The following is a 57,671-nucleotide window of genomic DNA, read 5'->3' as shown; positions in this document are numbered from 1 at the left end:
AGTTTTATATCAATGCCGCTTTGGTTTTTTTCAATAAGTAAAGGACCAACTACATACATTTTAAACTCAAAACCAACTATTTTACCTAAAAAAGCATGACCAAGTTCGTGAAAGCCTATTACAAAAAAGAAAATTGGTATGAGTAATGCTAATAATCCAAATAGATGGTTTTTTGTTAAGCCATCAAGAGCTTCTTTAACCAGAAATTTACCTACAAAAAAACCTACAAAGCCACCTACAGCTAGCATCAAGGCAAATCCAATAACCTTTTTTAAATTCATAATTGCTTTTTTTTCAAAATTAGCGAAATTCTAAAATCCTTAAAGTAATTTTTTATAATCGGACAAATTTTAAAAACAAGTTTATTTTTCTAATGTTTTGATTATCATTTATTTAGAATTATTTTATCAGAATAAAACAAAAAAATATTTGAAATATTAAAATATGTATAAGTACTTATATATATTTGTAGATGAATTTTTATCAAGAACTCGGCCCTTTGGTATTTGGTACCCGGCTCAAAAGATTAAGCGATTATTTTTTGAGCGAAATCAACAAAGTATATGCAGATCAAAATATCCCTTTTGAAGCCTCATGGTTTGGTGTTTTTTTTCTTTTAGACAAACATGAGTCTTTGTCGATATATGAGATTGCCGAAACATTGGAAGTGTCGCATTCGGCAATTAGCCAATTGGTCAAAAACCTAATGGAAAGAAACTTACTCATTCTCACGCCTTCAGTAGATGATGGACGCAAAAAAGATATTGCTTTAAGCCAAGATGGAATAGTATTGTTAAAAATCATTAAACCTGTTTGGCAAGCTTTAGATCAAGCCATGACGGCACTTATGGATGAAAATGATGTTTTAAAAAATCTATTGAAAATCGAAAATGGATTTAATGAATTAGCCTTAAATGAAAGAATAAAATCTAAATTAAATGTTTAAATACGGAGAAGATTTTTTGGGTGTAAATGAAGTTTTGGCCTTAGTAAATGGAGAGCTAAAAGGTGAAATTTCCGAGAACACTTTAAAGAAAATAAACAAAAGTAGCAGCTGGGTTGACGAAATCGTTGCCAGTTCTGACATAGTTTATGGTATCAATACGGGTTTTGGGCCTTTATGTGATACGAAAATTTCGGAGTCTCAAACTTCCGAATTACAACACAATTTGCTCATTAGTCACAGTGTTGGGGTTGGTGAGCCCATCGCTTTGCATTTGGCTAAGGCCATGATGATTTGCAAAGTTCATTCACTTTGTCAAGCTTTTTCGGGTATCCGACTGGAAACTATCGAGCGTATCCTTTGGATGATAGATGAAGATATTATCCCAATGGTACCATGCAAAGGTTCAGTAGGTGCTTCTGGTGATTTGGCTCCATTGTCCCATTTGTTTTTGCCGCTCATTGGCTTAGGGGAGGTATTTTACTTGGGAGAAAAATACAAAACAGTCGATTTACTTTACAAATTAGATAAAACACCTTTAACGCTTGGCCCGAAAGAAGGTTTGGCATTAATAAACGGCACACAATTTATTTTGGCACACGCAGTTTATGGGGTTTCAAGGCTTTTTCATTGTCTAGAAATCGCCGATATTGTAGGAGCACTTTCTCTCGAAGGCCTAATGGGTTCGGCAAAACCATTTGATAAAAGACTGCATGATATCCGAAACTATGAAGGAAGCCAATGGGTTGCACAAAGACTCAGGAGACTTTTAGAAGGTTCTGAGATTTTGGTGGCCCACCATGATTGTGATAGAGTTCAGGATCCATATTCCTTACGCTGTATGCCGCAAGCACATGGTGCATCTAGAAATGCCTACATTCATCTGAAACAATTGACAGAGATAGAGCTCAATTCGGTTACAGACAATCCTATCGTTTTGGGTTCACATGATACTATAAGTGGAGGCAATTTTCATGGTCAGCCTTTGGCTTTGCCTTTAGATTATTGCACTTTGGCAGCTGCCGAATTGGGAAATATCTCCGATCGCCGTTGTTATTTGATGCTTGAAGGTAGATACGGTTTACCGAGATTGCTGCTCGAAGACACTGGCCTCAATTCTGGTTTTATGATTCCTCAATACACTACCGCAGCATTGGTTTCAGAAAACAAATCATTGTGTTTTCCAGCTTCTGCCGATTCTATTCCAACTTCTCTAGGCCAAGAGGACCATGTGTCTATGGGCTCTATTAGTGGACGGAAGTTTCATAGTGTTTTAGACAATTTGGAATATATTTTAGCGATAGAATTGCTATATGCTGCTCAGGCTTTAGAATTCAGAAGGCCGCTAAAGTCTTCCGAAGCTTTGGAGGAAATCTTCGCTGAAATAAGAAAACATGTGGAATTTGCCACCAAAGACCGTAGTTTCTCTTATGATATCAATACACTTCATCAACTAATAAAAAGCCCGACTTTGACCAACATTGTTTCGAACAAACTAAAAGCCAATGAATCTTATGAAAAGCATTGTATTGCATAAATGGATTTCCAAATGACAAATCAAGAAGAAAACAACAGTTTTAAGGCTTTGATTTTACAAGGTATTCCACAAGAATTACCTAATAAAAAGCCCTATCCAACAGGAGTTAATTCTGCTCCGATAAGGAAAAATATTTTGACTAAACAGGAAAAGCAATTGGCTACTAGGAATGCTTTACGTTATTTTCCTTCTGAATGGCATCAAACTTTGGCACCAGAATTTGCCACCGAATTGAATAAGTTTGGACGGATATATATGCATCGCTTTAAGCCTGATTACAAAATGCATGCAAGGCCGATTAGTGAATATCCTGCTAAAAGTCTTCAAGCTGCAAGTATTATGTTGATGATCCAAAACAACCTTGATCCTGCGGTGGCACAACACCCCGAGGAGTTGATTACTTATGGTGGAAATGGTTCTGTGTTTCAAAATTGGGCACAATATTTACTTACCATGCAATATTTGGCAATAATGTCGGAAGACCAAACTTTGCATATCTATTCAGGCCATCCCATGGGTTTGTTTCCATCTTCAAAAAATGCCCCTAGAGTTGTAGTTACCAATGGGATGATGATTCCAAATTATTCTAAACCAGATGATTGGGAAAAATTCAATGCACTTGGCGTAACGCAATATGGTCAAATGACGGCAGGCTCATTTATGTATATTGGCCCTCAAGGTATTGTTCACGGAACTACTATTACGGTAATAAATGCCTTTAGGAAAATCTTGCCTAAAAATGAAAAACCTGCTGGGAAGATATTCTTAACCTCAGGCTTAGGAGGCATGAGTGGTGCACAGCCTAAAGCAGGTAACATTGCAGGCTGTATTACTATTTGTGCGGAAGTAAATGCTAAAGCCGCCACTAAAAGGCATGAGCAAGGCTGGGTAGATGTTTTGGTTGACGATATGGAAGACCTAGTAAAAAGGGTTCAAGAGGCTCAATCTAATAAGGAAGTTGTTTCTATAGCGTATATTGGCAATGTAGTTGACGTTTGGGAAGAATTTGACAAACGCGATATTTATATTCATTTAGGTTCAGATCAAACTTCCTTGCACAATCCATGGTCTGGAGGTTATTATCCAGTTGGATTGGGATTTGAGGAGGCCAAGGAAATGATAAGTAAAAACCCTTTGGAATTCGAAACTTGGGTTAAGAATTCATTGATTAGACAGGCAAATTCCATTAATAAGCATGCCAAAAAAGGTACTTATTTCTTCGATTATGGCAATGCATTTTTATTGGAAGCATCTAGAGCAGGAGCCGAAATTATGGCTGAAAATAAAATTGATTTCCGATACGCTTCTTATGTAGAAGACATTTTGGGGCCTATGTGCTTTGATTTTGGTTTTGGTCCTTTTAGATGGGTATGTACTTCTGGCAAAGCCGAGGATTTGGATAAAACCGATAAAATAGCTTTAAAGGTGATGCAAGAAATGCTAAAGACTGCACCTGATGAAATAAAACAACAACTAGAAGACAATATTGCCTGGATAATAGATGCCAATAAAAACAATTTGGTGGTTGGCTCCCAGGCTAGGATTTTATATGCTGATGCCGAAGGCAGAGCCAAAATTGCTGAAGAATTTAATAAGGCTATTGCCGAAGGTAAAATTGGCAATGTGGTACTCGGTCGCGACCATCATGATGTGAGCGGAACTGATTCTCCGTTTAGAGAAACCAGCAATATTCGTGACGGAAGCAGATTTACGGCTGATATGGCAATGCATAATGTTATAGGCGATAGTTTCAGGGGGGCTACTTGGGTGTCGATTCATAATGGTGGCGGTGTTGGCTGGGGTGAGGTAATCAATGGGGGCTTTGGAATGTTGCTGGACGGGACAAAAGAAGCAAGCAGCAAATTAAAGTCAATGTTGTTTTATGATGTAAACAACGGTATAGCTAGAAGGAGTTGGGCAAGAAACGAAAACGCCATGTTTGCCATAAAACGCGAAATGCAACGCTCAAAAAAACTGAAAGTTACGCTTCCAAATTTGGTGGATGATGATTTAATTGATGGTCTTGATTTTCAATAATTAATATTTTGACAATTATTTTGCTGTTTAATTATTTTAGCAGTATTTTTGCTGTCAAATATTTTTAACAATTAATTCACTGTCAAAAAAAATGAATAGGAATTGGGTATCACCAAAAACAATTATAGGGCCGGTAGCAACTGGTAAGTATTATTTCCCTCGAAAAGAGATAGTTTCAGAAATTTGGTTTGAGTTAGGAAAGGGCAACTACATCATTTTAGCTGCTCCAAGGAGAGTAGGTAAAACTTCAGTTATGAGGGATTTAGAGGAAAATCCGGAAGAAAACTACATCGTAAAATTTTCGAGTGTTCAGGCAATTAAATCAGAGTCTGAGTTTTATGAACATGTTTATAGATTGGTGCTTTCATGTTTAAGTAAAACAAAAAAAGCAAAATTCTGGGTAAGCGAATATTTTAAATCGAAGAAAATAACCGAAGTGAGTTTTAAGAATTTAAGTTTGAAATTTGGAGAAAACTCAATCGATTATCTCAAGGAAATCAATGACTTATTTGAAAATTTGGATTCAAATTCAGAAACAATAGTATTGCTATTAGATGAACTTCCAGAGGTTCTGTATCGACTTCATAAAGAAGGAAAAACAACTGAAGCCAAAAGTATTCTTAAACAGTTGAGGGTATGGAGACAAAGCAATTACAATAGTTTACGCTTTGTTTTTGCTGGTTCTGTAGGTATTCATTATGTAGTAAGTGCCATAGAAGGCCGTACTTCTGATTTGAATGACTTAAACAATGTGCAATGCACACCGCTTTCGATTGAATCTGCTCAGGAGTTTGTAGAATGGACTATAAAAGGAGCAAGTATTCAAATCAAAAGTGAACAGATAGAATACCTCCTAAATATACTAAAAGGTTATATCACTCCTTATTTCTTAAATTTGATTATTGACGAAATTGACAAAGTAGCTCAAAAAAATAATGAACCAATAGTTTCAAATGAAAAGATAGACCTTGCTTTTCAGAGTAATCTGAAAAATCTAAAACACTTTAATGATTGGCAAAAAAGGCTAAGAGACTATATGCCAGATGCTGACTTTAAATTTGTTAACGAAATACTCACGCATATTGCACATCGAGATGCCATTCAAATTCAAAAAATCTACGACATCGCTGTAAATCATGATAAAACCATTGATTATATGTCATTTATATTTGATCTGAAAGAAGATGGTTACATAATAGAGCATTCAAATGACTCTCAGAATTATGTTTTTAGGTCACCGGTTTTACGTGCTTTTTGGAAAATAATTAATCCTATATACCATGGATAATACGCATAAAACTAATTTAGGAAATTGGTTTCTCGACCAACTAACTGTATTTCAGACAGCCAATAGTGACTATAAGGCCGTAAAAGATAACTTTATTGTCAGAACTCAGGAAATTGAAAGGATTATAGGCAGTATCAAATCAAAAGGCGATAAAGACCCTCAACAGCATGAGCTTATTCTTGGAAGACGTGGCAGCGGAAAATCAACTTTATTGAAAAGAATTGAACTTGAATTAATAGAAAACCCAGCTTTAAATAAACTATACATACCCATTAATCTAGCTGAGGAGCAAGCAGGTATTTTTAGATTATTTGACCTTTGGGAACAAGTAATATACGAGTTGAAACAGAGGCAAAATTTTGATGTAAAAATTCCAGAATTTTCAGACTTTAAAACTGAAGGATCTTACACGAGGAAACTTTATGAAATAATACATGATGCCTGCCTTTCCAACAAAAAAAAGATTGTCTTGTTATTAGACAATTTTGACAGAATTGTAGAGAATTTTACTGACGATGGAAGTCTCCTTCGTGAAATATTAATAAACTACTCCGAGGTTCAAATCATAGCTGGCAGTACTCGCATGGATGAACACTTCTGGTCTTATGACAAGCCCTTTTATGATTTCTTCAGAGTTCATCGTTTGGAAGCCCTATCAAAAGAAGAAATAAATTTATTACTAAATCATTGGGGTGATACTTTAAATATTTCGGTTCTAAAAGATTTCGTAAAAAACAATCCGGGGAAAATTGAAAACTTGAGAATCCTGACGGACGGTCTGCCGAGAACACTACAGTTTTTTATCCAGATTGTACTCCAAAATTCTGAAACTGGCACCTACCAATATTTGAAAAAGACAATGGACAATGTAAGTCCACTTTTTCAAGAAAGGCTTAATGCCCTTACAGCTCCTTTCCGGAAAATTATCTATGAAATGGCATTTATCTGGGAAGCGTGTTCTGTGAAGCAGTTAGTAGAAAAGACCAAAATGGAGAGTAAACTTATTTCTGCACACCTCAAAACATTGGTTGATAAAGGATTGGTTGATAAAATAGAAACCAACAAAAAACAACATCTCTACCGTGTTTCTGAACGTTTTTTCAATATGTGGATAATCGTAACCCAAGGCAATCCCGAGCAAAAACGCAGAGCTAAATTCCTCAGTATTTTTCTAGAAAATTGGTATGATAAATCAGACTTAAGAAACCTCGCATCTCTCCATATAAATAATCTAAAAAGTGGAAAAATAGATTATGAAGAGGCAATAATACTATCCAAGGCTTTTTCTCAAAGTCGTTTTTTAGGAACAAAAGAAAGAGATGAAGTAATAGCACATACTGAAAATTTAAAAAGTAAAAACAATTTACTTTTAGAATTGCCAGAGAAATTCTCTGAACTAAATAGTAAAATACTAAAGTTAATCCAAAATAAAGATTATGAAAATGCGATAAAAATTACTGAAGCCATTGAAAATGAAGAAGATGGTGTGAAATATTTTATATTGGCTATCCTTTGCAAAAGCAAAGGGAACAACAAGGACGCTGAAAATTATTATCTTGAAGCTATTAATAAAGGTCATATAAATTCATTATTTAATTTGGCCAACCTTTATGATGAGCAAGGGAAAAACGAGGATGCGGAAAAATATTATCTTAAAGCCATAAATAAAGGACATATATCTGCATTATTTAATTTGGCTCTCCATTACAAAAACCAGGGAAAAAACGAAGAAGCAGAAAAATATTATCTTGAAGCCATATATAAAGGTAATATCCAATCATTAAATAACTTGGCAAATCTCTTTTATTTCTTGAATAAAAATAAACAGAAAGCATTAGAATATATACAGAAGGCTTTTGAAAGAGAAAATAATGTGATAATTCTTTCAACAAAATTAATCGTCGAAACCTGGAATGGAATATTTAATAATATTGAAATTAGAGCATTAGAAATAGTGAATTCCGGAAATGATGAAGTAACCAAAGAACTTTTGTTTGACCTTCTTGTACAACAGCAAAAAACTATTGTATTAAATCTTTTTAATCATCCTGAGGTTGGAAAAGGTTTGAAAGAAAAGTTCATTGTTTTTTATTATGCTACGCTAAAAATCAATAATGTGATGGAAGAAAATCTTGAATTGAGAATACCACCAGAAGTAAAAGAAACAGTGAATGAAGTAATTGAAAAAATATATACTGAACAAAAAAAATACGGATATATATCATGAAACTCATAGGTCCGTTTAGCCAAATCCTAACATTAGGTAATCTAGCATTAAAAGGTGCATTGCATGATTATGAATTGCAGATAGAAATTGAAGCTGGAGTTTTGGTAGATAATAGTAAAGTAATTAAAACAGGAGATTTTCAAAAACTAAGAAAAGAAAATCCGAATTCAGCAATTGAGGAAATTTTTGAAGATGCTGTTTTGCTGCCAGGTTTTGTAGATTGCCATACGCATAGTTGTTTTGCAGGCAGCCGAGCTATGGACTTTGCAGAACGAAATGCAGGTACATCGTACCTCGATATCGCAGCCAAGGGCGGTGGAATATGGAGCAGCGTAAGCCAAACGCGGGAAGCTTCTGATGAAAAATTGAAAAAACTTACTGAAGAAAGAGTAAATGGGTTTCTGAAAAATGGTATCACAACGATAGAAATAAAAACAGGCTATGGTCTATCGGTAGAGCATGAAATCAGATTGCTGAATATCATAAATAATTTAGATACCAAAGCATTTATAGTTTCAACTTGTTTGGCCGCACATGTAAAACCTCGAGATTTTGAAGGCAGTAGCAAAGAATATCTGGAGCATTTGGTTAATGAGCTATTACCTAGCATAAAAAAACTGAGCAAAAGGATTGACATTTTTACTGAAAAGTCGGCTTTTGACATTGAGGAAAGTACAGCATATCTGCAAAAAGCAAAAGATTTGGGCTTTGAGATAACCGTCCATGCAGACCAGTTTACTTTTGGAGCATCTAAAATGGCCGTTGCTTTACATGCTCTTTCCGCAGATCATTTGGAAGCAATTAACGAAGAAGGCATAAAGATTTTAGCACAATCTGATACTGTGGCAGTGGCACTACCTGGGGCATCTATTGGTTTAGGAGAGCCATTTACGCCTGCTCGGAAATTACTAGATGCAGGGGCATGTCTGGCTATCGCGTCTGATTATAATCCTGGTTCGGCACCTATGGGTGATTTGTTGACACAGGCGGCTATATTGGCCACATTTGAGAAATTAAGCACTGCTGAAGTATTGGCTGGCTTAACCTTTAGAGCTGCAAAAGCATTGAATATTAACACTATAGGAAAGATTGAAAAAGGGTTTCAAGCTGATTTTCAAGCGTATCCAACAAGCGATTATCGTGAAATATTGTATCACCAAGGACAAATGAAACCCAATGCAGTTTGGAAAAGTGGCATTAATATTTCTACCCAAAACATTTAAATTATGCATCAAAAACCAAGTCAATGGACAGGAAGAATAGATGGTGAAACGGAAGAGCATCTGCGGTGGCATCAAGCGATAGTTATGGGAGAGATAAATACAAGTTTCTCTGATTTTGGCCTAATAGGCTTTGCTAGTGACGAAGGTGTACGAAGAAATAAGGGTAGGGTAGGAGCTCGAAAAGGGCCAGGTTTTTTAAGAAAAGCGTATGCTAATTTTCCTATAGTAAGCCAAAAATCTTTGGCAGATTATGGAGATATCGTTTGTGAAAATAATGCACTTGAATATGCTCAAAATGAATTGGCTGAAATGGTTGCTAATTTGCAAAGAAAAAGAACCAAAACCATAGTTTTTGGCGGAGGTCACGAAGTTATGTTTGGGCATTATTCAGGCTTGAGACTGGCTTTTCCTGATAAAAAGATTGGCATTATTAATTTCGATGCACATTTTGACAATCGGGCCATAGATCCTGCAATTGGGGCGAGTTCGGGTACTGGTTTTTGGCAAATAGCACAACAAGATAGAAACTTTGCCTATTTGGCGATTGGTATTCAGGCGAATTCGAATACAAAAGCTTTGTTTAATGAGGCTGAGAGGACCAACACACAATATATTTTGGCAGATGAAATTCTCCCTGAGAACCAGAAAGACATTTTTGACAAAATCGATAGTTTTATAAATGTAATTGATGTTTTATATGTCACACTTTGCTTGGATGTTTTTGCTGCACCTTTTGCCCCTGGAGTGAGTGCGGCAGCCTTTAATGGCCTAATTCCTGATTTTTTCTTCAAAAAAATATTTAAAAAAGTAGCCTGTTCGCCAAAGCTTTCGGCTTTTGACATTGCCGAGTTAAACCCTGATTTAGATATTGATAATCGTACAGCAAAATTGGCGGCTTCTTTTGTTTTTGAATTGGTAAATGTTTGATTCAAAATGCAATGGATTTTTTTCGGAAGATAGTTTGCCGTGACCACTGTACCCCGCAGCAGGGATGGAGCCTTTGTTTGAGCTCCTTTTTTTGCTGGCTTTAGCCGCACAAAAAGAGCGAGTGGCTTCAGCCCGCCCGGCTGCCCAAATTAGATTTTACTAATTGCTTTATAAAAATTTAATTTTCGTTTTTTGCTTATAAATGATTATATTTTTCTTTTATTGGTCAGGAAAAGAAATTTATGACTGTTTTGTTTTCTTAAAAAGTAAAATTTAATTATTTGCAATTATCAACAAAACCATATATGCAAATTAAAATTTTGAAAAATCGCTCTGACATTGGTGCGGGTACTCGCGGCTCTGATTTGGGAATTGACGCCATGGAGATAGCGGCGATTGTGAAAGGGAATCATTTTTTTAATGATTATCCGTCTGAAGATATCCCGACGCATAATGAGACTATTTATGACAAAGATCATAGCTCTTTTGCGAAGCGAATTGGGCATGTGGAGGAGCAATGCGTAAGGGTTTCTTATGCCATTGCTAAAAATTTGAAGGCCGACTTTTTTCCTGTTTTGCTTTCGGGGGATCATTCGTCGGCATTAGGAACAATTAGCGGCATTAAGAAGGCTTTTCCTGAGAAAACGCTGGGGGTGTTTTGGATAGATGCTCATGCGGATATTCATACGCCATATACTTCACCATCAGGCAATATCCATGGGATGCCTTTGGCGGCGGCTCTAGGTTTGGACAATAAACATTTGCAGGTGAATGAACCGATAGCTGAGACCAAAAACTATTGGGAAAACATGAAGAACATTGGTCTGAACGGTGCCAAGCTTAGCCCTGAGCACTTGGTGTATTTTGGTGTTAGAGACACAGAAGAGGCCGAGGACAAGGTGGTAGAAGAGCTTGGTGTTAAGAATTATAAGGTCGAGGAGGTAAGGTTTAGAGGTTTGCAAACTTGTGTTGCTGAAGCTTTGAGACGACTTGAAGATTGCGATATGATTTACATATCGTTTGATGTAGACTCAATGGACAAGGATTTGGTGTCAAATGGCACTGGGACACCCGTTGCCAAGGGTTTTGACGAGAATGAAATAAATGAAATATTGGAAGAGATTGTAGCTTCTAAAAAAGTGATTTGCTTGGAAATAGTGGAGGTAAATCCTCTTTTGGATACAGGAGGTAACAAAATGGCTGAGGTGGCTTTTGAAATATTAGACAGAGTTACTGAAAAAATAAAAATTCAACTTTAAAAATTTCGCCACATTCTTTGGTCTAAATGTGGCGAATATGTTTAAGCTATTTCCTCAAACTCGGCTGTAAAATGACGTAACATAGGTGGCTCATGGGTTATTTTGTAACCTTTCAGCTTTTCACGTTCTTCATATACTTCTATGATTACTTCGGCTACATAATCTATATGGCTTTGTGTATAAACTCTTCTTGGAATGGCCAAACGGACCAATTCTAAATCTGGAGCGATGGGTTCGCCGTTTTCATCAGTTTTACCGAACATGACAGAACCTATTTCGCAGGCTCTTATGCCTCCTTTTAGATAAAGAGCACAAGCAATGGCTTGTCCTGGAAATTCGTGGCTTGGGATATGTGGGCAAAATTTACTGGCGTCGAGGTAAACTGCATGTCCGCCAGTTGGTAAAATAAGCGGTACGCCGGCTTTTACCAATTTGTCACCGAGGTATTCTATGGTTCTGATTCTGTATTGTAAATAATTTTCGTCCAGAATCTCTTCCAAGCCTTGGGCTATGGCTTCTAGGTCTCTGCCAGCCAGACCGCCGTAGGTAGGAAAACCTTCGGTTACGACCAATACATTCCGGCATTTTTGGGCTAGTTCGGTATTGTTAAGTGCCAAGAAACCTCCAATGTTTACCAAGGCGTCTTTTTTTGCACTCATGGTCATGCCGTCGGCATAGCTAAACATCTCTTGGCATATTTCTAATATACTCTTGTTTTCGTATCCAGCCTCACGTGTTTTGATAAAATAGGCATTCTCGGCAAATCGACAAGCATCTAAAAACAAAGGTTTTTGGTATTTATCGCAGATGGCCTTTACGTCTTTGATGTTTTGCATAGCAACGGGTTGGCCACCACCTGAGTTGTTGGTTATGGTGAGCATTACCAAAGGCACTTTGGATGCATTTTCTAGTAAGAAGGCATCTAGTTTTGCCGTGTCCATATTGCCTTTGAAGTATGCTATGAGGTCTGGGATTTTTCCTTGGGCATTGAGTAAGTCAATGGCTTTGGCTCCACTAAACTCAATATTGGCTCTGGTGGTATCAAAATGGGTATTGTTGGGAATGATTACGCCTTCGCCCCCTATTATCGAAAATAGGATTTTTTCGGCCGCTCTACCTTGATGGGTAGGAATGACGTACTGCAGACCAGTGATTTTTTTAACCATGGCCTCAAACCTATAGAAACTCCGTGAGCCAGCGTAGCTCTCGTCGCCCTCCATTATGCCAGCCCATTGTTTGGCACTCATGGCGGAAGTGCCACTGTCGGTCAGTAGGTCTATAATAACGTCGTCTCCTTTTAATCCAAAGAGATTAGAGCCAACTTCCTTGAGTTTTTGTTGGCGTTGGGTTTCGGTTGTAAAATATATCGGTTCTACCGATTTGATTCTAAACGGTTCTATTATTGTTTTCATCGATTTTTTTGCGTTTGAGATAAATACACGGTAAACCAAGCTAGGATTAGCTGGTTCTAAATAAAAATAGAAAAAGGGAAACTAAGCCTTTGTAGAAAAGGCGTCTCTGTTTTTGATATTTTTGAAAGTGTATTTCAAGAAAACGAGAGAATTGGTTTAGGGAATAAAGATACTTAAAAATTAATAAAAAATAAATTGACTAATTAAAGTTTTAATTTTGAGATGTTTAAGCCAAAGAATCACTATACTTTAAAAAAAAACCAATATTTTTAATAAAATTTATTTGACAATTAAGTAAAAACGTTCTACTTTTGCACCACGAATTTAATAATTCACTCCTGAATAGCTCAGTTGGTTAGAGCATCTGACTGTTAATCAGAGGGTCGCTGGTTCGAGCCCAGCTTCGGGAGCCAAGATGGGAAAGAGGTTATTTATAACCTCTTTTTTGTTTTTTACACCCTACAAAACCACTCTGGTTGATAAAAGAACCTTGATAGGGATTGTGTACTTCGGAGCTGCAATTTTCCATTTTAAAAATGGAGTTTTTCTGAAAAAATGCACTAAGAATTTGTTTTCCCATCAACTTTTTTACAAAATGAAACTAAATCTTCAAGGATAGGGATATGTTTTGTTAGATATTCTCATAAGCTGATATTTGATTTGATAAATTATCTTTTTTTGAATTTTCTTCATATGTTTTTAAATCTATAGAAATCTTTAGTTCTTGGTATTCCTTATAATTGATTTTACCCTCCCTACATTCATTTTGCATTTTTTTTTCATCGATTATTCAAAATTTAAATTTCAGTATTAATTAACTTATTTTTTATTTTCGGCTCAACTTCCTCATTTTCATAATAGTTAGCTACCTTCGTTTCCAGTTGATAGATCATAAAATCGCATAAACAAAAGAGAAAAATGAAAATTTCATGTAGAAACATTTACAGTATTCTAAAAAAATCTCTTTCAAAATGGTGGGTAAAAGATCCTTTTCGTGAAAGTGCAATAATTGCTTATTACTCAATTTTTGCATTACCTGGGTTGCTAGTGGTAATCATAACATCTGTAGGGTATTTTCTAGGGGACGAAGCTATAAATAATCATATAACTGCCCAGTTTGCTTCTACAATGGGCGTTGATACTGCCGTTCAGATTCAAAATATTATTTTACAAGCTAGCGAAGCAAAAAACTCAGTGATGGCAACAATTATCGGAATTGTTATTATGATTGTGGGTGCAACAACTGTTTTTGCTCAGTTTCAAAAATCATTAAATATAATATGGGAAGTAAAGGTTGATGAATCAAAATATGGTATTTGGAGTTATGTCAAGATTCGTTTGTTTTCCTTCGGTTTAATAATTACAATGGCGTTTTTATTGATTGTTTCACTTGTTTTTTCTGCTTTGCTTTCAGCTTTTGGCAATTGGTTGTCGGGTCATTTTTCCGAATCATTTTTTATTGCACTTCATGTGGCCAATTTCGCTTTATCTTATGTAATTCTTACTATTTTGTTTGCATTGATGTTTAAATTTTTACCCGATGCAAAAATAAAATGGAATCATGTTTGGATTGGCTCCATCGTTACTTCCTTTCTGTTTAATATAGGAAAATTCGGTTTGGGATTATATTTTGGAAAATTAAACCCAGGCGATGGATATGGCACTGCTGGTTCTATTATTTTGATAATGCTTTGGGTTTCATATTCTTCAATGATTGTTTTCTTTGGTGCCGAATTTACCCGCGTCTATGCGGATTTTATTTCGGGCGGTGTTGGGCCTAAAGAAATCGCAAAGTCAGATATTCATGTTAGCAACGAATAATAGTCATCATTTCAAGATTCCAGACCTTCATTATTATTTCTGCAAAATCTAAAATACCGCAACAGAAATCTTGTAATTATAATCACCTTACTAATATTAAAATGCAAATTGTAATATTTGGAATGATTTAACACATTCTCAATATTTTTAATTATTATTTTACGTAAAACTCCTGTAAAAGCCAGTTTTATAGGATAAAGCGTAAATTATTTTCTTGTGCAATTTTTCATTGAATTCGTATTTTTCCCACCAACACATTCTTAAGTGTGTGAATTATGTAACTACTATCTACAATTGTATAATACCAACAATTTATTATGTCCTAAATTTGTATAAGCTTCTTGAGAAACATTCATTAATAACTGATTTTAAATTTATAATACTAAAAGGATGTCAATTTGAGCAATGCACCTTGTTTGGTGGTTCGTTTGAATTATTCTTATCTTTTAGTTTTTCGCTACAATCTGCGATTTGCCGGACCAGCGAAAGAAAAAAGAATTTCTGATCCACATTTTATAAAAGCAATTAGCTTCTGGAAAGATTGCTAATGAGAAGTATCAGGAGAAAAAAGCGTCTTGAAAAAAAATAATTATTGTTCTAAATGGCCTCTTAAAAAAAACTATGGAAAATTTAATTTCAACTACATACTTTGTTATAGGCATGAAATCAGGTGAATCAGCCGCAGTTTTACAAAACAAACTTGCTGATATTGAAGGTGTAATTTCAGTAAAAATTGACTCAGCAAAAAGTCATGTTCAGATCACTTCAAAAGAGATTTTTGATATTGCAATATTGGAGAATGCAATTGTAAATACCGGGTATTAAATATCAGAACTTAAGCCAAATAATATCGTGGCTTCGCCATATCATAGTGCTGTAGATAGTGTAAAACAAAGACATAATGCCTCTGGTGATTTGGATGGCGGAGGTTATGGCTTCTTGAATTCGGGGCCTGTTACAGATTATACAGAAGAATAATCAACCTGAAAATGATACACGGTAATTCTTGGGCTTTGAATTCTTTTATTTTTCAGAAAAAGTGCTTTCTGGGACTCAATCTGTATAATTTTACAAACAATTTTACTTTGTATTAGCTTGAAAAAACTAATTGAATGAAAAATATAAATAGTTATGCCACTCCTGAGAAATAGGACAGGTATAAAAACTGAATATCTACTTATAAATTAAATCAATTATTGGGAAAACAAACAGCAATTGAAATACTTTGAGTTTGAATGTCTAGCTCGGGAAATACTATTAAACTTAATCTAGTATATTTTGCTATTTGAAGATTTTTTACTTTTTAAAGTTATCTTAAGGAAATCAAACTATTTAATTTATATATACTTACATGTTTAATCATAGAATTATACCAGTAGCTTGGAGAAATTAGGGCAACAAACAGAAAAGTATCCAGAAATGATTGCTTTTTTTTTAGTTGCAGTTTTTTAAAATTTTTAATAGAAAGATCCGAACGGTTCTAACTATTGATTTTTGCCCAGAATTGGGAGGTTTAGGGGCTTAATGAATTTATTTTGAATAAGTTAAACATATAAAGTTGCTAATCCATTTTTCAAAGTTTTGAATGTTGGGCTTTTATTTTACATTGGAATGATTATTTCTAATCAATTGCAAAATACTAAGGCAGTTTGCTATAATAGATTGAGAGGTTCTGAGCTAAAATTAGTAATTGAAATATTAAAAATGATTCAAAATAGCTCTTAAAACATCTTAATAAGTATGTTAATAGTAGCACAAACCTATCATCAGATTTATTTAACGCAAAAATATATATATTGAGAAGCCACTTATTAGAAGCTAGAAATGTATTTTAATAATAACAGACCCATATATAATCGAACGTAAATTTTTGTACTTGGACTCAAAGTACAAATCCTTTTGGATTAGTATTAAGCAGTCAAAATTCAGTATATATGTTAAGTATTTAAAGTTTAATTTTTGCTTTAAAAAAAACCAATCTTTAAGGCAAAAGGCATTAATTTTTTTCAAATATTTATTTTGTAGATATTTAGCTAAATGTTTTTTGTCATCATTTTAGCTAAGAAATTGTCCGATTTTGGAGTTAATTTCTAAATAGTTCCATAAAATTTGGTTTTAAAATGAATTTATCGTCTATTTTTCAAATTACTTTTTTTAATTAGGCATATTTGATTTTTTGAATAAAAATGATTAAATTAATATAATTTACTGTAAATCAATCACTTGTAATAAAGTAGCTCTCTTTATTTTAATTGAATAAATGTTTGAAATACACTTATTGTTTTTTATTTTTATATCTTAAAATTCAACCTAAATAAAATGAAAAAAAAGCTAATCTTGGCATGTATGCTGTTTGGTACATACGCCTCAACTGCCCAACAAATTTCCAAAGATTATTTACTGCTTTTGACCCGAGAATGGAAAGGTGATCGTTTTCCAGATGGCAGACCCAAAGTAGAAGACAAGCTGCTTGACCGCATGAAAAAAGTTACGCTTGAGGAGGCCTGGGCAGTGCTTAGAAACCACAATTACAAACATCAATTTGAAGGTGATTGGCAATTGATAAATCCAGATTCGGTTTTGGTGGGTAGGGCAGTAACGGCCGTTTTTACACCTGGAAGACCAGATATCCAATCGGCGATAGACGATAAAGGCCATGAAAAAGATGGCAGGATAAAATCTCAAAATGCATGGCCAATTGATTTGTTGACCAAAAGAGATGTTTATGTGGTTGACCAATTTGGAGCCTATGAAGATGGCCCAACAATTGGTGACAATCTTGGCAACTCTATTTATACTAAAACTGGTAATGGAATTGTATATGACGGTGCCATAAGAGATTTATCAGGTTTGAAAGAAATTGGTGGATTTACTTCGTTTTTCAGAAGCTATCATCCATCTCATCACTTGAATGACCCGAAGGGTGCCCTAAATACTACATTGGTTGGAATCAATCAACCCACCAGAATCGGAAAGGCTACTGTAATGCCTGGAGATGTGGTACTTGGTCGCGAAGGGGGAATTATTTTTATACCTCCTCATTTGGCTGAAGAAGTGGTGAAGGTTTCGGAAGTAGTTCGACTTCGTGATATGTTTGGACACCAAAGGCTGCGTGAGCAAAAATATACGCCAGGGCAAATAGACACCCGTTGGTCAGATGAAATAGAGAAAGATTTCTCACAATGGCTTCGTGAACATATCAACGATTTGCCTGTTGAGGCAGCCGAAATCCAAGAAATATTAAAAAAACGTACTTGGTAATTTTTGTATTTATTTATTCAACTATAAAGAGGAATCATTCCTCTCAAAATTTAAAATACAGTGAACAGAAGAAATTTTTTCCAAAAAGCTGCCGTTGGTTCGGCTTTAGCTGTGAGCCCTTTCGCTGGTTTTGGCCGTGAGTATACCAATGCTATCGACAAAGCCCCCAAAAGTTCGGCACCTTCAGATTTGAAAATCACTGATATCAAAGCAGGGTATATTAGAGATGGGCATAGTTTGTTTGTGAAAATTTATACCAATCAAGATATTGTTGGGCATGGCGAAGGTGTAGATGCCACGCCTGGTACTTATCATTTGGTAAAGCTGATGGCAAAACGCATAAAAGGTCAAAATCCATTGAATGTAAACCGACTTTTTGAGACCATACGCCGCTCAGGATTTTTTGAAGGTGCACAGGCTGGAATGTACATCGCTGTGCTTACTGCTATCGAAACTGCACTTTGGGATGTGGCAGGCAAGGCATTGGGAGTTCCTGTTTATCAATTACTTGGAGGTAAATTTAGAGATACCATTAGAGTATATATGGATACGGCCTTGTATCAAAACCAACTCCCAAAGCCCTCTGATTTTGCGGTTGCAGCAAGAGAAGCTGTGAATATGGGATTTACTGCGGTTAAATTTGACTTAGATCAGGCCAATGACCCAAATAAATATGATAGATTTAATTGGACAGCGAGCCCAGCCGAATTGCAAAGAATGTATGATCAAATGGCTGCAGCACGAAAAGAAGTAGGACCAAACATTGATATCTGTGCTGATATGCACGGCAGATACGATGCCATTACTGGTGAGAAAATTGCTAAAATGTTGGAACCTTTAAATCTTATGTGGTTAGAGGAACCCATTCCGGCTGAAAATGCAAATGCTTATAAAAAAATAACGGAATCGACGACGACACCAATCTGTGCAGGTGAAAATCATTATCTTGCTCAAGGTTTTAGACCATTGCTTGAGATGGGTGCGGTGGATATCATTATGCCAGATTTGCAAAAATGTGGAGGTTTAGGCGAAGGCCAAAGAATAGCCAATTTAGCAAATCTGTATTATGTGCCTTTTGCACCACACATGGTTGCATCTTATTTAGGAGCGATGGCTTGTGCTCATGTATGTGCTTCAGTACCCAATTTCATGATTATGGAATGGCAAATTTATTTTCATAAAGATCCGATGTTTAAAGAAATCGTGAAGTTTGATGGAGAAATGGTGGAGAAAAATGGTTTTCTGAAAGTTAGAGATGTGCCTGGCATTGGTGTTGAAATAAATGAAGAAGCCATGAAAAAATATGCAGCTCCGGGAGTACCATTTTTTGAATAAAATATTTCTTTTATTAAATTCTAGAGGAATTTCCAAAAGATTAAATATCAAAAAAACATGCTAAATAAGAAATTAGCATGTTTTTTTACAATTATAATTTTATATATCTGTTTTTTTGCTCCAATAGTTAGCTAAAGTAGAGCCAGTAATATTCATTAGTGGTCCAAAAATAGCTGGGGCTATTCCAACAGTAGCAATTTTGCCCATTTCGTTGGCTAATGCTGATGCTAATCCACCATTTTGCATTCCTACTTCGAGTGCTATGGCACGAGCGTCTGCTTCATTAAGTTTTAACATTTTTGCTGAGTAATACCCTAGGCAATAACCAAAAATATTATGAACAAACACCACTAGGATCAATATAAGTCCAACTGTTTTTAGGGAATTTGCTCCGCTTGCAGTCACTATCAAAATGATATATGCAATACCAATCATAGATATAATTGGCAAAAATGTAATTAATTTTTTAACAATGCCTGGAATTAGCTTATTGATGACTAATCCAAGAAAAATCGGCAACAAGACCAATTGGGTCATATCCCAGAACATATTTAAAAAATTGATTTCTATTAAGCTGCCTCCAAGCGTTTTCATTAAAAAAGGAGTAAAAATTGGAGCCAATAAGGTAGCCATAGTGGTGATAGTGATAGAAAGTGCCACATTTGCTTTAGCCATTAGTGCCATTACATTGGATGCCAATCCACTTGGACTACAACCAATCAGTACTATTCCAGCTGCGATTTCAGGAGGAAATGAAAAGGCTCTTGACAGTCCAAAGCCTAAAAAAGGCATTATAGAAAATTGGGCGATTAAGCCAATAAGTACCTTTTTTGGTGATTTGAAAATTTCGACAAAATCATCCAAAGTCATTGTCGCACCCATTCCAAACATGATGATTTGCAAAACGGGTTTTATAAATGTGCTGAGTTTTATTCCATTTATAGAAGAAAATTGTTCTGGGAAATTATATCCTAAAATCACCAGAAAGATTATGCTCAAGCTGTACCAATAGTCTTTTAATTTCATATTGAAAATTTTTCGATTTTTAGAAATTAGTATGTTTTATTTATGACCAAGATCTATCCCAACTGTCAACTTTATCCCATTCAGTTGTAGGTGCAAAATACAACTCTCCTGCCATTAAATGCTCTTTAACTACTTTTTCATTTAATTCGATACCTAGGCCCGGGGTATCTGGAACCTTTACGAAGCCATCTTTGAAAATCGGTTTTTCAATTCCAGTAACCATATCTTCCCACCAAGGCACGTCAAAACTATGATGCTCAAGTGCCACAAAGTTTTCGGTAGCTGCTGCACAATGTACATTTGCCATAAAACTTACTGGTGTGCCTGCAAAGTGCATCGCCATCGGAATGCCTCTTTCTTCGGCATAGTCTCCAATTTTTTTAGTTTCAATCAATCCGCCTGAGCTAGCCAAATCAGGCTGAATCATATCAACCGCTTTATTATCAATTAATTTAATAAATTCTTCTTTCAAGAAAATATCTTCGCCAGTTAGGGTAGGGGTTTCAATAGCATCTGAAATCTGTTTCCATTGATCAGTGTAAAACCATGGAATCATATCCTCTAGCCACGCCAATTGATATTTTTCTAAAGCTTTCCCTAATCGAATAGCAGTATTAACGCCAAAATGTCCAAAATGATCTGCCGCTAAAGGAATATCGTACCCAACTACTTTACGAGTTTCTTCTACAAAATTAGCTATAATTTCTATTCCCTTGTCTGTGATTTGAATTCCAGTAAAAGGGTGTTTGGTTTGTGAATATCCTCGGGCATTTCCTTTACTGGGATTTCCATTTCCCCATTGTCTTGCATAGTCAGTATTTAAACCTCCAACTACAGTTCCTGGATGATTTTTTAACAACTCTACACCAAAATCCATTTTCAGAAAAGTCAAACCTAAATCTTTTCTTGCTTTCATTTTCTGGGCAAACTCTATTGGGTCCGGCACTGTTGGCGTATCTCCATAAATCCTGATATAATCTCTGTATTTTCCTCCAAGCATTTGATATGCAGGAACGCCATAAGCTTTTCCAGCTAAATCCATCAGAGCCATTTCTACCCCACAAACCCCACCCGCAGCACGTCCGTGATTGCCAAATTGTTTGATGTCTTTAAATAGCATTTCAGGTGTACATGGATTTTTGCCTAACAATCTACTTTTTAAGAATAAACCATATTTGGCACTTGCCCCGTCTCTTATTTCGCCATAACCCGATATGCCTTGATTAGTATCGATTCTAATAATTGGGCAAGTCATAGGAGCTTTTGTCACTACTGCAATTCTTAAATCAGTTATTTTTAGGTCCGAAGGATTACTAGAGCGATTTACTTTTTGGGTTAAAAATTCTATTTCTTTTGAAGGATTACCATCGAATAGCATTCCGAGAGAAAGTCCACCCAATGCAGATTTTTTAATAAAATCTCTTCGATTATCGCCTTTAGACTCAGTATGGTTTATTTCTAAGTTTGATGTTTTTTCTAAAATTGGTCCTTCAGGTATTGAGCCATTAAATTTGAATCTGTCTAATATTTTGGTTTTCATCTATTTAAGGTTTTAGGTTGAATAAAATAAGGCTAAGATTTACCAATTTCTTTCTTTCATAAATTTGTCAAGCTCGGCTCTTGTCATGGGTAAGAGTTTTGGGTTATCATTGATCCATTTCAAAAAATCATCCTTTATTTCTTTAGTCCAGGCTTGGTCAATTTGACCTGGTGTATATTTGCCTTCTTTTAGTCTTTGAATACCGAATTTATCTCTAAGTGCAATAAACTCTGAATTGATAATGACTTTTTCGGCCAAATGTGCTGGAATGAATATGACACCTTCTCTTTTGCCCAAGACTAAATCCCCAGGAAAAACCGTAACTCTACCTATTCTGATGGGACAATTGATACATGTCATCATCATTTCTTTTATATAAGAAGGGTCTGCACCGCGTATAAACCCAACGAAACCGTCAATATTTTCTAATCCCTCCAAATCTCTGATAGCACCGTCAAACACAACTCCAGTTTTTGATTTGGCATAAATTGAGTTTCCAAGATTATCACCAATAAGTGTTCCGTCTATGATTTTGCCATAACCGTCGGCCACATATACATCTCCATTTTGCAAAAGGTCTATTGGCCAAGAGTTAGGTGAACCTAGTCTACCTTCTGTTTTACCTTTTTCTTTGATGGGATTGTCTAAATCTGGCCTAGAGGGCATGTACTGTGTAGTTAGGACCCTACCTGCCAATACTTTGTCGGGGTGAATAATCTGCCAACCTCCCTCAAACTGATTGTTATAGCCTTCGTTTTTCATCGTTCCCCAAGCCTCTTCTAGAGAAATGTTGGCAAGCCTTTTTACTAGATCATCTGAAACTTTAGGTCTGCCATCAGAAAAACGTTCACCTTTCCAGTTAGAAGTAAATAGGAGCATCTGTTCTTTTGACCATTGAATGTTTTGTGCAGAAAGATAATTTATCCCTAAAAAAATAAATAAGAAGGTAAACTTCAATGATAGTTTCATGTTAAAATTATTTAAGGTAAAAAAAAATCTTCTTAGTTTTCACTAAGAAGATTTAAGTTAAGGGATTTTTATTTATTCCACCAAACTTTGGTGTCTAAATTATCTGCACCTTGTCGACCAATGGCAGCTTGAATGTTAGTAGAATTAACGGAAATTTCTGAGTTTGGATAGGTTATTCTGTTTATGAAATCACCTTTGATATCCTTCAATGGATATGGATTTGCAACCAATTTAGGAAACCCAGTTCTTCTAAAATTAGCAAAAGCTTCAGGGCCATTCATCAATGAAGCAATCCAATATTGAATTCCAATTTGTTCTAAGGCATTTGTGCTTAATGGATTATCGCTGATATATTTTTGAATTTTTTCACTTTCAATTGCGGAAGCTGCTGAAAAAAGTGCCATCTGATCCATGTGTGCTTTTATTCCGTTGCTGAAATAGGTTTCTGCACTACCCGTTAAATAACCTCTTGAAATAGCTTCTGCTATAAGTAGTTGAGTTTGGGCATGAGTTACAAAAAACATCGGAGCGGTGTTTTTAGCCATTCGGGTTCTATCAATTTGTGAATAAGCATAAAAACTCGACAAACCATCTTTAACGGCTGCGGCTATAGCTCCTGAGTTGTCATTACCCATTGGGATTCCAATTTGAACATCTGCATTTCGATTAGCTACTGCTTCTGTTTGACCCGGTCCTGAAGATGCCCCAACATATCGTACTGCTATGGCTGCCAAACGCGGATCATTGGTATTTTTCAATTGATCAATAAATGGCTTTGGAATAAAGAAATTATTAGCTTCTGTTGAATTTAACATACCACCAATCGCATTCTGATAGTTAGCATCATGAACGATAGCAAAATTGTCATCATTTGATGCCATAACTCCACCCGAAAATGCGGCAGAAACTGCAGATTTCGCAGCTGCGGCGTCCACTTGGCTTAGTCTCATTCCTGCTCTTAACAAAAGCGAATACCCTAATTTTTTCCATTTAGAAATATCTCCTTTGTATAGAATATCTGCAGATTCAGACTTTCCACTTGCATTTAGTGAAGCAGAAGCTTCAGTAAGTTCTTTTATAATGTCTTTATAAATAAACTCTTGCGTGTCATATGTTGGCAAAACAACACCTTCAAGAAATCCTATTCCGGCTTCGGAGTAAGGAATTTCGCCATAACGATCCGACAAAACCATAAAAGCATGAGCTTGTACTATCCGAGCCATTTGCACCAGATTTCCACGGTTTTCTTGTTCGGAAGAAAGTTTAATGGCAATCTTGGTATTGCGAATAACATTCTGAAAATATTGTGGCCATAATTGACCAAAAACGGCTCTGTTTTCTTGGTTAAAATTAGCTCCAGTTAATACACCCGAATTGGGAGAAATAATTTGTTGTACCACGCCCATATCGAAAACCGCGGTTTCGGTTGGGTAAGAAGTGCTAATCAATGCTTGATTTAGCATAAAAATAGGGTCAATAGCAGTAACGGCTATTTTATTGGTGTTCAATTCATCAAATCCATCATCGCACGATGAGACCGTTGTAATGCCAATAACTAGAAATATATATTTTATTAATTTTTTCATTACAGTTCTAATTTTAAAATTTAACATTTAGATTAAATCCAATACTACGAGTTGTAGGTACGCCCGAGGATTCTAATCCGACAATATTGTCAGAAGTGTATCCGAAGGAATCTGGATCAATGTTTGGAACCCATTTTTTAAGCATCAGTACATTGTTTGCTACCAAGTTGAGTTTTACACCATTAACCGGAATGTTTTTAGGTAAAAATTTGGTGAAATCATATCCAGCAGTAACCTGACGAAGTTTCCAGAAGCCAGCATTATATATAATTGGCTCAATTAGAGCTTGTGAACGTATAACTTCCCAATAGGCTTGAACCGGTGCTTTTGCACTATTAACCTCTCCTTTCTCGTTTACTCCATCGCCAATTATGTAACCAACATCTCTACCAGCTACTGTCATTTGGTGCAATCCGTGACGAACCATGTTAAAGTTTGAGCCTGACATCATATTTCCTCCCAATTTGAAGTCAATCAAAGCTGATAGGCTAATACCTTTAAAAGTAAAACTATTGGTTATGCCACCTACCCAATTAGGCAAAGCAGAACCGAAGCTAATGAGGTCTGGAGTCCTTAAAGCTATACCATTGGCACCAAAAATTTTGTTTCCAGCTGCGTCTCTTCTAAACCCAAAGCCATACAATTGACCTAATTCTTCACCTACTACTTGTCTTAATTCACCATTGAACACGTGTGTTCCAGTAGTGATTCTTTCTCCTGGAGTATCAGTCAATAAACTTAAAAGTTTGGTTTTGTTATATGAACCATTAAAGCTTATGTCCCATCTGAAATTTGAAGTTTGAACAGGATTTAAACTCAATAACCACTCAGTACCTCTTGTTCTACTTTGTCCGCTATTTATAAGGGTATTTGTAAAACCTGAAGCATCAGATATTTGAGCAGATACGATCTGGTCGGTTGTGATTTTTTCATAAGTTGCAAAGTCTAATCCAACTCTATTATTGAAAAACTTCAATTCTACGCCAGCTTCTTTTTCAGAAGATCTCATTGGTCTTAGGTTAGCATTTGGCACTGTCGAGCCTTGTGATGAACCTACTGGTTGACCAGCAAATAAATTTGCATTTATACCGTAAAAAAGGTTGTTAGAATAAGGCGACACATCGGTATCAGAGCCAACTTCAGCATAGGCAAGTCTAATTTTACCAAAACTCAACCAAGAAGGAGGAGAATCCATTGCTTGCGAAAATACAAAGCTGCCTGATATAGATGGGTACAAGATACTTCTATTAGCTGGAGCTAATGTTGAAAACCAGTCGTTTCTTAAAGTACCATTTACAAACAATACATTTTTATAAGAAACTTCAGCTGAGCCATATACTGAATTTACAGCTCTTTCTTGCAAATCATAGTAAGGGTCTTTTACACGGCCATTGGCTATAGTGTATAGGTCTCTTACTACAAAGTCTGTTACCTGAGCACTGTTTAGGTCTGCTCTTCTTGACATTTGGTTTCCGCCTAAGTTGACATCTAAGCCAAAGTCGCCAAACACTTTTGAGGCTGATAATAATAAATCTTTATTTATTTCTCTAAATCTCCTGGCCTCTTGGGTGTAGACACCATTCACAAAACCTGCTGGAGCAGGACCTCGCGAGGCTTGGCCAGTTGGGAAGTTATTATAGTCTTCGTCTCTTGACCAGTAGTCTTGTCCAATACGTCCTTGAAGGCTTAACCAATCTGTTATTTTGTATTTAGCAGACATATTGCCAAAAATCCTATCACGTCTTACATTATGAAACTGTTCAGCCAATGTAAAATATGGATTTGTTCTATTTCTAAATCTTGAATAAACAAATTCGTTTCCAGCAGCATCGTATTTTTTTGCATCTAATAAATCCCAAGGCATTGAATTGGACATTATTGCTACTGATGTTGGAACAGAGTTATCTTGATTGGCAATGTTAGGTGGGTTTTTATTATATTCGTTTGAATAGTTTAGCGAAGTTGTAAAGCTCAATTTTTTAGAAATATCATAAGATAAACCAAGATTTACAGTTTTTCTGTTGAAACTATTGTTAGGGATGATTCCTTTTGCATCTAAATTTGAAAAGGAAAGATTAAATCCTCCTTTAGCATCTCCTCCAGAAAGTGAAACTGTGTTGGTAAGGTTTTGCCCAGGTCTATAGAAAATATCATAACGATTTCTGACAGGCTCATAAGGAACAGTAACCCCATCAAATAGAACTTGGGTCATGCCAGGAGCAAATTTTTCCCCAAACGACCATTGTCCTGAGGTAGGATTTGCTGAAGTAGGTCTTACACCGTTTTCACCTTGACCATATTCGTATTGGTAGTCTGTGAAATCAAGTGCTTTTTCAGTGGTGAAGTTCATGTTATAAGTCACACCTATTCCTTTACCAGTACCTTTAGTTTTAGTAGTAATCATGATGACACCATCTTTGGCTCTAGAGCCATAAAGGGCTGCAGCAGTAGCTCCTTTTAGTATGGTCATACTTTCTATATCGTCAGGATTTATAGAGGAAAGACCATCACCACCGTCAGATGTCATTCCACCACCTCGTACACCAATGGAATTGTCTGAACCAGAATTGTTTGGATTTGTACCGAAGTTTGTATTGTCAATAGGAACACCGTTTATTACAATCAAAGGTGAGTTTTGTCCCGAAATAGACGACTGCCCTCTAATTCTGATTTTGGAAGTACCTCCAGGACCAGTGCCCAACGATTGCACGTTAACGCCCGCAACCTTGCCTTGAAGAGCATTCATGAAGTTGGGCTGGCGATTCTCCGTAAGTGCCTCAGCGTTCACAGTGGAGGTAGCATATCCCAACTTTTTGGAATCTTTTTTAATACCTAATGCCGTTACTACCACCTCACTTAACGTCGAAACGTCCTCAGATAAACTTATATCTAAAATAGTTCTATTGCCAATGTTTACTTCCTTGGTTTCAAAACCAATATAACTGAAAATCAGTGTAGCACCCTGGGTTGCAACGATGGAATAAGCTCCATTAGCATCTGTTGAAGTTCCAGTTTTAGAGCCTTTCAGTTGAACTGAAACCCCTGGCAGGGAGTTTCCATCTTTTTCTGAAGTTACTTTTCCAGTTATTTTTTGCCCAAAAGTTAGAGAGGCAAAAAAAACTCCGAATAAAAGTAACAAATTAAATTGTAGTGTTTTTTTCATAGAACTAAGGTTAAATTAATTGAATAAAATGAAAGGTTAAAAACTATTTTATTAACCAAAAGCAAATATCCACACTGAAGTTTGTTAAAACTTCCAATTATCAACGGCGGTTATTTTTATAATAATAATTTTATTGCACTATTTTTACAGAAATGCTCATAGGTTGGAATATTTATCAGAAGTTTCTACATGAATCAATTTTCATATTTAAAAGGTAAGTCTCAAGAAATATCCCCTTGGCCCCAAATTGTTGAGTTTTCAAAAGTGAAAGTTCAAACATTGAAGGCCAATTCTTTTTTGATGCATGAGAATACTGAATTTAAATTTATTTATGTAACAGACGGAAAGTATTATTGGACGATTGATAACCAAACCTATACTGTTTTTCCGAATGATGTGGTAATGATATGGCCTAATCAAATTTTTGGTAGTTTGAATGGGAGTTTCGAAATTGGTGCCTTCACTGTTTTAACATTAGATATTACCAATTGTAAGGATAATGAACTAAACCTAGGAGACTGGAGCAATATATGTGTCACTGAGCAAAAGTTAATGGGAAATGTAATTTGTCAAAAAATGAAATCTCTAATCCCTAATTTTAAAAAGTTTGGAGAGATACTTCAAAAGATGGAGTATGAAATAATGGCGAATGAAATTGGGTATAATGCTAAAGTAAACAACCTTATAGATGACATTTGGATACAAACCACGAGGCAATTAAGCAATACCGAAAACAAGGGTAGGATTTTCCCCCAAACTTTTCATAAGTTGGACCAACTACTACGTGAAAATATAGCCCATCCATGGACAGTAGAAGAAATGGCAACAATTATTGGTTTGGGAACCACCACATTTACCGAAAAATTTAAAACTTTTTCTGGGTTTGCTCCGCTCAATTATCTGATAAATCTGAGGATTTCTGAGGCTATAAAGCTCTTGAAAAATACAGATCAAAGTTTAACAGATATAGCCTTGGGTACCGGATTTTATTCATCTCAACATTTCTCTACAACCTTTAAAAAACTAACAGGATTTACGCCTGGCTTAATTAGAAAAAATAAATAAATATGGACTGTATATTAACTATCGATATTAGCACCTCTTCTGTAAAAGTATGTGCTTATGATTTCTCAGGAAAATTAGTTGCATTCAGAAAAGCATCTTTGTCTATATTTTATCCAAATCCAGACTATAGCGAGCAAGACCCTGAGCATGTATATGTTACGGTACTTTTTGTTTTGAGAGATTTTATAAACGAACAAATTTTACCCTCTAATTATAAAATTGAGACAATAGTTTTTAGTGCTTCCATGCACAGTGTTTTACCTGTTAATAACAAAGGCGTGCCAATTGGTAATGCAATGATTTGGTCAGATAATCGAGCAAAAAAAGAAGCAGATTTAATAAAGGAATCTGAATATGCAAATCAAATATATCAAAACACAGGAACACCGATTCATGCCATGTCTCCATTGGCTAAAATTAAATGGATAAAAAACAATCAACCCGAAAGATTTAAAAAAGCCAGTAAATTTATTTCTTTAAAAGAATATATAATCTATCAGTTTACAAATCAATATGTTATAGATTATAGTATGGCCTCTGCCACTGGTTTTTTTAATATAAAAGAAAAGAAATGGGAAGAAATGTCACTTTATATTTCAGGCATAGACTCCAGTTATTTTTCTGATGCAGTTTCAGTTTTCAATTCGGATTTAAAATTTAAACCCAATATAGCTAAAGCTCTAAATTTACCCAAAAACACCAAAGTATTGGTCGGCAGCACAGATGGTTGCTTAGCCACTTTAGGCTCTGGTGTATTCAAGGAAGGCCAAGCTACTATTTCTATAACCTATAGCGGTGCTGTTAGGGTGGCGGGCGATAAATTTATAAATGACAATGATCAACGTTTTTTTAATTACATTTTGGATGATGATATATACATTTCTGGAGGGCCAACAAACAATGCAGGCGTGGTATTGGAATGGTTTTCAAGTCATTTTCGAAACCACAAAATTATACATGATTTTGAAGATGTAGTGGAAGGTTTATTCAAAGAAGCCACTTTGGTAAAATCTGGCTCAGATGGTTTATTATTTCTACCTTATCTGTTAGGCGAAAGAGCACCTATTTGGAATTCAAATGCGAGAGGAAGTTATTTTGGAATTAATATTAAGCATGAATCAAAACATTTTTTAAGAGCAACCATAGAAGGTGTAATTTTCGAGATTTATAGCATAGGCAAAATCCTTGAAGATTACAGGAAAATAGACCAATTGCATCTTACTGGGAAATATGCATCATTACCCATCTGTGCCTCAATTATTTCTGACGTTTTTGGCAAGAAAGTGAAATTGTCAGACGAGGTAGAGAACGTAAACAAAGGTGCGGCATTGCTTGGAATGATTGACGCTGGTGTTTTCAAAAACATTGAAGAAGCAGCCCTTAGTATAAATGAGAAAAGTGTTTTTGAACCCAATATGGCCAATAATGAAGTATATAAAAAGCTATTTAATATTTTTGAAAGACTTACACTTAAAATGCGTGAAGAGTTTGAATTGATTGAACAATTGCAACATTAAAATTTCAAAATTGTAAGGGTATTATGAATGAGTATAAAATTCTTCTTAAGGATTGATTGCTATTTCTTTTCAAATAATTTAAATTTAGAAATATAATTTATATGATATTAAATGTTAAAATTTGTATTTATATTTGTGTAAATTTGACACATTTTAAAATTTCTAAAAATTCAAGTATTTAAAAATAGTAAAAAAATAAATGAAGGCATTAGTCTGTAATAAACCGAGGGAATTTGAATATATAAATAAGGCAAAGCCTGATCTGGAACCAGGGCAGGCAATTATTCAAATAAAGCGTATAGGGATTTGTGGTACCGACCTTCATGCCTACGAAGGTAATCAGCCTTTTTTTAATTATCCGAGAATATTAGGTCACGAACTTTCAGGTATTTTGGTCGAAATAGAAAGTGGAGCAGGGTTTGAAATAGGAGAAACAGTCACCTTTATTCCTTATTTTAATTGTGGCAAATGCATAGCATGTCGTAATGGAAAAAGCAACTGTTGTACCCAGATAGCAGTTTGTGGAGTTCATGTGGATGGTGGAATGGTCGAATACCTTTCGGTGCCTGTCAGTTCGCTTGTACATGGCAACGGACTAAGTTTTGACGAATTGGCTCTGGTAGAACCTTTGGCTATTGGTGCTCACGGAATTCGCCGAGCGGCTATAGAAAAAGATGAATTTGTATTGGTTATTGGTGCAGGTCCAATAGGTTTAGGTACGATGGAATTTGCCAGAATTGCTGGTGGGAAAGTCATTGCTTTAGATATCAACGAACATCGTTTGTCTTTTTGTAAAGAAAAGCTTGGGATTCCATTCATAATAAATGCCCTTTCAGATAATGTGAAAGAGCAATTAATGGAAATCACAAATGGCGATATGCCTACTGTGGTAATAGATGCTACTGGGAGTCAAAAAGCTATAAATAATGCTTTTCAATATTTGGCTCATGGAGGTCGCTTTGTAATGATTGGCCTTCAAAAAGGAGAGATAGCTTTTAGTCATCCTGAGTTTCATAAAAGAGAGGCGATTTTGATGAGCAGCAGAAATGCGACCCTAGCAGACTTTGAACATGTGATTGATAGCCTAAACAAAAAACTAATAAATCCGACAAACTATATTACGCATAGAGTGAAGTTTGACGAAGTGATCAATGAATTTGAAAACTGGTTAGATCCTAAAAACGGCGTTATAAAAGCGATGATTAAGTTGTAATTGTTTTTTTGAAATTTTCAATCGGTTTCAAAATTGATTTTAGAGATTATAGATTTAGATATTCAACCTTAAAACATGAAAAAGTCCTTAATAATATGTCTATTATTAGTGTCGGTGGTTGCCAATGCTCAAACTAGTCAAAACCTAAAACTATGGTACGCCCAACCTTCGGGAAATACCTGGGAAAATGCCCTGCCGATTGGAAATGGTCGTTTAGGGGCAATGATTTATGGCAATGTTGAAAAAGAAATAATCCAACTAAACGAACATACAGTTTGGAGTGGAAGTCCAAATCGAAATGATAATCCAGCATCCTTGGAGGCTTTACCCGAAATCAGAAAGATGATTTTTGAGGGTAAGCACAAAGAAGCAGAAAACTTAGCCAACAAAGCCATCATTACCAAAAAGTCACATGGCCAGATGTTTCAGCCTGTGGGGAATCTTAATTTGAGTTTTGATGGTCAAGAAAAATATGCAGCTTATAGGCGTGAATTAGACATTGAAAAAGCCATTTCAAAAACCACTTATGTTGTAGATGGCGTGAATTTTACTCGAGAGGCATTCGCTTCATTTGCCGATAGAATTATCGTAATGCGTATTTCTGCCAATAAAATTGGAGCGGTTTCATTTACAGCAAATTATAGCTCACCTCACAAGAAAAAAGCCCTTTCAGTTAAAAACAATGATTTACAAATTAACGGAACCACCAGTGATCAAGATGGAATAAAAGGCCTTGTTGAGTTTATGGGAATTTCTCGTATCAAATTAAATGGTGGTACGATTTCAAAAACAGATACTTCATTAATCATAAAAGGGGCAAATTCGGCAACAATCTTTATTTCTATAGCCTCTAATTTCAACAATTATAATGACATAAGCGGCGATGAAGAGCAACGTGCCGCCTCATATTTGAATAAATCTTACAACAAAACTTATGAGGCATTAAAATCGGCTCATATTGCTGCTTATCAAAAATACTTTAACAGAGTAAAAATAGATTTGGGAACTACCGAGGCTAGTATTTTGCCAACGGACGAACGTTTGAAAAACTTCAGAAACACCAACGACCCACAGATGGTGGTTTTGTATTACCAGTTTGGTCGGTATTTATTAATTTCTTCTTCGCAACCCGGTGGGCAGGCTGCAAATCTCCAAGGTATTTGGAACCGACACCTAAGTCCTCCTTGGGACAGTAAATACACCATCAATATCAATGCTGAAATGAACTATTGGCCAGCCGAAAAAACCAATCTTTCAGAGTTGCACGAGCCTTTTTTGCAAATGGTGAAAGAATTATCACTTACTGGGCAACAAACAGCCAAAGATATGTATGGAGCCAGAGGATGGATGGCTCACCATAATACAGATATTTGGAGAGCAACCGGAGCCATTGATGGAGCTTTTTGGGGTATGTGGACTGCGGGTGGCGGCTGGGTAAGTCAGCACTTATGGGAGCATTATTTATACACTGGCGATAAGGCATTTTTAGCATCTGTGTATCCTGCCTTAAAAGGTGCGGCTCTGTTTTATGTTGATTTTTTGATAGAACACCCAAAATACAAGTGGATGGTGGTAAACCCTGGCAATTCTCCAGAAAATGCCCCGGCTGCTCATGGTGGTTCCTCGCTTGATGCAGGTGTAACGATGGACAATCAGATTGTTTTTGATGTTTTTAATACAGCCATCAGAGCCGCTGAAATTCTGAAAAAAGATGCAAAATTTATCGATACTTTGACTCTTATGCGTTCAAAATTGCCTCCTATGCAAATTGGTAAACATAACCAACTACAGGAATGGTTGGATGATATTGACGACCCAAATGACAATCACCGCCATATTTCGCATTTGTATGGTTTGTTCCCTTCCAATCAGATTTCGGCTTATCGAACTCCAGAGCTTTTTGCGGCATCTAAAAATACGCTTTTGCATCGTGGCGATGTTTCCACAGGCTGGAGCATGGGCTGGAAAGTAAACTGGTGGGCGAAATTACAAGACGGCAATCATGCCTATAAATTGATTCAAAATCAGCTAACGCCAATCGGCAACGAGCGTGGTGCTGGCGGAACATACAATAATCTTTTCGATGCTCACCCACCTTTTCAGATTGACGGCAATTTTGGTTGTACTTCGGGCATTACCGAAATGCTCATGCAAAGTTCAGATGGAGCAGTGCATTTACTCCCTGCCTTGCCAGACGTTTGGCCTTCTGGTAAAATTTCGGGGCTAAAAGCCATTGGAGGTTTTGAAATTGTTGAAATGCAATGGAAAGATGCCAAGCTTGTCAAATTGGTGGTAAAATCTAACTTAGGAGGAAATTTAAGGTTGCGATTGCCCAATAAAATGAAACAAAACAATGGACAAGCTGTCAAATTAGCAACTGGTGAAAACCCAAATCCTTTTTATTTTACCAATGAAACTGCGAAGCCTATAGTTTCCCAATTATCAACTATTCAAGTCATGGATTTAAAACCAACAATTGTAATTGATCTAGCTACCCAAATAGGTAAAACATATACATTTTTAGCAAATTAATTTCTTAAAATACAGAATATTAACATCGTTATAATGAAAAACAGTAAAGCAAAAATTGGGATCTTATTTACCATATTATTGATGGCGAATGCCGCTTTTTCTCAAAATCCAAATTTCCATATTTATTTATGTTTGGGGCAGTCAAATATGGAAGGAAATGCCCGATTTGAGCCACAGGATACGGTAAATGTGAATCCCCGATTTCAGGTTTTAGAAGCTGTAGATTGTGATAATTTGAATAGAAAAAAAGGTCTGTGGTATACCGCAGTGCCGCCATTAAGCAGATGTAAAACCGGTCTAACTCCCGCTGATTATTTTGGTAGAGAATTGGTGGACAAATTGCCCGAAGAAATAAAAGTTGGGGTTATCAATGTGGCCATAGGAGGCTGTAAGATAGAATTATTTGACAAGGATAATTTTGAATCCTACAAAACTACCGCACCCAATTGGATGAAGGGCATGATAGATCAATACGATGGAAACCCTTATGGAAGATTGGTAGAAATGGCAAAAATAGCCCAAAAAGAAGGCGTGATAAAAGGCATTTTGCTGCATCAGGGTGAATCAAATACAGGGGATTCACTTTGGACCCAAAAGGTTAAAATTGTGTACGACAATCTTTTGAAAGATTTAAATCTCAGTGCGGAATCTACTCCATTATTAGCTGGCGAAGTTGTAAATGTCGACCAAGGCGGAATATGTGCTAGCATGAACAAAATCATTGCAACACTGCCAGAAACCATTCCCAACGCCTACATAATTTCGTCTGCAGCTTGTCCGGATGTGGCTGATAATCTTCATTTTAGTGCTGAAGGGTATCGTATTTTGGGGAAGCGTTATGCTGATACCATGTTAGAACTTTTAAAAAATAAATAATTCCAAATATTTAAGAAATGAAAAAAAGGAACTTACTTTTTACGCTTGTAAATTTATTAATTTTCAATTGGGCCATTGCTCAAATTACCCTTCAAAATCCTATTTTGACAGGCTTTTATCCTGACCCAAGTGTTGTAAAAGTTGGGGCAGATTACTATTCCGTTCATTCTACTTTTTCCTATTTCCCAGGTTTGCCTGTTATGCACAGCCGTGATTTGAAAAACTGGAAACAAATTGGAAATGTAATCAACCGTCCATCGCAGATGGATTTTATGGGTGAACGCATGAGCCGTGGACTTTTTGCCCCTGCCATTACTTATTACAAAGGTATTTACTATGTAACCTGTACCGATATTGACCATGACGGCAACTTTGTGGTGACAGCTACTAACCCGGCAGGTCCGTGGAGCGACCCTGTAAAAATGGACCAAGTACGAGGTATTGACCCCTCCATTTATTTTGACGAAGCCACCGATAAAGCTTATGTGGTTTACAACAGCGATGCTCCTGATAATAAGCCCCTTTACCCTGGTCACCGCACAGTAAGAATGTACGAATTTGATTACAAAAACCTAAAAACTATCGGAGAGCAAAAGCAATTGATAAACGGTGGTGTAGATATTAGCAAAAAACCGGTTTGGATTGAAGGGCCACACATTTTGAAACGTAACGATTGGTATATTTTGTATTGTGCTGAAGGTGGAACATCTGTCAATCACTCACAAGTGGCCTTGCGTAGCAAAGATATTTGGGGGCCTTACGTACCTTATGAAGGAAACCCAGTTTTGACCCAAAGAGGTTTACCAGCCGACCGTCCAAATCCAATTACTTCGGCTGGACACGCCCAATTTATTGAAGGACCAGACGGAAATTGGTATTCGATTTTCTTGGCTGTTCGCCCTTACGAGGGTGATTATTACAATACGGGTCGTGAAATGTTCATTGCTCCACTCACTTGGGTAAACGACTGGCCTATGATTGAACACGGCGAAAAAGAGATTGAATACAAATACAAAACGAACATCAAAGAAGTAAAACAAAAAGGAGCTTTGCCGCAAAACGGAAATTTTGCTTATACCATGAAGTTTGATAAGGGACTCGACCTTTCGATGATGCACTTGCGAACTGTTGATAGTAGTTCATTCAAAACTTCCAAAAATGGACTATCACTTAAACTAAAACCCGAAACGATTTCTGAATTGGGTAATCCGTCATTCGTGGGTAAGCGTCAGCAACATTTAACAAGCTCGGCAGAAACAGAACTCGTTTTTTCACCGAAATCCGAAAATGAGAAAGCGGGCTTGGTAATTTATCAAGATGAAAGCCATTATTACTTTTTGGCAAAATCTATCAAAGATGGTAAAACGCAGGTAGAATTATATAAAAGTGTGCATCGTAAAAAAGATTTTGAGTTGATAAATAGCCTACCTGTTGGAAACGTAAAATTAGTATTGCGTATAACTACCAAAGGCGATAAATGTGATTTTGCAATATCAGAAAACGGTAAGGATTTCAAGTTTTTGGCTGAAAACCAAGACGGAAAGCACCTTTCTACGAAGTTTTCGGGTGGCTTTGTAGGTTGTGTATATGCCATGTACGCCACTTCAAACGGTGAAAAATCAGACAATAACGCAACATTTAAGTATTTAAAATACAGCGGCAATGACGCAGTTTTGAAATGATGGAATTAAAATGAATAAGCTTATATTCCCCTCTCCTGTGGAGAGGGGTTGGGGGTGAGGTTTAAAGTAAAAACATGAAAAGACTTTTAAATATTTGTTTATATCTAATAGCTGGCCAATTGGGGTTCGGTCAAGCTCATAACCCCATCATCCACGCCGATGTGCCAGATATGTCAATGATTCGCGTGGGTGATACCTATTATATGAGTAGCACTACCATGCATATGAGTCCTGGTTTGCCCATTATGAGCTCAAAAGACTTAGTTAACTGGAAAATAGAAAGTTATTGCTATGATAGATTGGTAGAAAACGATGCCATGAATCTCGAAAATGGCCAGAGCACCTACGGAAGAGGCTCTTGGGCCAGCTGCATCCGCTACCATAATGGAGAGTTTATCATCAACACCTTTGCGGCCACATCTGGCAAAACCCACATTTTCAGGTCCAAAGACATCAAAGGCCCATGGACTGGGCAAACTTTTGCACCTGCTTACCATGACCAAACCATTTTCTTTGATGATGACGGCAAAGTTTACATGATTTATGGTGCAGGCAAACTCAAAATTTTAGAACTCAAACCTGATTTATCAGGACCGATGCCCGGAGTAGAAGAGAAAGTTTTGATAGAGAACGCCAGTGCTCCCGCAGGTGATAATATCATGCTTGGGGCCGAGGGCTCTCAGTTATTTAAGGTCAATGGTAAATATTATCTTTTCAATATCACTTGGCCCAGAGGTGTTATGCGTACGGTGGTGATTCACCGAGCAGATAACATCAATGGACCATGGGAAGGCAGATTAGGTCTGCAGGATTTGGGTGTAGCTCAAGGTGGATTGATTGATACACCCGATGGCCGTTGGTTCGCTTATTTATTTAGAGACAATGGAGGCGTAGGGCGTATTCCTTATTTGGTGCCCGTAAAATGGGAAAATGATTGGCCAGTTTTGGGCGAAAATGGCAAAGTGCCCATGAGTTTGGATTTGCCAGCCAACAAAAGTTTGATTCCAGAACTTGTTAATTCAGACGAATTTAATAGAAAGAAAAATGAAGCCAAATTACCCTTGCAATGGCAGTGGAATCACAATCCAGACAATTCACTTTGGTCTGTCCAAAAAGGATATTTGCGGTTAAAAACGGGGCGAATTGATACCTCATTTGTATTAGCAAAAAATACTTTAACCCAAAGAACCATCGGTCCAGAAAGTACTGGCTCTACAAAACTTAAGGTAAAAGGCATGAAAGAGGGTGATTTTGCAGGGCTTTGTTTGCTTCAAAAAAACTATGGTCTTGTAGGTGTAAAAGCAGAAAACGGTCAAAAATATATCGTTATGTCAAGTTTGGCTTCTGGCAAAGCAGAAGAGGCAAGAATTCTTTTAAAGAAAAACACAGTGTACTTCAAAGCCTATTGCGATTTCAAGGACAGAAAAGATGTGGCTCAGTTTTATTATAGTTTGGATGGTGAAAATTGGGAGAGCATAGGTGCTCCTATGAAAATGCCTTATACGCTGCCGCACTTTATGGGCTATCGCTTTGGCCTTTTCAATTATGCCACAGAGCAAACTGGTGGCTATGCGGATTTTGATTGGTTTAGGATTTTTAATTAAATATTCAATATTAAAAAATATTCACATGAGAATAAGGACTTTTTTGTCAATAGGTGTATTGCTGTTAACTTCAATATTAGGATTTACACAAAAACCTATACCCTTATTGCCGGTTCCTTCAAAAAACCAACTCGTTTGGCAAAAAATGGAATATTATGCTTTTATTCACTACTCTGTAAATACCTACACAGATATGGCATGGGGATTGGGAAATGAAGACCCCCAGATATTTAATCCAGATAAATTGGACTGCCGACAATGGGCCAGAATAGCCAAAGAAGCAGGCATGAAAGGTATCATTTTTACGGCAAAACATCACAGCGGTTTTTGTCTATGGCCTTCAAAATACACCGAATATTCTGTAAAAAATGCCCCTTGGAAAAACGGAAAAGGCGATATTGTAAAAGAGCTATCTGACGCTTGCAAGGAGTATGGACTAAAATTTGGCGTCTATTTATCTCCATGGGATAGAAATCATGCCGATTACGGAAAACCAGAATACATCACTTATTTCCGGAATCAACTCACCGAATTATTAACCAATTATGGAGATATTTTTGAAGTATGGTTTGATGGTGCCAATGGTGGTTCTGGCTATTATGGAGGAGCCAACGAAACTCGTAAAATAGATTCTAAAACGTATTACGACTGGCTAAATACCTACAAATTAGTTCGAAAAATGCAACCCAAAATGCTGATTTGGAACGATGGCGGCGACCGTGCCTACCTCCGTTGGGTAGGCACCGAGTCTGGTTATGTGGGCGAAACCAATTGGAGTTTGTTAAATGCCAAAGGTGATGTACCTGAGGATATGCTTCGCCATGGGGTAGAAAACGGAAATGCTTGGGTTCCTGGGGAAGTAAATACCTCTATTCGTCCAGAATGGTTTTACCATCCTAAAGAAGACGGCAAAGTAAAAACTGTTCCTCAATTGATGGACACTTATTATCATTCAGTCGGGAGAAATGGTACTTTGTTGCTCAATTTTCCCATCATGCCGAATGGTCTTATTCATCCTACCGATGAAAAAAATGTTTTAGCTTTTGCAGAAGCACGTAAAGAGGCATTTGCCAATAATCTGACAAAAAACGCTATTGCATCTGCATCTGAAATTAGGGCAAAAAACCCAGAATTTAATGCTCAAAAAGCCATTGATTCTTCGTTTGAAACTTATTGGGCAGCCAATGATAATACTAATGATGCCACCTTGACTTTGCGTTTTGCAAAACCTACCACATTCAATCGCTTTTTGGTACAAGAGCCTATTCAACTGGGCCAAAGGGTGAAATCTTTTACTTTAGAAGCTAAAATACAAGGTTCTTGGAAAGAAATCGCTAAAGAAACGACCATAGGGTATAAACGAATTTTAAGGTTTCCAACCATTACTGCCACAGAAATTAGATTACACATAACCGACGCCAAAGCTTGCCCACTCATTAGCAATTTGGAAGTGTATTTAGCTCCTATTATTCTATCTCCACCTAATATCACACGTAACCAGAGTGGTGCGGTAGAAATAAAGTCAAGCGATTCAGAATCGGAGGTTTATTACAGCTTAGATGGAAGTATACCAAGTTCAAAATCTAATAAATACAAAGGTGTAATTCCGACAAATGATGGAAAAATAAATGTAAAAGCAGTGGCTTACGATCCGAGTAATCAACTCAGCAGCGAAGTGTCTGAAGAGAACTTTGAAATCTCTCGTAATTTGTGGAAGGTTTTAGGAACAGAAGATTTGAATGCAAATAAGGCTTTGGATGGAAACGATTATACTTCTTTTCAATTGGGTAAAGCTCAAAATGATTTCATTATTGATTTAGGTAAAAATTTGATTATTAGTGGGTTTAGGTATCTTTCCGACCAAAATTGGTGGGCAGAAGCTTCCATTATTACAGAATACCAATTTTTTGTTTCTGAAAACAATTTGGATTGGAAAGTGGTAAGCGATGGCGAATTTTCAAATATTAAAAATAACCCAACTTGGCAAGTGAAAACTTTTAATCCTATGAATGTCAGATACATAAAGTTAAAAGCAACCAAAACGGTTGGCGAAAATAGTAATGCAGGAATAGCAGAAATTGAAATTATAACAAATTAGGAAATTCATATTCAAGCCTAATATATTTTTGATCGACGCAATTTGATGAATTATTAAGAATATTTGTTCACTACATACCATGAAATTTTTAGAAAATAATTTATATAATATTCAACCATAAAAAACAATGAAAAAAACTATCCAAAAATTAACCGTTTACGCCACATTAGTTTTCGGTATTTACCATGTGGAGGCACAGCAAACGACTGTGATTGAAGACTTCAAACCTTCAAGCAAAAACCAGCCCCAGCAAGATTATCCAATGGTCAACTCTCAAGGTTATGCTCGTTTTAAAATAGTATCTCCAGCAGCAGATAGCGTAAGAGTGAGTTTAGGATTGGGCGGCAAAGGTGGTACTAAACTCGCAAAAGCGGAAGATGGCACCTGGATGGGCACCACAGAAGGCCCAATGGACGAAGGTTTTCACTATTACAATGTTAAAATTGATGGAGGAAAATTTAGTGACCCAGGTGCAATGAACTATTACGGTTCTACCCGTTGGGAAAGCGGCATTGAAATCCCAGCTCACGACCAAGATTTTTATGCGTTGAAAAACGTACCTCACGGGCATGTGCAGCAGGTATTGTTTCCATCACCAAGCACTGGGACTTCTCGTAGAGCTTTTGTTTATACCCCTCCAGGATACACCAAAAATACAGATAAGAAATATTCGGTATTGTATTTACAGCATGGCTGGGGCGAAGACGAAACCGCTTGGATGAATCAAGGACATGCCAATCTGATTATGGATAACTTAATTGCTGAAGGAAAAATTGAGCCTTTTATCATTGTCAATACCTACGGAATGACCAACGAAATAAAATGGGGAGGCATGAAAGACTTCAGAATCGAACCTTTTCAAACTGTGCTTGTGGATGAATTGATTCCTTATGTGGATGCTAATTTCCGAACACTTGCAACCAAAGATAAAAGAGCGATGGCTGGTCTTTCGATGGGCGGTATGGAAACCAAAACAATCACACTTAACAAACCAAACGTATTCTCGTACTATGGCTTACTTAGCGGCGGTATATATTTACCAGAAGAAATCAAGGATAAATCACAGGTAAAAATGATATTTCTAAGTAGCGGAAGTAAAGAAAAGCCAGAACGAATTCTGGACGCAGCATCAAAACTAAAAGAAGCGGGATTTAAAGTGACCACCTATGTTTCCGACAACACGGGTCACGAATTCCAAACTTGGCGAAGAAGTTTAAAGGAATTGGCTCCCTTGCTTTTTAAATAAGTCTTGCAAATAAAATCTTCAAAAAAATGAAAAAAATAGCAGTTTTAATCATCTGTTTTCTTGGTTTTAGTCCTTTGGCTTTCTCTCAAAAAATAGAAAAAGAAATGCCCACAGGCTATGAACTAAGCTCAATTGGTTCTGCCAAAGGCAAGATAGATAGCATTACGTATGCGTCAAAAACCGTTGGCTCCGTTCGTAAAGCATTGGTTTATACACCCCCTGGCTATAATAAAAAGACCAAATACCCAGTATTTTACTTGTTACATGGCATTGGAGGCGATGAAAAAGAATGGCTAAAGGGTGCAAATCCTCAGGTTATTCTTGACAATCTTTTCAATGAAGGCAAAATACAGCCGATGATCGTAGTTATGCCCAATGGCCGAGCCATGAAAGATGACCGAGCTGTTGGAAACATTTTTGACAAAGAGAAGGTGGAAGCATTTGCCACTTTTGAAAAAGATTTGTTGAACGACCTGATACCTTTTATCGATAAAAAATACCCTACACTTATGGATAAAGATAACCGAGCCATAGCTGGTTTATCAATGGGTGGCGGTCAGTCGCTCAATTTTGGTTTGGGAAATTTGGACACTTTCTCTTGGGTAGGAGGTTTTTCGTCAGCTCCAAATACCAAAGCACCTAAAGAGTTGATGCCTAATCCTGAGACGGCTAAAGACAAGCTAAAATTCCTCTGGCTTTCTTGTGGAGATAAAGATGGCCTTTTGACATTTACCAAACGTACGCATGAGTATATGTATCAAAATAACGTACCTCACGTGTACTATTTAGAGCCTGGTGTGCATGATTTCAAAGTTTGGAAAAATGGTTTGTACATGTTTTCACAGTTTTTATTTAAACCTGTGGATACCGCAAGCTTGACTTCATACACCGTGCTGGGCACGCCAGCATCTACCAATATTCGGAATGCAGCTTACCCACAAATTTTACCTGATAACCGAGTGGTATTTAAAACAAAAGCACCGAATGCCCAAAAAGTGCAGATAGACCTCAGTGGAAAACATGACATGTTAAAAGACGAAGAAGGTTTTTGGACAGTTACCACGCCACCAATAGGCCCAGGGTTTCATTATTATTCTTTGCTTATAGATGACCTAGCAGTGGCAGACCCCGCCTCAGAAACATTCTACGGTATGGGCCGCATGGCCAGTGGCATAGATATTCCTTTTCCTGGAGACGATTTTTATGCACTGAAAGATGTGGCACATGGCGAAGTCAGAATGAAACGCTATTTCTCTAATGTGACTTTTGGTTGGAAGAGATATTTCATTTATACCCCACCAGGCTATGATAAAAATACGGATAAAAAATACCCTGTGTTATATATCCTACATGGCGGTGGAGAAGACGAGCGAGGCTGGGCTACACAGGGCAAAACCGATTTGATTATGGATAATCTTTTAGCAGAAAATCAGGCCGAACCTATGCTTATAGTCATGATGGATGGCAACATGTATGGCAGTGGAGGTGGAATATCGGGCTTTAATACCAAAGCATTGGAACAATTTACCCGTGAGCTCAAAGATGTAGTTATCCCCGATGTAGAAGCCAATTTCAGAACCAAAACGGACGCAAAAAACCGTGCTTTGGCAGGATTGTCGATGGGTGGTTTACAGACTTTACATGCAGGTTTAAGAAATACCGATATGTTTAATTATCTGGGTGTTTTCAGCTCTGGATGGTGGTCAAATAACAGCGACCTTTCTGGGCCAGAATATGATTTCATGGAGAAAAACAAGACAGCAATTAATAGCAATCTGAAAGAATTCTGGATTTCGCAGGGTGGCAAAGAAGACATTGCACATGCGAATTGCCAAATTATGATGAAAAAATTCGACGAAATGGGCATCAAATACCGCTACAGCGAATATCCAGGAGGTCATGCCTGGCCGGTGTGGCGACATGATTTGTATATGTTTGCACCTTTATTGTTTAAATAGTAAATTTTGATAAAAATTGAATTCAACCTTAATATAAACAGAAAAATGCATCAAAATCTAAAGCCCAGTTTTGGGCTTATCATCACTTTTGTTTTGATGATAAGCTGTGCACAAACAAGCAAAGCCCAAGGACCTCCAAGACGAGTGCTGCCACCGATTCCCATTAAAGGAGATACCAGTCACAACTTAAGCCGGCATTTTATACCCTCAAGCAGTGCTAAAATAAGTCCTGGCAGCAAAGGCTTTATACAGCGATGGAATGTCTTGGAACCCGTCAAAAAAGAGATTGCTCGTAATAATATTTTTACAGACAATTATCTTAGAACCAATATTTTGGCTGATAACTTTTCTACTGATTTTATGTCTATTCCCAAGAAAGATGAAAAGGTAAAAATAGGTGAGCAGAACTTGAAATGGTATGCATTAGATAGTAAAACCTTCAATTTCAACTTGTTCAATTTTTCGTATGACATCAATCAACCCAAATATGGTTTGCTTTTTTGGCTGGTAACCGTAATAGACAGCCCCCAAGAGTTACAAAATGTAAGAATGACTGCCGGGTGCAATTCGGGAGGAATGTTTTGGCTCAATGGCGAGGAAGTGCTGATGCTTTCAGGTGACAGAGATATGATTGTCGATAATGTGAGTTCACAAAGAATCACCCTAAAAAAAGGGAGAAATATCATTCGCGGAGCGGTTATCAATGGCCCCGGCATGATCAATTTCTGCATGCGTTTTATTGATGAAAAAGGCAATCCAGTTACTAATTTCAGCATCAGCAAAGACTGATGAATGTATTTAGAAACACCATCTAAAAAATTACAATAATGATGAAATTTAATATAATAAGCGTTCTATTTCTGCTTTATACGAGTGACCTTCAGGCTCAGACAGGCAGACCTTTTATACACGACCCATCCACTATTATGGAGTGTGAGGGCAAATTCTACACTTTTGGCACTGGTGGTGGCGGGTTGATTTCCAACGACGGCTGGACCTGGTATGGCGGAGGTGTAAGGCCTGGTGGAGGGGCTGCTCCCGATGCCATAAAATTAGGCAATCGATACCTCATTGCGTATGGAGCCACAGGCGGTAGTACCGACCATAAGGGAATCATATATACCATGTGGAACAATACGCTCGACCCCAATTCGCCAGATTTCAAATACAGCGAACCGCAATTGGTGGCTACTTCTGATGGCTATGAAGAATGTGATGCCATAGACCCGGGGCTTATGCTTGACCCTACTACCGGAAGACTGTGGATGACCTACGGAACCTACTATGGTTTTAGCCGAGTAATAGAGCTTGACCCTAAAACGGGAAAACTAAAAAGTGGCAACAAACCCGTGGATATAGCTTTGGTGTGTGAGGCCACAACTATGGTTTACAATGATGGCTGGTATTATTTATTGGCCACTCATGGCAGCTGTTGCGACGGTGCCAATTCTACTTACAATGTGGTGGTAGGTCGTTCCAAAAAACCAACAGGACCATTTATAGACAATGTAGGTCGCAGTATGCTCGAAGGTGGCGGCAAAATGGTAGTGGCTACCCGAGGAAAATTAATAGGGCCAGGGCATTTTGGTCATATAATTTTAGAACCAGGCGTAGAGAAAATGTCTATACATTACGAAGCCGATTTAGACCAAGGTGGAAAGAGTGTTCTGGGTATTTTACCTGTTATTTGGAAAGATGGATGGCCGATAGCCGGTGAAAAATTCAAAGAAGGTACCTATGAAATTGAATCTGTGAGAAGAGGCTACGGTTTAGAACTTGCGGTAGACTTTACCCGTATGCCCCGCGGTCAAGGTGGTTTTGGAAGGCCCACCAACGAGCCCATCGTACCCATGGCTGCCCAAGAGCTCAAAGATGTGGCAGACAGCTGGCCTACAGGTGAAATTGGTTTAAGGATAGGCGATTACATGAACCGACCACACCAACAATGGAGCATTACTGATGCTCCAGATACCACAGGATATTTGGGCGGGCCCTATTATAAAATTGTAATAGCAGGCACGGAGCGAGCTTTAACCGCTACCACCAATGGAGAAGTTAAGACTGTGCCTCAGTTTACAGGCTCCGATGACCAACTATGGCGAATCGACCAGCTAACCGATGGAAGCTATCGTATAATGCCGAAAATGATACCAAACTCGAAGAAAAAACTGGTCTTATCGTCTGCAGGAGATAGCACGCCGACCTTAGCAGAATTTGATTTTAAGAGTGATAATTCGAAGTGGAATTTTAGGGTGCATTAAAAACAAGGTAAATTATATCATCGTCCTCAAAGTTTATTTAATCTAGAAAAAATTGAAAAAGACCTTATTATTCCTATTATTATCCTCAAGCCTTGCATCAGCTCAAATGCAGCCTTTTCTTTTGCAAGACGTAAAACTGACCGAGGGTGTCTTCAAAAATGCTCAAGAGGTTGATTTAAAGTACATATTAGCCTTAAATCCTGATAAATTACTTGCACCCTATTTGATTGATGCGGAATTGCCATTCAAAGCAGAGCGATACGGCAACTGGGAAAGTTCGGGTTTAGACGGTCACATTGGAGGACATTATTTGTCTGCTCTGGCCATGATGTATGCCAGCACTGGCAATGCCGAAATGAAAAGTCGCTTGGAATATATGGTGAGCGAATTGGCCCGCTGTCAAGCAAAAAATGGAAATGGATATGTGGGCGGTATTCCTAACGGTAAAGTGTTTTGGGACAGAATTCACAAAGGAGATATTGATGGAAGTACCTTTGGTTTAAATAATACTTGGGTACCCTTATATAACATTCATAAGCTTTTTGCGGGCTTACGAGATGCCTACCAAATAGCTGATAATCAAGAAGCAAAGAAGGTTCTTATTGGATTGGGCGATTGGTTTTTGGAACTCATAAAACCATTAAGTGACGAACAAATACAACAAGTGTTACGCACCGAACATGGTGGAATGAATGAAGTATTTGCTGATTTATATATCATCACTAAGGAAAGCAAATACCTGGATGCAGCCCAAAGACTTTCTCATCAAAGCATTTTGAAACCTTTACTTGCCAAAGAAGATAAACTCACGGGATTGCATGCCAATACCCAAATACCAAAAGTGATAGGTTTTGAGAAAATAGCAAAGCTCACAAGCAATGCCGATTGGTCAGGTGCCGCACAGTATTTTTGGCAAAATGTTTCCCAGACTCGCAGTGTGGCCTTTGGCGGCAATAGCTTTCGTGAACATTTTAATCCCATCAACGATTTCAAGAAAATGTTGGTGAGCAATCAAGGACCTGAAACGTGCAACAGTTTCAATATGCTCCGACTAAGTATGGCTTTGTTTTTAGATAAAAATGATGTCAGTTACCTTGATTTTTATGAGCGTACCTTATACAATCATATACTTTCGAGTCAGCATCCAGAAAAAGGAGGCTTTGTGTATTTTACGCCCATTCGCCCCAATCATTACCGAGTGTATTCGCAGCCCGAAACCAGTATGTGGTGCTGTGTGGGCTCTGGAATAGAGAACCATAGCAAATACGGCGAGTTGATTTACAGTCACAACACTGAGGATGTGTTTGTCAATTTGTTTGTTCCTTCTGAATTAAACTGGCAAGCAAAAGGCATTCAGCTGATTCAAAAGACAAATTTCCCTTATGAAAACACTTCGGATTTGACCTTGAATTTGACTAAAAAACAAGCGTTTACGCTCAATATTCGGTATCCAAAATGGGCCGAAAGTGTGAAAGTTTTGGTGAATGGTAAAGTGCAAAAATTCGATGCCAAGCCTTCGGAATATATTGGTCTAAAAAGAAAATGGAAAAAAGGCGATAGGGTTTCGATACAATTCGAAATGAAAACGCGACTAGAATACCTGCCTTACGATTCCAATTGGGCGGCATTTGTCCGTGGTCCAATTGTTTTGGCCGCTAAAACTTCCACCGAAGATTTAAAAGGACTTTTTGCAGACGACAGCCGCATGGGACACGAAACCAAAGGAAAATTATTCCCAATCAATACGGCTTATGCTTTGGTGGATGAACCAGAGAATTATTTGACTAAATTAAAACCAATAGACAATCTGAATTTTACGCTAGATTCCTTGCATCTTCAACCGTTTTTTGACCTTCACGACGCTCGTTATCAGATGTACTTTCAAACCTTGACCAAAGAGGACTATGAAAAGCAAAAAGAAATTCAAAAACAAAATGAAATAGCACTATTGGCATTAGAAGCCCGCACTATTGACAAAATAAACTGTGGAGAGCAGCAGCCCGAAGTAGACCATCAATACAAAGGAGAACAAAGTAATTCGGGTTATGACGATGAGCAATTTTGGCGAAATACCCGTTCTTATATCTCCTATCAATTACAAAATAGAAATAGTGCTGGTAAGTATCTTGAAATTAGTGCTTTGGATGAGTTCAAAATAGAAAACATAGAAATAACAATAAATGGAAAAGTATTGGAAATTCTATCATTTGAAAACAAGAAACTAAGAATTCAGCTTACAGAATCAGACCTTTTGAATTTGAAGATATCGGCAAAAAATAAAATGCCAACAGCGAGAATGACTCAGATTCGGATATTAAAAAATTAAGAATAACTAAAGTTGATAAGTTTCACCAAGACCTAAAAGAGTTATTCGTTCCTCTTTTAGGTTTTTGATTTTTTCAAGAGGTTCAACATAATGCTCAAAGGTACCATAATGTACAGGAATTACCTTTTTAGGATTTAGTTTCGAAATCATTTTCTTGAGCATTTTGGTGTTTAGTGTTAGGGTCATTATCCAAGAGCCTTCTTTGGCAGCATCCATATTGGGTATCATTAAATCAATGTTTTTGCCTAGTATTGCGTCTATAACTTGCTGTTTATAAACTGTGTCACTGGTAATATTCGTATAGAATGTTTCTTCATCTTTATAAATCGAAATATAATAGCCGTTTACTTTTCCTGCTAAAAGTGCACTTAGCGGATTTACACCATGTATAGCTGGAATTACGTTACCAGCGGCATCACAAGGTAATAACTTGCTGCGTGGTATTACTATATCAGCAGCTAGATTTATTTCTTTAAATTCTCCACAATTCCATTCTATATAGCACCGGTTAGCATCATGTACTACAGGCTCTATACTTTTATCAATACCACCTTTAAGTTTTACTGTCCATTCGTTATAAGGTATTAAATAATCTCCCAATAACACTGCCTTAAAACCAGCAGCACTCATACCACCTTGTTTGGTAATTTTGATGCCTTCAACCCCAAAAAACAAATCTCGCTCTTTAATTGTACTATTTTTACTATTTACAGGAGTAGTAAGTCTTATAAAAACCGTAAGCTCTGCATAAGTAGGGTGAAACTCTGCCTTTAATATCCCCAAAGTAACTGTAGAGTTATCTCCAATCTTTTTCTTCAAACCAACTGGCAATACCACAAGGTCATTCCTTGTGAGGTCTTCTTTGACTTGATCCGAATGACTATCTAAAAAATTCATTAGGCCCGAAGCCAATTTGCGATCATCTCCAGCTTCTTGACTGACCTGCTCTTCTAAATCAAGCATTAAGTCAGGAGCTATAATAGACTCTAAAAGTTGCTCTTTTAGTCTAAAATTATTTAGAGAATTATTTAGCCCCATAAGCATATGAGAGCTCATCACATTATTAGCATCTGCTGTGACGGAATTTTTCTTGGGTACTGTAGGCTCTGTGGCATTGGCTAAGACTGCCGTGCACAACAACCAAATTAAACAAAGTAGTGTTTTTTTCATATATTTTCGATTATTGCTTCTCAAATTATTATGGGAAATAGGTGATTACTATTTGCTTATATGCATTCAAACCATTTATTGTTTCTTCTTTGAGCTGAAGCTCGGTTAATTTTTTGCCCTCATCGTATTTGGCTTCAAACTTTAGATTAAGACCCCCATATAGCCTCATGCTGGTTTTAGGCATCATAGCACACATACCGAAAGGCTCCAGCATAGGCACTGCCTGTAGCTCAGTCTCAAAGAGTGTTTTTAGTGGATTGATTTCAGTGGTATAGGTCATTGCTTCTTCTTCATAGCTCTTGCCAGGTACGCTGGTGATCTGGCTAATGAGCAGGTTACCTTGCCATTTATTGCTACGCACCTCATCATATACTATGGAGCCATCTTTTAGGGTTTGTTTGGTATAGTAAGTGAGTTGATTATTTTTGTCATACTCAAACGTCTCCTTGCGACCCTGTGAGGCTTGTATTTCTTTTAGTAAGCCTTTGGCGTTGTAGGTATACTTGGTACTATCTTTGGTGGCGGTAAACACCAGATATATCAGTTTGCCGCTGCTGTCTAGTACTGGTTTGTAGGCAGATGTATTACCATTTGTAACTATATTAATGGTGGTAAGCTCCCCTTTTACATTATACCCAAAATTATAGCTACGCTCCTCTGTGTTGCCTGTAAAAAAGCCTAGCTTTTGCACCTTACCTGTTAGGGAAACAGGCTCTACCAGCCCATCCTCACTCTGGCAAGCTACCAAAAGCAAGATTTGAAAAATTATTGCTAGCATTTGTATTTGTTTGGTCATGTTTTACTTACTACTTTAAATTTTGTTTGTGTTTACAAATATCTTTTTAGGATTACAAATCCTAATCTATCTAGCTTCGACATGCCCTAACGGAACATGTCGAAAAGCGGACTAGCTTTTGCACCTTACCCGTAAGCGAAACAGGCGGCTCTATCAATATCTCCTCAGTTTGGCAAGCTACCAAAAGTAAGAGTTGAAAAATTATTGTGAACATTTGTATTTGTTAAGTCATGTAATATTTTTTAAAAGAGTTAATTCTCCATTTCTTTTTTTGGTATGATGTAGATTAATAGTTCTTCAAATCATAACTCTTAATTGGAACTATATTTATTTTTAGAAATAAATCATCAATATCTTCAAACTCCATTGGTTTATGAACGAGCAAATACCTATTTATCAACTTACTCGAGATGTCAGGTTGTAAACCAAATCTCAATGCTAATTTTGCAACTGCTGTTGCCTTAGGTGAGTAATTTTTAAGGTACTCTGGCTGATTTTTCAATTTGATTGTATCTTCCTTTATTGCTAATTTTATTCCTTGGTTAATTATCTCAACATCATTTTCCAAAATTCCTTTTACTGCCAAATACTGCACCTTATTCCAACTATCAAATCTGTCTTTAAACAATTTGAAATATTCATTTGATCGCTCTAAGTCTTTGTTCAAAACATATTTAAATGCAAAAAACAGAAACAATCGCTTATCCTTTTTAAATTGCGAGATATGTTCCATTTCATTTAAAATTTCATTAATCACTAAATCATGGTCACATAGAATAAATGCATCAAAATAATTTCCAACACTACCATGTAAATTAAATTCCTTTCCCTTTGCTATTTGAGGATAATATTCTTTCCCAATCCAATAATCAAATTCAATTCCCCTACATTGTTTAAAATAAAGCTTTTTAGCTATTTCGTAATTTCCTTCGTCTTTATTTAATATAATATTTGCCAATCGATAATATTTATTAGTTAAACTATAGACACGAGCAGCAGCAGCATTTGGTTTCTCATTCAGATAACTTATTTTTTCGTTCTCTGAAATATCCTTATTTATTGATTCTATTAAATCTTCAATGTTCACTTTTAATCTATTTTTATTGGTACAATATAAGTGTTTCCTAATTTGTCTGCAAAGCCTCCAATATACTTTACTTCAATTTTTTCTTCAATTGCCTTTTCTAGCAATTTACCTGCTTTACTTTGAGGGTTAGTATTTAATAATTGATCTCTAACAGACTCCAGCCATACTTTTTGCATTTCATGCCCACCTCTGGCCTCCTTGAACACCCATTCGATTCTATTTGCTCTTGAACCTTTTATTTCTCCAAAAATTACAATAGTAGCTTCATCAATATTATCTATATTATCGGTTAATACTAAGTCAAGGCAATTTCGTCCACATTTTCCATCTTTAACAACCTCTAGGCCGGTTTTTTCTTTTAATAATTGTGTAAATATTTCCTAAACTCTATCCCCGTAAAGGTTATTGTCAGCTATATCCGCTGCTTCAATAATTGCATTTTTTATCTCATTGCTTACACTAATTTTTCCAGAATTTACAGAGTTTGTAGCCCAAGTTCGTTTATATATTGATGTTATATCAGGAATTGCATTTTTCAAAACCGTTTCCCAATCAGTAAATTGAGTAGATGAAGAACCAAGGGAACCGACCTGATTTGGTGTTCCTTCAACAATTAATGATGTTGGCAGCTGAACATTATCTACGACTTCATCTTTTACTACCACCTTAACTTTAAAATTTTTAGGTGCAGGTGTTTTTGTTACAATTTTCTTCGCTACTATTTCAGCAATTTCTTTTTTTGTTTTTTTCTCAATAATTTTAGCAGTAGAAATTTCAAATGCTAATCTGAAGGCTTTGGTAGAGAATTTAGTGGCTATGTTTTTCCACATTGTGATTGTTCCTAAACTCAATATTTCATATTTGAGATATATTGGAGTTACAGTACCTGATACCTTAAAATTAGCACTTTGGACGTATTTGTCTTTCTGGATTCCTGCAAGTTTAAGAAATTCTGGATCGAATTGGCTTTCTGGGTGTTGGGTAAAAAACTCCTCGACAATAGCTGCAGATTCTTTTAAAATGGTATTTTGCCTATTAGCAACACTAAAAAAGGTTCCCGTTATATCACCAATAGCTTTAAATAGTTCTAGATATTGTTGAATATACTCACCTTCAGTTAACCAGCCAATTGGTTTACTCGGAACATTACTTGCTGCATTTCTATTGTTTAACTTACTAGATGAAAGTCCTGTAAATGCATAGAATACTTCTTTACATGGTGTTGGGGCTGGTGATTGTGCATTTTCAGTGCAAATTAATATTCGTCTTGCTCCATTTTTTACAGTACTAAGACTAGGTAACTGGCTTTTGTCAGGAGTGCAATTGCATTTCGAGTTTTGTATGCTAGAAGTAAAATTAGTATATTCGGCTTTGAATTCATCTAATTTGCATTCTCCTAATTTTGTGGATGAAAGCCTTCCACCAAAAGCTGCATTGTTACATGTGAAACATGAAGAATTAAATATTTCAATTGATTTATTCAGAAAGAAAATACCATTTTCCTTTTGGGTTTCCGTAAATTCATTATTATTAGTAATCTCTTGCATCACGTTGTTTAGACCCTCACAAATCTCCTGCTTTGATGATTCAGTTCCATCATAGTTTTCTATTTTACCAGTTAATTTATCTATTATTGATTTCACATCGTCAATACCAGCATCTACATCAATCACATTTCCCCAGTTTGGGTCATACTGCGTCTGTACCTCTCCAGAGGCCATTTCATAGCATTCGTTTACTACTAAGTTGGTAAAGTCAACGGCTATTTTTTTAGCAATTATACCCGCTACGAGCTTCATTTCTACATACCCAGTGCCTTTGTAACCCGCAGGGTCGCCTGAGGTTATTTCGGTAATAACCACGGTGTAATCACCTGCTGTAAATTTATCGCCAGGGGCTAGCGTCACACCTGCCGCTTGTATGTCTGGCAAGCTGATATTATTAGGCAACTGACAGCTGAGGTCAAGGTCAAAGGTTTTGCATTAGAAACACTTAAAGTTTACTTTTTTTGCCAAACTTGGTAGAGCAATGCAATAGCTTTTTCATAATTTCATATACTATATTCAAACCTATGCCAAAAATATAAGCAATTGTTAGTCAGTTATTAAGAAAAGAATGTGTAAAGGGGAATGTCCAAAAGTGGACAGTTGCAGTTCACTTTCAGACATAAAATAGTTTAGCCTTATTTTATTTTAGTATTTTTTTTAAAGTTAGATAATCAAGGAAGTAAATTAACTTTAAGGATAGGTTATTATTTTGCTCTGCTTGAAGTGTATTCTGGATATTATCAAAATACCTGACTTGGGCCTTGTCTGAACTATGCACTGTGGCATTTTTCCATACCACATTCATGAAGCTTCCTGTGGCAAATTGCCAAGTGTAAACCATGTCAATATTAAAATAATTAACATTTCGATCTAGATTTTGATTAATATCTGTCCGATTTTTTAATGTGCCATCCATGTTGAGTTCGTAAAATTCCTTGTTTTTTACTATACTGCCGTAATGTCTTGCTCTGAAAGTCAAGCCCATTTTATTGGTGAAACTATACTTCAAATTCAGCGTATTGTCAATAGATTTTACTTTTCTGATTGCAAAAATTGATTTATCCTCTAGTATGGTTGTAAAACCCAAACCATTATTTGCTGAATTGATATCCATGCTGTGTCGAATCGAGAATTTTGAATTGAATCGATATTTATGACTAAAATTCAGTTGAGAGAGGTTTACATTATAAAAATTAAAGTATTTTCTATCAAACAGTTCGGCATAACCAGAATATTTTTTTGCATTATTTGTTTCTATCCAACCACCTAGCCCAACACTGTTTCCTCTTTTGAATACCCTGCCTAAAACCCGAGGTTCATAAAAATCGTTTTGCGAAGGTTTATCTAATAGGTGCAGAGGCATATCATAAAGCGGGGGATAACGCAAAAGCAGCTGAGCTTATCAATGTGGTAAGAGCTAGGGCGGCATTCCAAAAAACTAATACATCAGCTCAAAACGCCGAAGCGGCTTCTGCTCTTGTAATTACTGCCAGTGATGTTAGCGTTGATTTTATTTTAGATGAAAGAAGCCGCGAACTGTTTGGAGAGTGGCAAAGGTGGCATGATTTGGTGCGAACTAAATCGCTTGTGAGAAGAGTTAAAGCATGGAATCCAGAGGCAGCCCCTTATATTCAGGGTTTTCACATGCTTAGGCCAATTCCTCAATCTCAAATTGATAGAGTGACTGACAGACCTAAATTTACTGAAAACCCAGGTTATTAATATTAATTATGGTTAAATAGAGAATATGATTGAAAACGCAAAACCAGCCGACTTTGTTAGCTGGTTTTGTTCTTTTTAGCCTTATAAGTTTTGTTTAGATAAGAATAAAGTAAGGGAGGAGAATAGGAACAAATTGAAATCGTACTTTCCTTATTAATAGTTATTTTCTTAAAAAAAAAGACACTCACCTATCAAATTTGTGAGTGTCTTCAATTTTTATACAATGTTTTTTTTACATCTTATAGATATACCTTTTCATATCTTTTTTACTATCAACAATCGGGTAAAGATACCTTTTTTTGTTGTTTTCATAAAAAGAGTCCAATGGTGAGCTCACGTTTTGGCTTGTTGGGTACAGAATATTTTGAGGAGGAATAACCCTCGCCTTTACATCTGATACACCTTTTTTGGTAAACCCAAGCTTTTTTGCGGCTTCATACGACAAATCCAACACTCTTCCTTCGGTGTATGGTCCTCGGTCGTTCACTCTAACTATAACACGTTCTCCATTTTTCGGATTCACAACTTCTAATATCGTCCCAAATGGTAAATTCTTATGGGCACAGGTGAAGTCTGCGTTATCAAATATTTCTCCGTTTGCGGTGGTTCTTCCATCAAATTTTTCGTGATAAAAAGACGCCTTTCCGGTAAACGATTTCAAGCTCTGAGCTTGCAATTGTACTGAGCAAATCAGTAAAAAGTAGACAGGTAACAATAATTTAAAAGAACTTTTCTTGTTGTTTTCCATTACACAAAACAAATACATTCAATTTTTAAAGACCTTAAAATAGCCTTAAAATTCGCCTCAGTATGATGAAAAATATAACGATTTCTTGAAATATTACAATATTGTGTTTGGACAAGTGCTTATTTTAAAGCAATTTAATTAAAATTTAATTGGATTTTTTAAAGGGATATAATTGCCATAACTGTAATTGATCTCAAATTTCCTCATTAAAAGTGGCAAAATAATCAGTATAATTTCTAGTAATTTAAAACATAAATAATTTTAAAATAGAACTTCATAATCATTCGTATATTTGCTATTAATTTTTACGTTTATAGAATGAGAAAATAGCAGTAATGAATTTCTCTTAATAATGTTTTGAGATTGGAATCAAAAAATGTTTTTTAACGTAGAAATGATTATAGTTCTTTAAAAAATTATTGCAATACATATTCGTTAAATATCATTAACAATTTCCATTAATATGGTTTTTTGAAAAATTATGAAATATAAAATGGCTTACTTAAGTGCTTTCCTATTTTTTTGCACAACGCTTGTTTTTTCACAGAAGCCGGAATGGAAATTTATTAAAGAAACAAAAGGTATTAAAGTTTACTATCGAGAAATACCTAACCGCAGTCTTAACGAAGTTAAAATTCAGACCACATTTGATTGTAGTTTAAGCACAATTGTAGAAGCACTTCGCGATGTTGATAGTTACCCGAAATGGGTATACAAGGCAGCTTATTCAAAAAAAGTAAAACAAATCAGCATGTCCGAAATGATTTACTATAATAAATTAGATTTTCCTTGGCCGCTTTCTGATAGAGACGTCTGTATAAGAACCAAAGTTTCTCAAAACCTGCAAACCAAAGAAGTTATTTCTGTTTCTTATGCAGTTGAGGAGGCACTTGAAGAAGATCCTAATCAAATCAGGATAAAGGAATTTAATTCTAAATGGACGTTTACGCCAACTGGAAATACAATAAAAGGCGAATATGTTTTCAGTTCAAACCCAGGAGGAGCTATTCCTATTTGGTTAGTAAATGCTAGTTTAGAAGATGGACCAATAAAAACCATTCAGAATCTAAAGAAAGTTTTGACTGAAAAACAGTATATCAAGAACAACGAATTGGCTATATTAAATTAATAAACCTTTTTTCAAAATATTTAAGAAATGGAAAGTTTGACATTTTTAGACGAACATCATAAAACCATCCAATTGTCTATTTTTATGGGGGTGTTTTTAGTCTGTCTAAATATAGAATATTTTTTTGGAGTTACTGAGAAATCCTTAAAGTTTAAGAACTTCCGTACTAACCTCCTTTTTATCATCCCTGGGTTCATATTTCAGACCTTACTTGGATTTATCTTTATGGATGTTTTGGTATTTGAAAACATTCACAATTACGGATTCCTACATTATATAGGTATTACCTCTGTAGTCGCACAACTTATCATCAGTTTTGTTTTCTTAGATTTTTTCTATTGGTTATATCATTTTTTGATGCATAAAATTGCTATAGTTTGGAGATTTCATGCAGTACACCACTCAGATAAAATTTTAAACGTCAGCACTTCACTGAGAGAGCATCCAATGGAAACCACCATTAGGCTGTCACATTATATGTTAGCTGTCTGGTTTCTTGGACCATTTGTTTGGATTATCAGTCTTCATCAGTTCGTTCAAGTTGTGAGTAAAATCATAATACATAGTAACTGGCGATTGCCAGATAAAATTGACAAGTATATATCATATCTTATATTGACTCCCAACATGCATCATGTTCATCACCATGAGAAACAACCCTATACAGACAGTAACTATGGCGATCTGTTCAGTGTTTGGGATAGACTTTTTGGTACATTTTATTATTTAAGTAAAGAAGACGTAGTTTTTGGTCTAGATGTAAAAGAATTTGAGAATATTAATTCTCAAAATCTTAGGTTCAAAAATCTTATGAAAATTCCTTTCAAAAATCACTTATCTAATAAATAGGGCGTCCTTAAGTATCGTAACCTACTAATTACCAGTACTATATTTTAAAAACAAAACCCCGAAAACCTCCAATTTCTTGGAAATTTGGGGTTTTTTGTGTATTTTAGAGCACCTTACCTCCCTAAAATATGGTGCAAAATACATTATTTTCTTTTGATAGCCCAATTTTTCCTGAATGGTATTTTTTCAATAATTCGACCGAGCTTGGGCGAATTTACAAGCTGATTCCTTGGAATGATTTGGTTAAAGTTCTCCCAGAAAAGAGGCACCCTGCTGGAGCCCCATCTTACCTTCCAAAAGCTGGTTATTTTGGCTTAATGTTTTTGAAACATTATACTGGTTTAAGTGATGAAAAACTGATGGCAGCTTTCCAGACCAATTTTTCTTACCAAATGTTTTGTGGTTGTCGGTTAAAATTAAATGAGGTTATTCGTGATAATGCGTTTATTAGTCGTGTTCGAGTTATTTTGGCTTAATGTTTTTGAAACATTATACTGGTTTAAGTGATGAAAAACTGATGGCAGCTTTCCAGACCAATTTTTCTTACCAAATGTTTTGTGGTTGTCGGTTAAAATTAAATGAGGTTATTCGTGATAATGCGTTTATTAGTCGTGTTCGAGGTTATTTGGCTAAATATTGTGATATGAATAAAATTCAAAAAATATTAGTTGAAGCATGGAAGGGTGAGCTC

The 57,671-nt window shown here is 36.4% G+C and carries 45 protein-coding genes and 1 tRNA gene (1 of these 46 running past the window's edge); 32 read left to right on the top strand and 14 right to left on the bottom strand.

Features of this window, described 5'->3' with window-relative positions; translation table 11 throughout:
* Window positions 1-281, bottom strand: the start of a protein-coding gene (locus EGI22_RS10675) for a site-2 protease family protein (RefSeq protein WP_255068334.1). It extends 829 nt beyond the left edge of the window; 281 of the gene's 1,110 nt are visible here — the first part of the coding sequence; it begins with the start codon at window positions 279-281; its stop codon lies off the left edge, out of view.
* Between the two features lie 191 nt (window positions 282-472).
* Here EGI22_RS10675 and EGI22_RS10670 point away from each other — a divergent pair, with 191 nt between their 5' ends.
* The 8 genes from EGI22_RS10670 to EGI22_RS10635 all read left to right on the top strand — a co-directional run bounded on the left by EGI22_RS10670 (window position 473) and on the right by EGI22_RS10635 (window position 11,441).
* Window positions 473-946: a MarR family winged helix-turn-helix transcriptional regulator gene (locus EGI22_RS10670; RefSeq protein WP_255068333.1), complete on the top strand. Its 474-nt coding sequence runs from the start codon at window positions 473-475 to the stop codon at window positions 944-946.
* Window positions 939-2,480, top strand: a complete 1,542-nt coding sequence (gene hutH / locus EGI22_RS10665; RefSeq protein ID WP_255068332.1) for a histidine ammonia-lyase — start codon at window positions 939-941, stop codon at window positions 2,478-2,480. The genes EGI22_RS10670 and hutH overlap by 8 nt, the downstream gene beginning before the upstream one ends.
* 12 nt (window positions 2,481-2,492) lie before the next feature.
* On the top strand, window positions 2,493-4,517 hold the full coding sequence (locus EGI22_RS10660; RefSeq protein ID WP_255068331.1) for a urocanate hydratase: 2,025 nt from the start codon (window positions 2,493-2,495) through the stop codon (window positions 4,515-4,517).
* Between the two features lie 91 nt (window positions 4,518-4,608).
* Window positions 4,609-5,805 carry a hypothetical protein gene (locus EGI22_RS10655; RefSeq protein ID WP_255068330.1) on the top strand — a complete coding sequence of 399 codons (1,197 nt, stop codon included), beginning with the start codon at window positions 4,609-4,611 and terminating at the stop codon, window positions 5,803-5,805.
* Window positions 5,798-8,032: a tetratricopeptide repeat protein gene (locus EGI22_RS10650; protein ID WP_255068329.1), complete on the top strand. Its 2,235-nt coding sequence runs from the start codon at window positions 5,798-5,800 to the stop codon at window positions 8,030-8,032. The genes EGI22_RS10655 and EGI22_RS10650 overlap by 8 nt, the downstream gene beginning before the upstream one ends.
* A complete protein-coding gene (hutI, locus tag EGI22_RS10645; protein WP_255068328.1) occupies window positions 8,029-9,255 on the top strand; it encodes an imidazolonepropionase in 1,227 nt (408 codons plus the stop codon). The genes EGI22_RS10650 and hutI overlap by 4 nt, the downstream gene beginning before the upstream one ends.
* Before the next feature lie 3 nt (window positions 9,256-9,258).
* Complete coding sequence (gene hutG, locus EGI22_RS10640) at window positions 9,259-10,182, top strand: formimidoylglutamase (RefSeq protein WP_255068327.1); 924 nt, start codon at window positions 9,259-9,261, stop codon at window positions 10,180-10,182.
* 305 nt (window positions 10,183-10,487) lie between these two features.
* Window positions 10,488-11,441, top strand: coding sequence for an arginase (locus EGI22_RS10635; RefSeq protein WP_255068326.1), 954 nt, complete (start codon window positions 10,488-10,490; stop codon window positions 11,439-11,441).
* 41 nt (window positions 11,442-11,482) lie between these two features.
* Here the strand turns inward: EGI22_RS10635 and EGI22_RS10630 are convergent, their stop codons facing one another.
* Window positions 11,483-12,853 (bottom strand): tryptophanase, encoded by a 1,371-nt coding sequence (locus tag EGI22_RS10630; RefSeq protein ID WP_255068325.1) that lies wholly within the window; start codon window positions 12,851-12,853, stop codon window positions 11,483-11,485.
* 336 nt (window positions 12,854-13,189) lie between these two features.
* Here EGI22_RS10630 and EGI22_RS10625 point away from each other — a divergent pair.
* The 6 genes from EGI22_RS10625 to EGI22_RS10600 all read left to right on the top strand — a co-directional run bounded on the left by EGI22_RS10625 (window position 13,190) and on the right by EGI22_RS10600 (window position 19,270).
* Window positions 13,190-13,266 (top strand) — tRNA-Asn (locus EGI22_RS10625).
* Window positions 13,267-13,771: 505 nt separating this feature from the next.
* Window positions 13,772-14,674 carry a YihY/virulence factor BrkB family protein gene (locus EGI22_RS10620; protein WP_255068323.1) on the top strand — a complete coding sequence of 301 codons (903 nt, stop codon included), beginning with the start codon at window positions 13,772-13,774 and terminating at the stop codon, window positions 14,672-14,674.
* A gap of 621 nt (window positions 14,675-15,295) precedes the next feature.
* Entirely contained in the window at window positions 15,296-15,499 is a 204-nt protein-coding gene (locus tag EGI22_RS10615) for a heavy-metal-associated domain-containing protein (RefSeq protein WP_255068321.1), read from the top strand.
* A gap of 27 nt (window positions 15,500-15,526) precedes the next feature.
* Window positions 15,527-15,652 (top strand): hypothetical protein, encoded by a 126-nt coding sequence (locus EGI22_RS10610; protein ID WP_255068319.1) that lies wholly within the window; start codon window positions 15,527-15,529, stop codon window positions 15,650-15,652.
* Window positions 15,653-16,993: 1,341 nt separating this feature from the next.
* Window positions 16,994-17,935 carry an RraA family protein gene (locus tag EGI22_RS10605; RefSeq protein ID WP_255068318.1) on the top strand — a complete coding sequence of 314 codons (942 nt, stop codon included), beginning with the start codon at window positions 16,994-16,996 and terminating at the stop codon, window positions 17,933-17,935.
* A 60-nt stretch (window positions 17,936-17,995) separates the two neighbouring features.
* Window positions 17,996-19,270 carry a mandelate racemase/muconate lactonizing enzyme family protein gene (locus EGI22_RS10600; RefSeq protein WP_255068317.1) on the top strand — a complete coding sequence of 425 codons (1,275 nt, stop codon included), beginning with the start codon at window positions 17,996-17,998 and terminating at the stop codon, window positions 19,268-19,270.
* Between the two features lie 99 nt (window positions 19,271-19,369).
* On the opposite strand, the gene EGI22_RS10595 is transcribed toward EGI22_RS10600, so the two are convergent.
* From EGI22_RS10595 to EGI22_RS10575, 5 genes are all read right to left on the bottom strand, one after another.
* On the bottom strand, window positions 19,370-20,296 hold the full coding sequence (locus tag EGI22_RS10595; RefSeq protein WP_255068316.1) for a bile acid:sodium symporter family protein: 927 nt from the start codon (window positions 20,294-20,296) through the stop codon (window positions 19,370-19,372).
* Window positions 20,297-20,336: 40 nt separating this feature from the next.
* Window positions 20,337-21,836, bottom strand: coding sequence for a mandelate racemase/muconate lactonizing enzyme family protein (locus EGI22_RS10590; protein WP_255068314.1), 1,500 nt, complete (start codon window positions 21,834-21,836; stop codon window positions 20,337-20,339).
* A gap of 39 nt (window positions 21,837-21,875) precedes the next feature.
* Window positions 21,876-22,805 carry an RraA family protein gene (locus EGI22_RS10585; protein WP_255068312.1) on the bottom strand — a complete coding sequence of 310 codons (930 nt, stop codon included), beginning with the start codon at window positions 22,803-22,805 and terminating at the stop codon, window positions 21,876-21,878.
* A gap of 68 nt (window positions 22,806-22,873) precedes the next feature.
* Complete coding sequence (locus EGI22_RS10580; RefSeq protein ID WP_255068311.1) at window positions 22,874-24,391, bottom strand: SusD/RagB family nutrient-binding outer membrane lipoprotein; 1,518 nt, start codon at window positions 24,389-24,391, stop codon at window positions 22,874-22,876.
* Between the two features lie 13 nt (window positions 24,392-24,404).
* A complete protein-coding gene (locus EGI22_RS10575) occupies window positions 24,405-27,554 on the bottom strand; it encodes a SusC/RagA family TonB-linked outer membrane protein (RefSeq protein WP_255068310.1) in 3,150 nt (1,049 codons plus the stop codon).
* 189 nt (window positions 27,555-27,743) lie between these two features.
* Between EGI22_RS10575 and EGI22_RS10570 the strand changes: the two genes are divergently transcribed.
* The 13 genes from EGI22_RS10570 to EGI22_RS10510 all read left to right on the top strand — a co-directional run bounded on the left by EGI22_RS10570 (window position 27,744) and on the right by EGI22_RS10510 (window position 47,932).
* Window positions 27,744-28,619 carry an AraC family transcriptional regulator gene (locus tag EGI22_RS10570; protein WP_255068309.1) on the top strand — a complete coding sequence of 292 codons (876 nt, stop codon included), beginning with the start codon at window positions 27,744-27,746 and terminating at the stop codon, window positions 28,617-28,619.
* A 2-nt stretch (window positions 28,620-28,621) separates the two neighbouring features.
* A complete protein-coding gene (locus EGI22_RS10565) occupies window positions 28,622-30,136 on the top strand; it encodes a gluconokinase (protein WP_255068307.1) in 1,515 nt (504 codons plus the stop codon).
* A gap of 199 nt (window positions 30,137-30,335) precedes the next feature.
* Window positions 30,336-31,349 (top strand): zinc-binding alcohol dehydrogenase family protein, encoded by a 1,014-nt coding sequence (locus tag EGI22_RS10560; RefSeq protein WP_255068306.1) that lies wholly within the window; start codon window positions 30,336-30,338, stop codon window positions 31,347-31,349.
* Between the two features lie 75 nt (window positions 31,350-31,424).
* Window positions 31,425-33,881 (top strand): glycoside hydrolase N-terminal domain-containing protein, encoded by a 2,457-nt coding sequence (locus tag EGI22_RS10555; RefSeq protein ID WP_255068305.1) that lies wholly within the window; start codon window positions 31,425-31,427, stop codon window positions 33,879-33,881.
* Between the two features lie 33 nt (window positions 33,882-33,914).
* On the top strand, window positions 33,915-34,757 hold the full coding sequence (locus tag EGI22_RS10550) for a sialate O-acetylesterase (RefSeq protein ID WP_255068304.1): 843 nt from the start codon (window positions 33,915-33,917) through the stop codon (window positions 34,755-34,757).
* Window positions 34,758-34,774: 17 nt separating this feature from the next.
* On the top strand, window positions 34,775-36,439 hold the full coding sequence (locus tag EGI22_RS10545; protein ID WP_255068303.1) for a glycoside hydrolase family 43 protein: 1,665 nt from the start codon (window positions 34,775-34,777) through the stop codon (window positions 36,437-36,439).
* Between the two features lie 74 nt (window positions 36,440-36,513).
* Window positions 36,514-38,043, top strand: coding sequence for a glycoside hydrolase 43 family protein (locus EGI22_RS10540; protein ID WP_255068301.1), 1,530 nt, complete (start codon window positions 36,514-36,516; stop codon window positions 38,041-38,043).
* Between the two features lie 25 nt (window positions 38,044-38,068).
* Window positions 38,069-40,141, top strand: a complete 2,073-nt coding sequence (locus EGI22_RS10535) for an alpha-L-fucosidase (protein WP_255068300.1) — start codon at window positions 38,069-38,071, stop codon at window positions 40,139-40,141.
* Window positions 40,142-40,268: 127 nt separating this feature from the next.
* A complete protein-coding gene (locus tag EGI22_RS10530; protein WP_255068299.1) occupies window positions 40,269-41,387 on the top strand; it encodes an alpha/beta hydrolase-fold protein in 1,119 nt (372 codons plus the stop codon).
* A gap of 26 nt (window positions 41,388-41,413) precedes the next feature.
* Complete coding sequence (locus tag EGI22_RS10525; protein ID WP_255068297.1) at window positions 41,414-43,345, top strand: alpha/beta hydrolase-fold protein; 1,932 nt, start codon at window positions 41,414-41,416, stop codon at window positions 43,343-43,345.
* 45 nt (window positions 43,346-43,390) lie between these two features.
* A complete protein-coding gene (locus EGI22_RS10520; protein ID WP_255068296.1) occupies window positions 43,391-44,134 on the top strand; it encodes an acetylxylan esterase in 744 nt (247 codons plus the stop codon).
* A 38-nt stretch (window positions 44,135-44,172) separates the two neighbouring features.
* Window positions 44,173-45,606: a family 43 glycosylhydrolase gene (locus EGI22_RS10515; protein ID WP_255068295.1), complete on the top strand. Its 1,434-nt coding sequence runs from the start codon at window positions 44,173-44,175 to the stop codon at window positions 45,604-45,606.
* Between the two features lie 106 nt (window positions 45,607-45,712).
* The gene (locus EGI22_RS10510) at window positions 45,713-47,932 is read left to right on the top strand and encodes a glycoside hydrolase family 127 protein (RefSeq protein ID WP_255068384.1); all 2,220 of its coding nucleotides are present in this window, start codon (window positions 45,713-45,715) and stop codon (window positions 47,930-47,932) included.
* Window positions 47,933-47,938: 6 nt separating this feature from the next.
* Here the strand turns inward: EGI22_RS10510 and EGI22_RS10505 are convergent, their stop codons facing one another.
* From EGI22_RS10505 to EGI22_RS10480, 6 genes are all read right to left on the bottom strand, one after another.
* A complete protein-coding gene (locus EGI22_RS10505; protein ID WP_255068294.1) occupies window positions 47,939-49,102 on the bottom strand; it encodes an MBL fold metallo-hydrolase in 1,164 nt (387 codons plus the stop codon).
* 28 nt (window positions 49,103-49,130) lie between these two features.
* Complete coding sequence (locus tag EGI22_RS10500; RefSeq protein ID WP_255068293.1) at window positions 49,131-49,880, bottom strand: hypothetical protein; 750 nt, start codon at window positions 49,878-49,880, stop codon at window positions 49,131-49,133.
* Between the two features lie 304 nt (window positions 49,881-50,184).
* Complete coding sequence (locus tag EGI22_RS10495) at window positions 50,185-50,985, bottom strand: hypothetical protein (protein WP_255068292.1); 801 nt, start codon at window positions 50,983-50,985, stop codon at window positions 50,185-50,187.
* Window positions 50,986-50,987: 2 nt separating this feature from the next.
* The gene (locus EGI22_RS10490) at window positions 50,988-51,191 is read right to left on the bottom strand and encodes a hypothetical protein (RefSeq protein WP_255068290.1); all 204 of its coding nucleotides are present in this window, start codon (window positions 51,189-51,191) and stop codon (window positions 50,988-50,990) included.
* A gap of 174 nt (window positions 51,192-51,365) precedes the next feature.
* Window positions 51,366-52,916: a hypothetical protein gene (locus EGI22_RS10485; protein WP_255068288.1), complete on the bottom strand. Its 1,551-nt coding sequence runs from the start codon at window positions 52,914-52,916 to the stop codon at window positions 51,366-51,368.
* A gap of 256 nt (window positions 52,917-53,172) precedes the next feature.
* Window positions 53,173-53,895, bottom strand: coding sequence for a DUF5916 domain-containing protein (locus tag EGI22_RS10480; RefSeq protein WP_255068286.1), 723 nt, complete (start codon window positions 53,893-53,895; stop codon window positions 53,173-53,175).
* Here EGI22_RS10480 and EGI22_RS10475 point away from each other — a divergent pair.
* On the top strand, window positions 53,826-54,254 hold the full coding sequence (locus tag EGI22_RS10475) for a RagB/SusD family nutrient uptake outer membrane protein (RefSeq protein WP_310588143.1): 429 nt from the start codon (window positions 53,826-53,828) through the stop codon (window positions 54,252-54,254). The genes EGI22_RS10480 and EGI22_RS10475 overlap by 70 nt on opposite strands.
* Before the next feature lie 232 nt (window positions 54,255-54,486).
* Here the strand turns inward: EGI22_RS10475 and EGI22_RS10470 are convergent, their stop codons facing one another.
* Complete coding sequence (locus tag EGI22_RS10470; protein ID WP_255068285.1) at window positions 54,487-54,915, bottom strand: septal ring lytic transglycosylase RlpA family protein; 429 nt, start codon at window positions 54,913-54,915, stop codon at window positions 54,487-54,489.
* A gap of 580 nt (window positions 54,916-55,495) precedes the next feature.
* Here EGI22_RS10470 and EGI22_RS10465 point away from each other — a divergent pair.
* The 4 genes from EGI22_RS10465 to EGI22_RS10450 form a co-directional block, all read left to right on the top strand.
* Window positions 55,496-56,131, top strand: a complete 636-nt coding sequence (locus EGI22_RS10465; protein WP_255068283.1) for an START domain-containing protein — start codon at window positions 55,496-55,498, stop codon at window positions 56,129-56,131.
* A 27-nt stretch (window positions 56,132-56,158) separates the two neighbouring features.
* On the top strand, window positions 56,159-56,980 hold the full coding sequence (locus EGI22_RS10460) for a sterol desaturase family protein (protein ID WP_255068282.1): 822 nt from the start codon (window positions 56,159-56,161) through the stop codon (window positions 56,978-56,980).
* 128 nt (window positions 56,981-57,108) lie between these two features.
* Window positions 57,109-57,456 carry a transposase gene (locus EGI22_RS10455; RefSeq protein WP_255068280.1) on the top strand — a complete coding sequence of 116 codons (348 nt, stop codon included), beginning with the start codon at window positions 57,109-57,111 and terminating at the stop codon, window positions 57,454-57,456.
* Between the two features lie 5 nt (window positions 57,457-57,461).
* Window positions 57,462-57,671: transposase (locus EGI22_RS10450; protein WP_255068278.1), on the top strand; the 210-nt coding region annotated here is incomplete at its 3' end.

It is taken from the genome of Lacihabitans sp. LS3-19 (assembly GCF_024343575.1).
Classification (GTDB): domain Bacteria; phylum Bacteroidota; class Bacteroidia; order Cytophagales; family Spirosomataceae; genus Leadbetterella.
This window is presented reverse-complemented; position numbering and strand designations above follow the sequence as displayed.

Coding starts and splice junctions, on each gene's coding strand:
- EGI22_RS10670 (WP_255068333.1), top strand. CDS start 473: ATGAATTTTTATCAAGAACTCGGCCCTTTGGTATTTGGTACCCGGCTC.
- hutH (WP_255068332.1), top strand. CDS start 939: ATGTTTAAATACGGAGAAGATTTTTTGGGTGTAAATGAAGTTTTGGCC.
- EGI22_RS10660 (WP_255068331.1), top strand. CDS start 2,493: ATGACAAATCAAGAAGAAAACAACAGTTTTAAGGCTTTGATTTTACAA.
- EGI22_RS10655 (WP_255068330.1), top strand. CDS start 4,609: ATGAATAGGAATTGGGTATCACCAAAAACAATTATAGGGCCGGTAGCA.
- EGI22_RS10650 (WP_255068329.1), top strand. CDS start 5,798: ATGGATAATACGCATAAAACTAATTTAGGAAATTGGTTTCTCGACCAA.
- hutI (WP_255068328.1), top strand. CDS start 8,029: ATGAAACTCATAGGTCCGTTTAGCCAAATCCTAACATTAGGTAATCTA.
- hutG (WP_255068327.1), top strand. CDS start 9,259: ATGCATCAAAAACCAAGTCAATGGACAGGAAGAATAGATGGTGAAACG.
- EGI22_RS10635 (WP_255068326.1), top strand. CDS start 10,488: ATGCAAATTAAAATTTTGAAAAATCGCTCTGACATTGGTGCGGGTACT.
- EGI22_RS10630 (WP_255068325.1), bottom strand. CDS start 12,853: ATGAAAACAATAATAGAACCGTTTAGAATCAAATCGGTAGAACCGATA.
- EGI22_RS10620 (WP_255068323.1), top strand. CDS start 13,772: ATGAAAATTTCATGTAGAAACATTTACAGTATTCTAAAAAAATCTCTT.
- EGI22_RS10615 (WP_255068321.1), top strand. CDS start 15,296: ATGGAAAATTTAATTTCAACTACATACTTTGTTATAGGCATGAAATCA.
- EGI22_RS10605 (WP_255068318.1), top strand. CDS start 16,994: ATGAAAAAAAAGCTAATCTTGGCATGTATGCTGTTTGGTACATACGCC.
- EGI22_RS10595 (WP_255068316.1), bottom strand. CDS start 20,296: ATGAAATTAAAAGACTATTGGTACAGCTTGAGCATAATCTTTCTGGTG.
- EGI22_RS10590 (WP_255068314.1), bottom strand. CDS start 21,836: ATGAAAACCAAAATATTAGACAGATTCAAATTTAATGGCTCAATACCT.
- EGI22_RS10585 (WP_255068312.1), bottom strand. CDS start 22,805: ATGAAACTATCATTGAAGTTTACCTTCTTATTTATTTTTTTAGGGATA.
- EGI22_RS10580 (WP_255068311.1), bottom strand. CDS start 24,391: ATGAAAAAATTAATAAAATATATATTTCTAGTTATTGGCATTACAACG.
- EGI22_RS10575 (WP_255068310.1), bottom strand. CDS start 27,554: ATGAAAAAAACACTACAATTTAATTTGTTACTTTTATTCGGAGTTTTT.
- EGI22_RS10570 (WP_255068309.1), top strand. CDS start 27,744: ATGAATCAATTTTCATATTTAAAAGGTAAGTCTCAAGAAATATCCCCT.
- EGI22_RS10565 (WP_255068307.1), top strand. CDS start 28,622: ATGGACTGTATATTAACTATCGATATTAGCACCTCTTCTGTAAAAGTA.
- EGI22_RS10560 (WP_255068306.1), top strand. CDS start 30,336: ATGAAGGCATTAGTCTGTAATAAACCGAGGGAATTTGAATATATAAAT.
- EGI22_RS10555 (WP_255068305.1), top strand. CDS start 31,425: ATGAAAAAGTCCTTAATAATATGTCTATTATTAGTGTCGGTGGTTGCC.
- EGI22_RS10550 (WP_255068304.1), top strand. CDS start 33,915: ATGAAAAACAGTAAAGCAAAAATTGGGATCTTATTTACCATATTATTG.
- EGI22_RS10545 (WP_255068303.1), top strand. CDS start 34,775: ATGAAAAAAAGGAACTTACTTTTTACGCTTGTAAATTTATTAATTTTC.
- EGI22_RS10540 (WP_255068301.1), top strand. CDS start 36,514: ATGAAAAGACTTTTAAATATTTGTTTATATCTAATAGCTGGCCAATTG.
- EGI22_RS10535 (WP_255068300.1), top strand. CDS start 38,069: ATGAGAATAAGGACTTTTTTGTCAATAGGTGTATTGCTGTTAACTTCA.
- EGI22_RS10530 (WP_255068299.1), top strand. CDS start 40,269: ATGAAAAAAACTATCCAAAAATTAACCGTTTACGCCACATTAGTTTTC.
- EGI22_RS10525 (WP_255068297.1), top strand. CDS start 41,414: ATGAAAAAAATAGCAGTTTTAATCATCTGTTTTCTTGGTTTTAGTCCT.
- EGI22_RS10520 (WP_255068296.1), top strand. CDS start 43,391: ATGCATCAAAATCTAAAGCCCAGTTTTGGGCTTATCATCACTTTTGTT.
- EGI22_RS10515 (WP_255068295.1), top strand. CDS start 44,173: ATGATGAAATTTAATATAATAAGCGTTCTATTTCTGCTTTATACGAGT.
- EGI22_RS10510 (WP_255068384.1), top strand. CDS start 45,713: ATGCAGCCTTTTCTTTTGCAAGACGTAAAACTGACCGAGGGTGTCTTC.
- EGI22_RS10505 (WP_255068294.1), bottom strand. CDS start 49,102: ATGAAAAAAACACTACTTTGTTTAATTTGGTTGTTGTGCACGGCAGTC.
- EGI22_RS10500 (WP_255068293.1), bottom strand. CDS start 49,880: ATGCTAGCAATAATTTTTCAAATCTTGCTTTTGGTAGCTTGCCAGAGT.
- EGI22_RS10480 (WP_255068286.1), bottom strand. CDS start 53,895: ATGCCTCTGCACCTATTAGATAAACCTTCGCAAAACGATTTTTATGAA.
- EGI22_RS10465 (WP_255068283.1), top strand. CDS start 55,496: ATGGCTTACTTAAGTGCTTTCCTATTTTTTTGCACAACGCTTGTTTTT.
- EGI22_RS10460 (WP_255068282.1), top strand. CDS start 56,159: ATGGAAAGTTTGACATTTTTAGACGAACATCATAAAACCATCCAATTG.
- EGI22_RS10455 (WP_255068280.1), top strand. CDS start 57,109: ATGGTGCAAAATACATTATTTTCTTTTGATAGCCCAATTTTTCCTGAA.